Genomic DNA, 53,820 nt, shown 5'->3' with positions numbered 1-53,820 from the left:
GGTCTCCTTGAGCACCTTCGGGTAGCTGTGCAGCGCCAGTTCGCGCTGCGCCGGGGTCGCCCGGGCGTGTGCCTGCACGATGACGTCGGCCGCGATCTGGCCCGACTCCATGGCGTACGCGATGCCCTCGCCGTTGAACGGGTTGACGAGCCCGCCCGCGTCGCCCACCAGCAGCAGGCCCTTGGTGTAGTGCGGCTGGCGGTTGAAGGCCATCGGCAGGGCCGCGCCGCGGATCGGCTGCGTCATGTTCTCGGGGGTGTAGCCCCAGTCCTCGGGCATGGACGCGCACCAGGCCTTGAGGACCTCGCGCCAGTCCAGCTCCCGGAACGCGGAGGAGGAGTTGAGGATGCCCAGGCCCACGTTGGACGTGCCGTCGCCCATGCCGAAGATCCAGCCGTACCCGGGCAGCAGCCGGTCCTGCGGGCCGCGCCGGTCCCACAGCTCCAGCCAGGACTCCAGGTAGTCGTCGTCGTGCCGGGGCGAGGTGAAGTACGTCCGCACGGCCACGCCCATCGGGCGGTCCTCGCGCCGGTGCAGTCCCATCGCCAGCGACAGCCGGGAGGAGTTGCCGTCGGCGGCGACCACGAGCGGGGCGCTGAAGGTGACCGGGGTCTTCTCCTCCCCCAGCTTCGCGTGCACGCCGGTGATGTGGCCCGTACGCGGATCCCGGACCGGCTCGCCGACGGTGCACCGCTCGTACAGCCGCGCGCCGGCCTTCTGCGCCTGCCGGGCCAGGGTCTCGTCGAAATCGTCACGCTTACGGACGAGTCCGTAGTCCGGGTACGAGGCCAGCTCGGGCCAGTCCAGCTGGAGCCGCTGCCCGCCGCCGATGATCCGCAGGCCCTTGTTGCGCAGCCAGCCGGCCTCTTCGGAGATGTCGATGCCCATCGCCACGAGCTGCTTGGTGGCGCGCGGGGTGAGTCCGTCGCCGCAGACCTTCTCGCGCGGGAAGGCCGTCTTCTCCAGCAGCAGGACGTCCAGACCGGCCTTGGCCAGGTAGTACGCGGTCGTCGAACCGGCGGGCCCGGCCCCGACGACGATCACATCCGCGGTGTGTTCGGAGAGGGGCTCGGTCACTGCGGGGTCTCCCGAAGACTCAAAGGGGGTGCCGGCCGGCACAGGACATGTGCAGTCTATGCAGCGAGAGAGATCGCGAATCCGAAGGGCCGCCACGATGACCAACACGCCCGTCTCGCCGATCCGGCCGCTCCCCGCCGTATCGCTGCGCGTCCCCACCGACGAGGACGCCCACTCCTGGCACCGCGTCTTCGCCGACGGGGACGTCATGGAGTTCCTCGGCGGCCTCGCCGAGCTGTCGGTGTACGAGGAACTCACCGCGCGCCAGCGGCTGCACGACGCCCGGCACGGCTTCTGCCTGTGGACCCTGCTCGACGACGCGGGCCGGGTCATCGGCTTCACCGGCGCGCAGCCGTGGCCGGAGGAGAAGGAGTGGGGCCCGGTCGGCGAGATCGAGATCGGCTGGCGCCTGGGGCGGGAGTACTGGGGCCGCGGCTACGCGACCGCGGCCGCCGAGGCGACGGTCGCCCGCGTACGGGCGGCCGGACTCCAGCGGGTCTGCGCGATGGTCGACGCCCGCAACACCCGCTCGGTGTCGGTGGCGGAACGTCTCGGCATGCGCCTGGCCGCCGAGTTCACCACCCCGTCGGGCAACCCGGCCCGCCGCTACGAACTGGACCTCTAGTGCCGTGGACGGCTAGGGCCTGTCCTCGGTGACGGGGTACATGTGGGCGTAGGGATCCGGCTCGCCCGTCGAGGGATCCAGTCCGGCCCGCAGCCGTCGGTCCTGCTCGCGCCAGCTGACGAACGTGTCCGTCCGCTTCCAGAGCGACTCGTCGCCGAGGGGGCAGGCCTCGAACCGGCCCAGCATCATGCGGGTGATGAACTGGACCATGGTGCAGTCGAACAGGGCCCACGGCGACTCGCCCCACTCGTGGTGCCGGCGCCAGGCCACGACGGGCCACTTGTCCGGATCCGGGTCGTTCATGAGCCAGGCCATCTCGTTGGCGTTCATTCCGGAACCCCACGGCAGGACGGCGTCGGCGCCCAGCGCCACTCCCGGGACTCCTGCGTCCTCCTCCCAGAGCTGGCGCAGGCCTTCCGTCATGCTTCCGATGTGACACCCTCCCCACCCGCGCACGTCACTGGGGAGCGGGGGCAGGATGACGAGGTCGCCGATGTTGCCCACGCCGTACGTGTCCAGCAGCGCCTTGTAGTCACCCGGCAGCCCGGTGCCCAGCGCGGCCTCGGCCGCGGCCCAGTCGATCTGCTCGCCGCCCGCGAAGTCTGCCGGCACGAGGTCGAGCAGGACGGCGAGATCGGGATGAACGCCCATGGTGAAACCCCTTGAGGTCGGTGGTCGCGCGCCATGTGCCATGTGCTCGGCGTGCTGCCGCTCCAGCGGCATGATCGACCGGATGGATCTTAGAAGACGGACAGTCCGGTCAGGGTGGTGAACCGGTCCAGGGCCGCCACGCCCGCCACGGAGTTGCCGCGCGCGTCCAGTCCGGGGCTCCACACGGCGAGCGTGCACGTGCCCGGCACGACGGCGACGATCCCGCCGCCGACCCCGCTCTTGCCGGGCAGCCCGACGCGGTAGGCGAACTCGCCCGCCGCGTCGTACGTGCCGCAGGTCAGCATGACCGCGTTGATCTGCTTGGCCTCACTGCGCGTCAGCAGCCGCGAGCCGTCCGCCCGCAGCCCGTGGCGGGCCAGGAAGCGGGCGGCGAGGGCGAGGTCGGCACAGCTCATCTCGATGGAGCACTGCCAGAAGTAGTGCTCCAGCAGGGCCGGGACCGGATTGTCGATGTTGCCGTACGCGGCCATGAAGTGGGCGACGGCGGCGTTGCGGTCGCCGTGCGCCTGCTCGGAGGCGGCGACGTCGGCGTCGAAGCCGAGGCCGGGGTTGCCGCTCTCCTGGCGCAGGAACTCCAGCAGTTCGCTGCTGGCGTCGCCGGTGAGCGTCTGCAGCCGGTCGGTGACGACGAGCGCGCCCGCGTTGATGAACGGGTTGCGCGGAATGCCGTTCTCGTACTCCAGCTGCACCAGCGAGTTGAAGGGGTTGCCCGACGGCTCCCGCCCGACCCGCTCCCACAGGCTGTCGCCGCCCTCGGCGAGGGCGAGCGCGAGCGCGAACACCTTGGTGACCGACTGGGCGGAGAACGGCGTGCGCCAGTCGCCCACGCCGTACAGGTTGCCGTCGAGATCGGCGAGCGCCATCCCGAACTGGCGGGGGTCGACGCCGGCGAGCGCCGGGATGTACTCGGCCGGCGTACCGCTGCCGATGAGCGGGGCGACGTCGCCCGCGATCCGCTCCAGCACCGCCTGGTAGTCCACTACGCGTCCTTGAAGCCTCGGTGCAGCGCGACGATGCCGCCGCTCAGGTCGCGCCAGGCCACCCGGCCCCAGCCGGCCTTCCGCAGCAGCGCGGCGAGCGCGGGCTGGTCGGGCCAGGCGCGGATGGACTCGGCGAGGTAGACGTACGCGTCGGGGTTGGAGGACACGGCGCGGGCGACCGGGGGCAGGGCGCGCATCAGGTACTCGGTGTAGACGGTACGGAAGGGCCCCCAGACGGGCTGCGAGAACTCGCAGATGACCACCTTGCCGCCGGGCTTGGTGACCCGGTACAGCTCGCGCAGCGCGGTGTCGGTGTCCTGGACGTTGCGCAGGCCGAAGGAGATGGTGACGCTGTCGAAGGTGTCGTCCTTGAACGGGAGCCGGGTGGCGTCGCCGGCGGTGAGCGGCAGCCAGGGATGCCGCTTCTTGCCTTCGCGGAGCATCCCGAGGGAGAAGTCGCAGGGGACGACGTACGCGCCGGTGGCGGCGAACGGCATCGAGGAGGTGGCCGTGCCGGCGGCGAGGTCCAGCACCTTCTGGCCGGGGCGGGCGTCGACGGCCCGGGCGACGGCCCTGCGCCAGAGGCGGGCCTGGCCGAGGGACAGCACGTCGTTGGTGAGGTCGTAGTTCGCGGCGACTCCGTCGAACATGGAGGCGACTTCGTGCGGCTGCTTGTCCAGGGATGCGCGGGTCACTGGCGTTGGCCCCTCGGTGCTCGGTCGGGCGGGCGGGTCGATACCGGCCCATTCTGGCAGGCGCCCCAGCCCCCACCACCGGGGGCCGCCCCCACCCCCCGCGCCTCAAACGCCGGCGGGGCTGGATTGGGTGCCCGGCGGCCAGGTTTCGGGGCTCCGCCCCGGACCCCGCGCCTCAAACGCCGGCGAGGCTGGGATGGTGCCCGGCGGCGGCAAATCCAGCCCGCGCGGCGTTTGAGCGCACGGGCGCGGAGCGCACGTACGGGGGTCAGCGGCGGCGGTGGAGGAGGCGGCCGGCGACCACCGTCGCCACGCACGCCACCCCGTCGGCCCCCGCCAGGACCGCGTCGGCGTCCGTCGTCGCGAAGACCGCGAAGTCGGCCGGCCCGCCGGCCACCAGCTCGCGGTGGAAGCCGCCGGCGGACAGTGGGCCGACGATCGTCAGGCCCGAGCGGACCACCGCCGTCCGGACCGCCGGCACGGTGAAGCGCCCGGCCACCGCCACCACGCCGCGCGCCAGCAACCGCTGCGTACCGCGCCGCGCGCTCTGACCCCACTGGACCTCCGTCAGCGGCGGGGGAGGCGGCGCCTCCTCCCGGGCGTCCAGGAAGTACGTGCCCTCCAGCAGCACGTCGGCGCCCGGCATGACCAGGCCCGGCGTCAGCAGTCCGGGCCACCGCCGCACCCGCGCCCGTGGATCGGCGGCCGCCAGGTCCGCGTACGGGCCGACGGCCACCACCCGGCTGTCAGCCGTCAGGACCGCGCCGTTGGGGAGGACGCCCGACGACGGGCCCGTCAGCAGCGCGTCCGCCGCGTGCAGCGTGACGGTCACGTCGTCCTCACGTCGTCTGGATCAGCTTCAGCTCGGGGTGCGCCGTCCCGCCCTCGATCGCCGTCGACGAGATGTGCGACACCACGCGGTCGTCGACCGGGTCGTTCGCCGGGTCGTCGTGCACGAGCAGGTGCTCGTACGTCGTCGCCCGCTGCGCCGGCGTCCGCCCCGCCTTGCGGATCAGGTCGATCAGTTCCAGCCGGTTCGAGCGGTGCTTCGCGCCCGCCGAGGAGACCACGTTCTCCTCCAGCATCACCGAGCCGAGGTCGTCCGCGCCGTAGTGCAGCGACAGCTGCCCGGCCTCCTTGCCGACGGTCAGCCACGAACCCTGGATGTGCGCGACGTTGTCGAGGAACAGCCGCGCGATCGCGATCATCCGCAGGTACTCGAAGATCGTGGCCTGCGTCCGGCCCTTGAGGTGGTTGTTCTCGGGCTGGTACGTGTACGGGATGAACGCCCGGAAGCCGCCCGTCCGGTCCTGCACGTCCCGGATCATCCGCATGTGCTCGATGCGCTCGGCGTTCGTCTCGCCGGTGCCCATCAGCATCGTGGAGGTGGATTCCACGCCCAGGTTGTGGGCGATCTCCATGATCTCCAGCCACCGCTCGCCGGACTCCTTCAGCGGCGCGATCGCCTTGCGCGGCCGCGCCGGCAGCAGTTCGGCGCCCGCGCCCGCGAACGAGTCCAGGCCCGCCGCGTGGATCCGGCGGATCGCCTCCTCCGCCGAGACCCCGGAGATCCGGGCCATGTGCTCGACCTCGGACGCGCCCAGCGAGTGGATCACCAGCTGCGGGTAGGCCTTCTTGATCGCGGAGAAGTGCTCCTCGTAGTACTCCACGCCGTACTCCGGGTGGTGCCCGCCCTGGAACATCACCTGGGTGCCGCCCAGCTCGACCGTCTCCGCGCAGCGGCGCAGGATGTCGTCGAGATCGCGCGACCAGCCCTTCTTCTTGTCCTTCGGGGCCGCGTAGAAGGCACAGAACTTGCAGGCGGTCACACACACGTTGGTGTAGTTGATGTTGCGCTCGATGATGTACGTCGCGATGTGCTCGGTACCCGCGTAGCGGCGGCGGCGCACGGTGTCGGCCGCGGAGCCGAGGGCGTGCAGCGGCGCGTACCGGTAGAGGTCGAGCGCCTCCTCCGGGGTGATCCGGCCCCCTGCGGCGGCACGGTCGAGGACAGACTGGAGAGCGGCCTGGTCGGTCACCGGTGCGTCACCTTTCGGCGGGGTCGACGAATGTCAAGAGATCCGGACCGATCCAGCCTACGCCAGGGGCCCGCCGCCGATTTCAGGGGCTTCGGGTGAGGTCGCCCTCCGGGTTCCCGGCCGCACGGTCGCCCGAACGGTAGTGGAGCGTGCCGCCGTCGTTGAGGGTGAACCGCTCGTCGGCGGAGCCGCCCGCGCAGATCCCGGGGTGCGGATTGGTGTTTCCGGCGCTGTCCAGGACCAGCGAGCGGTCGGTGGCGGAGGTGAGCTTCCAGTTCCCGCTGCAGTCGTACTTCGTACCCAGGAGGTCGAGCACCGACTTGTCGCGGCCGACCACCTCGCCCTTCTTCCCGGCCTTGATGGTGATCTCGAACTGGACCGGCGCCCCGAGGTTGGTGGTGACCGTCCCCTTCCAGGTGCCGGTCAGCTCCTTGGGCACGTCCTCGCGCGGGGCGGCGCCCGTCGGCCGCGGGCTGGGAACCGCCGAACCGGGCGAGGAGGCCGCCGGCTGCGGGGTCCTGCCCTCGCTCGCCATGTCCCGCTCCTTGTTCCCGGACGGGCTCCCGGGCAGCAGGCCCATGCTGTACAGCCCGCCCGCCGTCAATGCCAGTACGGCGGCCGCGGCCAGCACCACGGTGCAGCTGTAGCGCCGCCCGGCCGCGGTCATCCGGACCTCGCGCCCCTCGCTCCCGCCGGGGGCCGTGCGCGGGCCGGGCACCGAGCCCACGGGGCCGCGCGGGCCGGTCTCGGTCGGGATGCTGTACGGGCCCGCCGCGTGACCTGCCGAAGCACCCGTCGGAGCGCCTGTCGGAGCGCTCGCCGGAGCACCCGCCGGAGCGCCCAGCGGCGCGCCGTACGAAGGGTCCGCCGGCCCGAAGCCACCCGTGCCCGTGCCTGCTCCCGTGTCCGCCTGGCCGCCGTACGAGGGGCTGGTGAACGGCACCGGACCGGACACCGGGCCCGACACCGCCTCCGCGCCCGCGGCCGCGCCCGGCACACCGGGCCCCGGCTCCGCGTTCGCGTCCAGGTCCAGCAGCCGTACCGCCGCCCGCGAGGCCTCCTCGACCAGCGGCGCCGGCAGCCAGCCCGGTACGCCCAGCGCGTCGCCGAGCGCCTGCGCGAGGGCCTGTGGCGCCGGCCGTGCGGCCGGCTCCTTGGCCAGGCAGGCCGTCACCAGCGGCACCAGCGCGGCCGGCACCCCGGTGAGGTCGGGCTCCTCGTGGACGACCTTGTACAGCAGCGTCGCCGAGTTGTCCCCGCTGAACGGGGCCCGGCCCGTCGCCGCGAACGCCAGCACCGCGCCCAGCGAGAAGACGTCCGCCGCCGCCGTGACCCCCTTGCCGAGGATCTGCTCGGGGGACATGTAGCCGGGCGAGCCGATCGAGACCCCGGTCGAGGTCAGCGACGCCGTGCCGTCCGTGGCCCGGGCGATCCCGAAGTCGATCAGCCGCGGCCCGTCCAGGGTCAGCAGCACGTTCGAGGGCTTGACGTCGCGGTGGACCAGGCCGAGCGCGTGCACGGCCACCAGGGCCCGCGCGAGCCCCGCGCCGATGGCCCGTACGGCGGGCTCCGGCAGCGGCCCGAACGAGGCCAGCGCCTGGCCCAGGGCGGGCCCGGCGACGTACCCGGTGGCGACCCACGGCACCGCCGCGTCCGGATCCGCGTCGAGCACCGGCGCGGTCCACTCGCCGCCGACCCGCCGGGCCGCCTCGACCTCGCGCCGGAACCGGGCCCGGAACTCCTCGTCGGAGGCGAAGTGCGGGTGCACGATCTTGACGGCGACGGTCCGGCCGCCCTCGCTGCGCCCGAGGTAGACCCGGCCCATGCCGCCGGCGCCCAGGCGTCCCAGCAGCCGGTACGGGCCGATGGTCCGCGGCTCCCCGGTCTCCAACGGCTGCATGGCTCCCCCTCCACACGGCGACCGGCCCGTGACCGGCTTCGAACGGCGGGATGAACGGTCATGTCCACCCGCGACCCGGCCGGAAACTCACCCGGTCGGCCCGGATGCACCCTAGTGCCACCCCGCTGCGCGGGCCGGAAAGATGCATGACACGGTGATGCCCATGAGACCCCAGACCGCCCCGGCGGCCATGGCGGCCGTCCTGCTCACGGCCCTGATATCCGCCCTCCTCACCGGCTGCTCCTCCCAGGGCGACCGGATGAGTTTCGACGCCCCCGCGAAGTCGGCCAAGTCGGCCAAGGACGCCTCGCCCCGCGCCCTGACGGAGGCCGAGCGCCGCGCCCAGGACCTGACCCAGCTGCCGACCGGACCGCCCGCGGAGTTCGCCAAGGAGAGCGACGTCGAGGGCGGCACGACCATCAGCGTGACGACGCTGGCGGGCAAGAAGTCGGGATTCACCGGACAGGTGTGGGTCTGGGTGCCCAAGCAGTACTTCGAACCGCGGTACGCGCAGACCGGCTTCCCGGTGATGATCACCCTCCCGGGCGGCAAGGGCTTCCCCAAGAACTACTGGGCCGGTACCAACCTGGGGCTGCACAGCGGCATCACGAAGTGGTCGCAGGAGGGCAAGAGCCTGCCGTTCATCGTGGTCATGCCGGTCCTCAACCCCGACAAGGAGTACTACCAGGACGGCAGCGACATACCCGGCCGGCCCCGGATCGGAACCTGGCTGTCGGAGGACGTCCCCGATCTGGTGAAGGCGAATTTCCGCACCTTCAAGTCCCGTGACGGATGGGGCCTGATGGGCTCCTCGTCGGGTGGTTTCGTCGCTCTGAAGTTCGCCCTGCAGAAGCCCGACCAATTCAAGGCCGTGATCTCCTCGGGCCCCGACACCCGCCCCGACTCCCCGCTGTGGAAGGGGTACGCCGCGGAGATGCAGGCGAACAATCCCGAGAAGCTCGCGCAGGAACTGATCGCCAAGGGCGGACCGGACGTCTACGTCGCCTTCCAGATCGGCACCGCGGAAAGCGGAATGACCAATCTCCAGAATTTCATCAAGAATTACGGCAAGGGTCCGGTGAAGACCCACCTCCAGGTGATCCAGGACGGCGGGCACGACGCCAAGAGCTACATGCGCGGCATGGACGAGGGCGCCATGAAGTGGTTCAGCGACCAGCTCCAGGCCCCCATCGCGACCCCGTAGGCAGCCGCCGGGCGGGCCCCGGACGGCCCCCGGACGGGCGTCAGCGGGTGGGCGCGGCGGCCAGCAGCTCCACGTCCACGTCCGCCGGGAACCCGGTCGACGGGCCCGTCCGGCGCGCGAACTCCCGTACGCCGGCCAGCTGGTCGGGACCGAAGCGGAAGTCGAGCGTGGTGAAGTAGCGCTCCAGCAGGTCGGCGTCGAAGACCTCCCAGCGGGCCGCCTGCTCGGCGACCTTGGCGACCTCCTCCAGGGACAGGTCGCGGGAGGCGAGGAAGGCCTCGTGGACCTGCCGGACCACGACCGGCTCGCGGGCGAGGTAGTCCTTGCGGGCCGCCCAGACGGCGAAGACGAACGGCAGTCCGGTCCACTCCTTCCACATGAGCCCCAGGTCATGGACGGTGAGCCCGAGCCGCGGGGCGTCGTGGAGGGAGGCCCGCAGCGCCGCGTCGCCGATCAGGACGGCCGCGTCGGCCTCCTGCATCATCACGCCGAGGTCGGGCGGGCAGGAGTAGTAGTCGGGCCGTACGCCGTACTGCTCAGCGAGCAGCAGCTGCGCCAGTCGAACAGACGTACGAGAGGTGGAGCCGAGCGCGACCCGGGCGCCGTCGAGCCGCTCCAGGGGCACCTGGGAAACGATCACGCAGGACATGACGGGCCCGTCGCAGCCCACCGCCAGATCGGGGAACGCCACCAGCTCGTCCGCGTTGCGCAGGAACTCCACGAGGGTGATCGGGGCGATGTCGAGCTCTCCGGCCACCAGGCGCTCGCTGAGCTTCTCGGGGGTGTCCTTGGTCAGCTCAAGATCCAGCAGCGTGCCCGTCCGGGCCAGGCCCCAGTAGAGCGGGAGGCAGTTCAGGAACTGAATGTGGCCGACGCGCGGCCGGCTGCGATTGGCGTCCACATCGCGAGACTAGCCCTCCGCCGCTCGTCAGCCTCGCAGCGGGGTCTCAAACGTCCGGGTGACGTGATCTTTCCCTCTGGTCTGCCGGGGACTGTGCGTGCTACTCTCGACGCAAGTTGCAGTTTGGTTTCCCTTGCAGTACGAAGCCTGCGGAGCATGTAACCGCGGGCTTTTGTAGTTTTCAGACTTCTTAGCAGGTTCTGGAGCAGGGCGACCCTTTGGCCCATAGGAGGGCTCATGGCTACCGGAACCGTGAAGTGGTTCAACGCTGAAAAGGGCTTCGGCTTCATCGCCCAGGACGGCGGCGGCCCGGATGTCTTCGTCCACTACTCCGCGATCAACGCGTCTGGCTTCCGCTCCCTCGAGGAGAACCAGACCGTGAACTTCGACGTCACCCAGGGCCCGAAGGGCCCGCAGGCGGAGAACGTCACCCCGGCCTAATCGCCCGGGCCAACCGGATCGCGGTTGGATAGCAGTACCCAAGGAGCCCTGTCTCCCCCGCTCAGGCGGAGGAGACGGGGCTCCTGCCTTTTGTGTGCCCCGAAGGGCCACGACAGCGCACGGCAGCGGGCCGCCGCCCTGCCGGAACGGCAGGGCGGCGGCCCGCTGTGCTGTGCGCTACCGGACGGTCAGGGCTTGACCGAGGCCGAGGCGGCCGGGGCGGTCGGGGTGACCGGGACCGGCGGGGTGACCGGGACCGGCGGGGTCGTCGGGGCCGGGGTCTCGGCCTTGGTGACGTTGAGCACCAGGACCAGCTCGGCGCCGTCCTTGGTCCACACCCGCAGGTGGTACGGCCCCGGGGCGGCCGTCTCCGGGACGAACAGCTCGGGCAGGGCGATCTTGCCGTCCGCACCCGTCGGGGCCAGCGTCAGGCTGCGCTGCTCCTTGCCGTCCTTGTCCTTGAAGAACGGGCCCGTCCCGTCGGCGACCCACTTGCCCTCGGCGTTCTTCACCACGCTCTCGGCGGTCACGATCGTGCCCGCGGCCGGCTTGCCCTGGGCCGTGGCCAGCAGCTCGATGCCCTTGAAGCTGGCGCCCGCGGCCGCCTCCAGCGCCTTGTCGCCCTGGCGGGTGATCGTGTCGGCGCGCGGTACCGGCTTGGGGGTGACCGTTCCCGTGAACTTCACGGAGAACTCGCGGGTGCCGTAGAGCGTGGCCCGCAGGGTGAAGGTGCCGCCCTTCTCGCCCGCGCCCGCCTTCAGCTGCGGCGCGGCCGCGATGCCCTGGGCGTCGGTGCGCGCGACGAAGTGGTCCTTGCCGTCCCCGGCGAAGGCCGTGCCGCCGGTCGTGTCGTCCTCGATCGCGAAGATGATGTTCTGGTTCGCGGCCGGCTTGCCGTCGCTCAGGAGCGCCTTGACCGTCGCGTTCCCCGGGATCACCGCACCGGCCTCGGCCCGCAGCGCGGTCTCGCCGACGATCTGGAGCCCGTTCACGGTCGCGGGCGGCGGCGTCGGCTTCGACGGCTCGACGGGCGGCGTGGTCGGGTTCGTCGGCTGGGTCGGGTTGGTCGGGTTCGTCGGCTGGGTCACCGGCGGCGTGTACGGCGGCGTCTTGGCCGGCGGGGTGGGGGTCGTGGCCGGCGGCTGGGTCGGGTAGTTCCCGGCGGGCGGGTTCGGGACCCCGGAGACGCCCTCCTGGTACTTCCGCATGAAGCCCACGACGCTGTTCACGTACTCGCGCGAGTTGTTGTAGCTGAGGATCGCCCGGTCGAGCTGGGCGGGGTCCGAGAGGTTCCGGTCCCCGGCGCACAGGTACAGGCCGGCGCCCAGCGCCGCGTCGTAGATGTTGTTCGGGTCGCGCTTGCCGTCGCCGTTGCCGTCGGCACCCCAGGTCGCCCAGGTCGAGGGGATGAACTGCATCGGGCCCACGGCCCGGTCGTACTCGGCGTCCGCGTCGAACTCGCCCTTGTCCGTGTCCAGGATCTTGGCGAAGCCGTTGCCGTCCAGGCGGGGGCCCCGGATCGGCTTCTCGGTGTAGCCGTCCTCCTTGAGCCCGTAACCGGAGGCGTGCACGGACTCGATCCGGCCGATGCCGGCGAGCAGCTCCCAGGGCAGCTTGCACGTGGGCAGCGCCGCCTCCACGGACACCGCGGCGCGCTTGTACGCGTCCAGGGCGGTCCCGGGTATGCCACTGGCCGAGTCGGCGGCACCGCCCGCGGCCGCACCGGCACCGGTGGCCGGCGGCGGGTCGGAGACCAGGTCGGGCAGGTCCAGCCGCGCGTTGCCTCGGTCATTGGCCTGCGGGCTGTCGGGGGTCGGCTCGGCCTCCCCCGCGTCGGCGGTCGGGGTGTTGGTGACGACGGCGGCCGTGGTCAGACTGGCCGCGAGCGCGGCGGTGCAGAGCACCTTGCGCGACGTGTTGACGAGGTGGCGGTGAAGAGGCTTCACAGTGCGGCGATCCCCCCAAGGCGAGCCGTGAATATTCACTGTCTATCAGGTATTCGGCGACGACTCGCCGTCCCCCCTCTGATATGTGACGCACCATTCGTCTAGCCTTCACCGGTCCTTCCCCACTGCTGAACAAACGCCACAAATCCCCGCCCGATACGCGGAGAAGACCCCGGAGAGCCCCACACCCTCCCGATATGACACACTCCCGTGGTCAACCAACCGTCCAGGAAAGAGCGTGGAACCCGCAGTGACCGTACGCAAGGGCGCCGCACGCCTGACGCCCCTCCTGCTGACCGCCGCACTGACGGCCTGCGGTACGGACTCCCCGCCCCCGCAGGACCCAACGCCCACGGCCTCTCCGCGAGTCCAGGCCCCCGCCGCGCCGTCGGACCGCCCGGGCACCCCCTCCCAGGCGGACGTCTCCGCCCAGGTGGTCGAGGTCATGCGCGCGCACGGGGCGGAGCTGACCGACGCCCCCCACCCCCGCCCGGGCCTGATCGCCCTGCGCTCGCCGCAGGGCATGACCCCGCAGGCGGCCGAGGCCGCCATCACGGCCGGCCTCGCGGACCTCACCGCCCGCCAGTGGCAGCAGGACGAGCCGAACGGCTCGATCCGCAAGCTCAAGAAGCCCGGCTGGAGCCTGTGGGCCACCACCCTCCCGGCCGCCCAGATCCTCAAGGACGCCTCCGCCGCCCCCTCGGACGTGGTCATCACCGTCACGGTCACCGAGATCTCCGGCTAGGCCGCCCCAGCTCCGCCCACACGGCCTTCCCCGGCCCGCCGCCGGACCGCGGCCCCACCCCCCAGGCCACGGCCAGGGCCGCCACGATCAGCAGCCCGCGCCCGCTCTCCGCTGACCAGGGGTCGACGGCCCGCCGTACCGGCCCGCTCTCGCCGCGCGAATCGGCCACTTCCACACGCACGTCCTGCCCGTCGTAGCGCACCAGCACCTCGAAGTCCCGCCCCGGCACCCGGCCGTGCCGCACGGCGTTGGCGGCCAGCTCCCCGACGACGAGCTCCACGTCATCGGCGTACGGCACGCCCCAGCCGATCAGCTCGACGGCCACCAGATGCCGGGCGAGCCGGGCCCCGCGCGGGGTCGCGCTGAGGCGCTGCTTGAACTCGTATGCAATGTCACTGATTTCGGTCGTCACCTCACCGAGCGTGTCCGCAGCGCCGTACCCTTTCCAGAGGCGGCGCCGCTACGCGGAGCACCTGTACGGCTGCCCGCCGCCGCGTGTACGCACGGTACGTACGAGGACGGTTCAGCCGATGAGCGACCTGTCAGACCGCGAAGAACAGCCGGAGCGCCCCGTGGAGGTCGACGGCACCGCCTACCTCTTCCGGGCCCTGGGCAAGATGATCAAAGTCCTGCGCGAACGCGCGGGCCTCCAGCAGAAGGAACTGGCCGCCCTCACCCACGTCGGCCAGGACCTGATCAGCGCGATGGAACGCGGCGTCCGCATCCCGCAGCCGGACTTCCTGGAACGCGCGGACGTCGTCCTGCGCGCGGACGGGGTGCTGCTGGCGGCGATCACGGACGTGAAGGAGGCGCTGCGGAGGGCACGGACGCGGCATCCGGACTGGTTCCGCCGGTTCGCCACCGCCGAGGCCGAGTCGGTGGCACTGCACTACTACGAGGTCCAGGCCATCCCGGGCCTGCTCCAGACCGAGGCCTACGCGCGGGCCCTCTTCCGCCACCGTCGGCCGATGCTGGACGAGCAGACCGTCGAGAAGCGGGTGGCGGACCGCCTGGCCCGCCAAGTGATCCTGGACCGCTGGCCGGCTCCGACCTTCAGCTTCGTCCTGGAGGAGGCGATGCTGCACCGCCCTCTCGGCGGCGGCGAGGTCCACCGCGAACAGCTCCGCCGCCTCGTCGAGGTCGGCTCGCGCCGGACGGTGCACCTCCAGATCATGCCGCTGAACGCAGAGGAACACCCCAGCCTCGACGCCCCGTTCACCCTGCTGCGCCCCAAGGGGCGCCAGGAGGTGGCCTACACAGAGATCTACGGGCAAGCCAACTTGATCACCGACCCCGAACAGGTGCGTGTCTACAGCGAGCGCTATGGGATCATCCGGGCACAGGCACTCACGCCCCACGAGTCCATTGCTCTGATCGAGAAGATGCTGGGAGAGAGATGAACACGACAGAACTGTCCTGGTACAAGAGCAGCTACAGCAGCGGTGAGGGCGGCAACTGCGTAGAGGTGGCCGCGTGCCCCTCGACCATCCATGTCCGTGACTCCAAGAACCCGACCGGACCCCAGCTGGCCCTCACCCCAGCCGCTTGGTCCGCCTTCCTCGGCCTTGCCGGGTGATCGTCCCTTCCTTACCGTGACGGCTATGGGACACGGCACTGCCCGCATCCACCACGTGGGCCACATCGTCGAGAACATGGCTCAGGCGATCAGCCTGTACGAGCGGCTCGGGTTCGTCGTGCCACCGCCCAGCTGTCCGGCGATGTCCCGACGGGAGGGCGCGGCGCCCGAACCGTTCGGCGCCGCCAACACCCATGCGGATTTCCCGAGTTCCTTCCTCGAACTCGCGACATGGGTGAAGGAAGGCGACACCGGAAGCCTGCCCGCCGACACGCACCTCGTTTCCCTGGAGGCGCCGGCTGAGGTGTTGCCCCTGCTCGTGGAACGGATCGGCGAGACCAGCGCCAACCTGGCCGCGTGCCTGGACCGCTTCCAGGGGGTGCACATCCTCATGTTCTCGTCGCCCGCCATCGACGAGGCAGCCGAGCGACTGACGGCCGTCGGCGTACGGCACGGCGGGGTCAACACAGTGCGGCGAGCCGCACCCGAGGGCGCGAAAGTCCCGGTGGAGACGGTCCGTTACCTGGAGATCGACGGCGAGGGACCCGATGCCAGGCCGGGCACGGTCGCAGAGGGGCGGGTGGGCTTCGTCGCCGACCTGGACCCGGACGTCCAAGGCGCCCGCCGCCTCGACCACCCCAACGGCGCCGTCGACCTCGTCGAGGCGATGCTCTGCGTCGCCGACCCGGAACTGGCCGCGGTTCGTCGGCGGTACGAGGCGTACCTCGGCCAGCCGGCACGGCAGGAAGGGCCCGCTCACATCTTCGACCTCGATGGTGCCGCCCTGAAGCTCGTGCCCAGCTCGGGTCTGGCGACCGCCCTGCCGGGCGAGCGGCCCCCCGCGCTCCCGGCATTCGTCGGCTACACCGTCGTCGTACGTGACCTCGCCCTCACCCGCGACCTGCTGCGCCGCAACGGGATCCCCGTCCGTGAGACGCCATCGGGCGACATGTTCGTACCGGCCGACACCGCTCTGGGCACCGCTGTCGTCTTCCGAGCGGCTCCGGCGGGTGTTGGGCCCTGACCTCAGCCGCCTGGTCCGCTTTCCTCGGCCTTGCCGGACCAGTGGAGCAGACGGGTACGGGGGCTACCCGTCAGTCCTCACGGTCCTTCCGGGGCGGCCTGACCTGTCAAGAGCGCTCCTTCGTCGCGTCGCTGCGCGATTCCGCTTCGCTCCACTCCTGACAGGCCAGGCCGCCCCGGAATGACAAGGACTGTCGGGAAGCCCCCGAAGGAACGGGAGGTCTCAGCTTTCCCATGCCCGGGGGTTCCAAGGGCCGACCCAGGGCCGGGCAGGCAGGTCCCCCTCCCCCCAGGCTGCGGAAGCCGACCCTGGCGAGGGGGCGCGCCCGATCGCTACGCGCTCCTGCCGGTATAGCGGGTGCGGCCCGCCGGCGGCCGGACATAAGCCGCCTCAGCCGGCCGCTCGCTGCGCATTGGGGCCTGACGCCATCACCCTGATTTGCACCTAAATGGTGGATTAAGGCCGCATGATGCGCTTGGGTGCCGTTCGTTCCGCCTAGGCTCGCGCAAGGCAGTGGTGGTGCACGGAGGTCGAGGTGGCATGGAGGCAGGCGCCGTGGAGCTGCCCTCCGAGGTAGCAACTGTTGAGGCTGCCGCGGTGTGGGCTGAGAAGGTGTGCGTGGCCTGTGGGCTGGGTGACGACGGGCAGTACCGCCTTGGGCTGGCGGTCAGGGAAGCCGTCGCCAACGCCGTACTCCACGGCAACCGCCGTGACCCGGCCAAACATGTCCGGCTCAGCTGGGAGCTGCGTGGGAGCCGGCTGCAGGTGACCGTCGGAGACGAAGGGGAAGGTTTCGACCGGCCCGCTGCGACCGGCGAGATCAATCTGACGCCTTCTGGCCGTGGGCTCGTCCTGATCGGCCATGTCACCGACGACTACGACATCGTGCACCGAGACGACCCGCCAGGGACCGACGTGGTCCTGGCGCTCGACATGACCAAGTAAGGATGCGGATATGCAGAGCACCTCCCGCCAGGTCAGCGGCGTGACCGTACTCGACCTGAAGGGCAAGATCACCATCGGTGTCGGGGACGTCCAGCTCCGCGAGGCCGTTCAAGAGGCCCTTGAGAGCGGCGCGAAGAACATCCTGATGAATGTGGCGGGCGTCACCGTGATCGACAGCGCCGGGATCGGCGAGCTCATGTCCACCTATACGACCATCACCAACCGAGGCGGGAAGGTCAAGCTGGTCAACCTGCCCCCGAAGGTCTTCGACCTTATGCAGCTGACCCAGCAGCTCACGATCTTCGACGTCTACGAAGACGAGAAGGAGGCTGTGGCCAGCTTCTGATCCGAGTCCGCTGCGACGGGGACGGCCCTGCCTCGCCGGTCTGCCGGGGTGCTCACACCGGCCATAGGGCCAGTCTGCGGAGTAGATCATCTGGCCGAGGTGCGGGCTGAGCGCGACGAACTCGCCGTCGCCTAGCGGGCCCTCGAACGGATGCGTGAGCAGAGACCCCGTCTACTTCAGCAGGCGGCCCAGGCCAGAGGCATTGGCCGGAGCTGCCGACAGCCCGGAAACGAGACCGCCGACTTGGCGCTTCGCATCCCGGACCGTCGGGGCGAGGAAGTTGAGCGACAGCAGGTTCTCGAGGGCCAGGGCGTCGGTGCCCTGGCGTGCGGTGGCAGGAGCGGCCTGAGCAGCAGGAACAGAGACGGAGGCGAGGACGACGGCCAGGGCCATACCGGCCCCGGCGCGGGCGAAGGTGTTGTGAGCCACGCCGACCCCAACGCCGCCGCCGTCGACCGGCAATGGGTTGTGGGCCGCTTTTCGCCCGAGTGGCCCCTTCGTAGCGGGTTGGCTGTCCGACCGGGTCCCCATCAGGGGCGTGCGGCCGGACAGTCGGGCGTAGTCGTGCCGTTGAGCGGAGTGCCGCACTCCCTGTGCCGTCAGTGCTGCCGGCCAGTGGCGGTACTGACGGCGTCGATGGGACCTGGTGCGGTCGCCGGGGGAAGGGGCGTGTGTTGCAGGCGGCGGCTGGCTCGTCGCTATGTGGCCGTTGCTGGGACAGGGGCTCTCTGCGGTGCGTTCTGTCAGGGCGCGGTGGCCCCGAAGGTCTGGGTGTTGGTGTTGCTGGCGCCAGGGCTGTTGAGGTTGGTGTTCGTGTTGATGTTGTTGTAGATCGGGACCAGGCCGCTGAGGTCGACGGGGAGAATCGACGTGTCACCGCCGTCCCCGTCGGCGGTGGGGCAGTCGGGGCCGGGAATGTTGGTCCGGTCGTTGACGAAGTCGCCACCGGGAGCACCGCGGTCCAGCACACTGGCGGTGTTGGTGACCGTGCAGGGCGCGTCGGCCGCCACGTCGACGGTGACTTCGATCGTGTAGCTCGAACCCGGCTGCAACGGGCCTGCGGTGGTGCAGAAGGTCGTGTTGCTGTCAGAGGACGAGAAGCAGCTGGCGTCGGCGGGGCGGTTGATGAAGCGGATGTTCGCGAAGGTGAGCCCTTCCGGATAGTTGTCCGTCATCTGCGTCCCCTGGGCGGAGGTGGGTTGATCGCCGGTGTTGGCGACCGTGATGCGGTAGACCCCCTGTCCGCCGCGGGGGAAGTCCCCCTCGTGGGTCTTCGTGATGGTCAACTGCGGCTGCGCGTAAGCGGGGGTTACCCCTACGGCGAACGGCAGCGCGATGCCCAGCCCCAGGACGGTGCCGAGGGAAGCGAAGCGCCGCCCCGATGGGTGGATGGCCATGACGGGTGTCCTCCTGTGGTGCTCGTAGGTCGCTGGGAGGCACAGTCCGGCCCGCGAAGGGCGGGTGGCCTGCGCGTGCGGGACGTGTGCACATTCGGGAACGCGCCGGGTCCGGGTTGATCACGGCCGTGGGACCCGTAATCACCCGATCGCCACGGGGCCCAGGTCTCCCCCACCACGTTCATCACCCAGCTGGTACGAGAACAGGGCCAAGTCCGACGGGCCGACGCGCGGCTCCGGCGGGTGTCTGGCCCTGACCCCAGCCGCCTGGTCCCCCTCCCCCCAGGCTGCGGAAGCCGACCCTGGCGAGGGGGGCGCGCCCGATCGCTACGCGCTCCTGTCGGCATAGCGGTTGCGGCCCGCCTGTGGCCGGACATACGCCGCCTCAGCTGGCCGCTCGCTGCCCTCTCAGGCGTCTGATCCCCGTCTGGTGATACCCAGCGGGCAGTCAGTGGGAGTGCGAGCCAGGGAGCGGTCTCCATAGTGGGGCAATCCAGGCATTCCGCGGGCTCTGGAGAGACTCTCGCACGGAGTGGATCAGATGACCTCCCGCCAGTGCCCATCTCTCGCAACTTCCGGCCCCGGCAGGCTCCCTGTGGCCCCTGAAGAGGCTTCCGACCCCAAACCGGGCCGCAGCCGCCCATCCGCAGGAGCGCGTAGCGATCGCGATGGCGGCCTATGCCCAGCCGCGGCCGGCTCGGGGCCGCTGAGACCGAAGGAGCGCGTAGCGATCGGGCGCGCCTGCTCGCCAGGGGCCGGCTTCCGCACCTGGCGTGCGGGGAACGGACTGGCCGGGCCGCTGGGCGGGCCTTGGAACCCCTCGTCTTGGTGGAGTGCCGACCTCCCGTTCTTTCGGGGGTGTCCCGACAGTCCTTGTCTTTCCGGGACGGGACGGCCTGTCAGGAGTGGAGCGAAGCGGAATCGCGCAGCGACGCGACGAAGGAGCGCTCTTGACAGGCCGGCACGGCACGGAAGGACAGTTAAGGACTGACGGGATGACCCCGGAACCCCCACAACGCCCAACGGGCAGCAGACAAGGTCACCCCGCCCAACGCCCCGCCCCGCCGGAGCCACCGTGCAGTGGCCCGTCACCGGCGACGGCGGGATGATGAAGACGCACCGCCATCCGCTCGGGGTCTCCTCAACCAGGCGATTGCGAGGTGGGGCGATGAGGCTGCGACGCGTCGCCGCCGCGGCAGTCATGCCGATTCCGCTGCTGTGCGTGTGGATGTCTCCGCCCGCCGCCGCGGTCAGCACGCACACCATCAAGATGACGGGAAGTCTGAGGGTCTCGGACGGGCCCAGCCTCGGCTCGGGCCGGGTCACCAGGGACTTCCCGATCGACAGGACAGCCCAGCTCAGCCACGCCAGGACGCAGACGACGCTGAACATAACGGCGTGCGTGGGCGGCGAGACGCGTGGCGTGTTGACCGTCCACCTCCGGCTCAAGACGAACGAGCAGGTCACGGTCTCCCCCACGCTCCGGCTCTTCGAGGGATCGAGCTGCTCCTCCAACGACCTCGACGGAAAAGACGACCCCTTCCCGCGGGGCTTCGTGTCCGGACAGACCCAGAACTGGACGATGTTCGCTGCCAATGACGAGGCCCTGTCCGGTGATCTCACGTCGACGAGGTTCACGTTGACGCATACCGGCGGCTCCGGAATCGGGATCGGCCGCCCGGCCGAGCCGTCGAGCCTGGTACCGACGAGAGACCCCAACAACCCCACGACCGTGCGCCTGGAGTGGGAGGACAACGCGACCGACGAGACCCGGATCGAGCTCCGCAACAGCACCCTCAACCAGACCAGGGTCCTGGCCGCGAACACCAGGACGTTCACCTGGACCGGCCTGCCGACGGGCAAGCAGTGCTTCCAGGTACGGGCGGTCAACAGCGTCGGCCCGTCGGACTTCACCCCGGTGAACCCGATGAGCGAGTGCGCCTGACGGTGTCAGGCGGCCACCTGCACGCCCTGGTCAGGGGCTGAGGTCCAGGACCCGGACCGGTTCGCCCGCCCAGCGGTGGGGCGTGGTCGTCGCGATGACCGCGCCGTCCGGGCGGTCGGGGGTGGGCTGGGCCGCGTGACGGCTGTGCGCGGGGCCCCACGTGTCCTGCCCGGCCACCGCGAGCACGGCGGGCAGGTCCAGGTCGAGCACCGTGATGCCCGGCAGCGCGGCCAGGTGCTCGGCGGTTCCCGGCCGGGCGCGGTCCGCCTCGACCAGCGCGCACGCCGGTGCGTACAGGAACCAGCCCGCCTCGGCATGCGCGCGATGGACGAGCCGGGAGGCGAGGACGTTCCCCTGGCCGAGCGCGGCCATGGCCGTCTCGTCCAGGACGATGTGCACGGCATCGCTCACGGCCGCTGCACCTGCCCCAGCCTCCGGTCCAGCTCGCTGTCGAGGTCGTCCTGCTCGGCCTTCGTGGGCGCGTACCCGTTCCACGCCCTCAGCTCGGCCTTCGCCTTCTCGGCGCGCTCGGCGCGCTCACCGGGCGTCAGCAGGGTGTCCGCCAGCCGGGCCAGGTAGGCGCGCAGCGACAGACCCTCGGCGGCCGCGATGGCGGCGAGCCGGTCGCGGGCTTCCTCGGGGATCCGGACATTGGCATCGGGCATCGTCGGGCTCCTTCCCACCCGGCTCAGGATAGACAGGTATGGGTACGGGTACGTACCCATACCCGGTCCCTATCGCCTGCGCAGGATGTGCAGGTCGCCGGTGTCCGGGTCGCCCAGCAGGGCGAAGAGTTCCGGGGCCTCGCGGGTTCCCGCGATCTCCCAGGTCATCGGGTGGGCGCAGCCCGCGATCCGGACCTCGGCCGCGTCGCGGCCGGAGACCGAGTGGTCGCTGTTCGGCGTGAACTCCCACGTGCCCGCGCCGGAGGAGCAGCCCTCCGTGGCGCCCGGGCCCCACTGCTCCACCGGGAGGTGCTCCGCCACCGCCTCGCCGTTGTCGCGCAGCACCAGGCGGGCGCCCGCGTCGCCCGTCCACTGGCCGGCGTACTCCGCGCGCGGCAGCCGCGGCGGGTGGTAGTTCCACGCGTCGGCGCCGAGGAGGGCCGCCAGCAGTGTCGCCAGCAGGACCGCGCCCGTCGCCAGGGCCGTGCGCCGCAGCATGAACCGCGGGGAGCGGCCGCGGCGGCGTGCGTACTCGGCGGCCACGAGCGGGAGCAGCCCGCTGGCCGTGAGACAGGCCCAGGCCGCGACGTACGTCGCTCCCACGGCGGTGGGCAGCAGCGCGACCACCGCCGCGCTGGCCGCCAGCAGCACGGGCGGCCAGAGCCAGGAGACGCGCACGCCGGGGAAGCGGCGGGACAGCCTCCGCGACAGGGTGACGGCCGGGACGGTGAGGGTGAGGGCGTGCAGGTAGCCGAGCCCGACGAGGAGGGGCGGGAAGCAGAAGAGCAGCGGGAAGGAGAACAGGTACGTTCCGCCGTGGCCCACGCCGTAGTCGTCGCGCATGCCAGTCGTGATGACGTCGAAGACCAGCAGGAGGACGATCTGCGCCATCGCCACGAACTCGGCCCCCGGCGCCGGCCACCGTGAGGGCCCGTGCCCGGCCGGCCGGGAGCGCCGGGCCGGCCGCACCGACTCGTTCCGCTGCTGCATGGCCGCCCCCGAGGATCTTGAACGCGTTCAAGCCGCGTCAGGGGGACCCTACACCGTCACCGGTCGGGGGTCGTCAGCGCTCTTCGTAGCGCGCCGCCACCTGGTCCGCGTACCGGATCGCGTCCGGCGGGTGACCCGCCACTCGCCGGCTCAGATGTCGGTGAACCGCCAGCCGCTCCAGTTGCCGTTGTGGTCGCGGCCGTTCTCCCGGGGCATGCCGTCGGTGCCGTGGTAGAGCACCCAGAACGTCCACGGGTCGCCGTCCGGGCGGACGCCGTCGTGGATGTAGACCCTGCTGCCGGCGGGGCCGTTGCCGCCCATGGACTGCCAGCCGCCCCAGTCGCCGTCGCGGTCGGTCCAGCGCGTCCACACGCGGGAGTCGGTGCCGATGACGAACTGCTGCTTGCGGCCGTCGGGGAGGGTGTGGTGCGTGACGCCGTACTCGCAGATGTACTGGCCGCCGCCCAGCTTGCAGGTGGCGGCCTGGGCCGGGGTGGCGGTCGCGGCGAGGCCGGCGACGGCGGCGGCCGCGAGCAGCGTCGCCTTGATCTTGTTGGTCATCGTGGTTCGAAGCATGCCGTCAGCCTGCGCGAGGGCGCCAACGTGCCACCAATGCTCCGCCAACGGCCGAGGAGGGGGACGGGTTCAGCGGGCCAGCCACGCCCACACCGCGCCGCCGAAGAAGATCACGCTTCCGGCGAAGTAGCTGACGTAGGCCCGGCGGTGCTTCCTGGTGGACACCTGTGCGTTCTCGGGCTGGTCGGGCAGATAGGCGACCGGCACGCGGGTTCCGAGATCCATCCCCATCCCCGTCCCCCTCGACACGGGCGTGAACCTGACGGCCCGTCCCTGCCGGTCGGCGAACTCGATGACGGGCGTCAGGAACTCGTCCCCCGTGAGCGTCACCTGGTCCACCACCACCCCCTCGGTGTGCACGCCGGACCGACGCAGCCGCACCTGCAGCCGCGCCTCCCGCACACCGCCCCACAGGCACAGCAGACTCGCCGACACGGCCAGCACGAAACCGATCACTTCGCTTGTCGTCATCCGTCCCCTGCCCTCCCTCGCCGAGCCCCGCCCGGCACGAGCCGCACCCTGCACGAGCCGCACACCAGGATGACGCGGCACCCGGCCCGATGGTTCAAGGGAAAGGGTTCACCGTGGCACGGCGCTAGCCGGTCCCGGGAGGTTCGGCGGGGCAGGACAGCGTCCCGCCGGGCAGCCGGCCGCCGGTCAGGAAGGCGTCGACCCGCTCCCGTACGCACCGCGCGTGGTAGTACGCGCCGTGCCCGTCGCCCTTGTAGTCCAGCACCACCGCGGCCGGCCCGAGCCGGCGGGCCGTCTCCTCCGTCCAGCGGTAGGGGGTGGCCGGGTCGCCGCGGGTACCGACCAGCAGCAGCCGCGGGAAGCCCGCGGGGCGGTCGATACGGCGGATGTAGTCGGTCCCGGCGGGCCAGCCGTAGCAGGACAGCACCGTCCGCAGCTGGTACGGCCCGAAGATCTCCGACGCCTTCTCGAACTCCGGCCGCAGTGCCTCGACCTCCCGGGCCACCACCTCCGGACGCGCCCTCTCCTCCCCCCGGTCGGGATCGTCGGCGCAGTTCACGGCCGCCAGCGCCGCCTCGGCGTTGTCCGGGGGCACGTCGTGCGGACCGTCGGTCCCGTCGTCCCGCTCGGGCTCGGCCAGCTCCATCAGGGCGGTCGGGTCGTCGTCCCGTTCCGCGCGCGCCAGGCCCTCGGCGAGGGCGGGCCACACCTCGGGCGAGTAGAGCGCGTCCGCGATGACGCCGACGAGGTCCATGCCCGTCAGGTACGTCCCGTTGCCGACCAGCGGCTTCCGGTTCAGCCGCGCCACCAGGTCGGCCACCTTCTCCTTCGCGGTGCGGGTGTTGGTGCCGTAGACGCACGCCGGCCGGTGGGCGCACCAGGTCAGGAAGTGGTCGAGGGCCCGCTGCTGGCTCTGTGCGGTGGTGAGGGCCTGCTCGCTGAGCGGTGCGGTGAGGGTGTCGACGCCGTCGAGGACCATCCGGCCGACGCGGCGCGGGTACTGGGCGGCGTAGACGGCGCCGAGCCGGGTGCCGTACGAGAACCCGAGGTAGTCGAGCTTGTCCTCGCCCAGGGCGCGGCGCAGCAGGTCCAGGTCACGGGCGACGTGGACGGTACCGATGTACGGCAGGACGGGGCCCGAGTGCCGCGCGCACCGCTGGGCCTGCGCGCGCAGGGCGGCGAGCTGGGACGCGGCGTCGCCCTCGCCCCCCTCGTCCCCGCCGTCCCCGTCGTCGGGGCGCGGGCCGCAGCTGACGGGGCGGCTGTGGCCGACGCCGCGCGGGTCGAAGGCGACCAGGTCGTACGCCTCACCGAGGTCGGCGAACAGCGGGTGGTCGGTGGTGAGGCTCTCGATGCCGGAGGCGCCGGGCCCGCCGAAGTTCATGACGAGCGAACCGAGGCGCTTGCCGCCGGTGGCCGGGAGCCGGGCGACGGCGATGTCGAGGGTGCCCCGGGCGGGGTCGGCGTGGTCGAGGGGGACCGTGAGGGTGCCGCAGCGCAGGGCGGCCGGGGCGTCGGGCCGTACACGCTCGCAGCTGCCCCAGCGGATCCCGGCGGGGGTGGGAGTGGGGGCGGGGGTGGGGGTGTCCGCAGGGGCGGAAGTGGCCGCAGGGTCCGTCCCCGTCCCCCGGGTCGGCGCGGCGGACGCCGTGCCCCCGGCGGCGACGACCAGGACGAGGCATCCGGCAGCGGCAGCGGCGGCGACACGGGAACGGTGCACGGCACCCTCCTCGGCGGCCCCCGCACGACGGCCCGACCCTGACCCGTCCCACCCTAGGCGGCAGGCCCCACCCCCGCCCGTTACCGCCGGTAGAGGCCTTCGATCTCCCGCTCGTAGTCCCGTGCGACCGCCCCCCGCCTGAGCTTCATCGACGGGGTGAGGTGGCCGCGCGCCTCGCTGAACTCGCCGGGCAGGACCGCGAACCGCCGGATCGACTCGGCCCGCGAGACCAGCTTGTTCGCCTCGTCCACGGCCTTCTGGAGGTCGGCGAGCAGGTCCTCGTCCCGCACCAGCTCGGGCAGCGGGACCCGCTGCTTCTTGTGCATCTGGCGCCAGTGCGCGAGCCCGTCCGGCTCCAGGGTGATCAGGGCGGTGATGTACGGGCGGTTGTCGCCGACGACCATGCACTGACCGACGAGCGGGTGGGCCCGCAGCCAGTCCTCCAGGGGCGCGGGGGCGACGTTCTTGCCGCCGGAGGTGATGATCAGGTCCTTCTTGCGGCCGGTGATGGTGAGGTAGCCGTCGGCGTCGAGTTCCCCGATGTCGCCGGTGGAGAACCAGGCGCCGGGCTGGATGCCGTAGCCGGTGTTCCAGTACCCGCCGAAGACGTGCCGGCCGCGCAGCAGCACCTCGCCGTCGTCGGCTATGCGGACGGCCGTGCCGGGCATGGGCAGGCCGACGGTGCCCAGGCGCGGCGCCTGGGGCGGGGTGACGGTGCTGGCGCCGGTGGTCTCGGTGAGGCCGTAGCCCTCGTAGACCTCGATGCCGGCGCCGCCGTAGAAGGCGGCGAGGCGGCGGCCGAGGGGGGAGCCGCCGCTGATGACGTAGCGGACGCGGCCGCCGAGGGCCTCGCGGATCCGGCGGTAGACCAGCGGGTCGTACAGGGCGCGGGCGGCGCGCAGGCCCAGGCCCGGCCGGCGGCCCTCGACCGCCTCGCCCAGGCTCCGGGCGACCTTGGCGGCCCGGTCGAAGGAGGCGGCGCGGCCCATCTTCTCGGCGGTGGCACGGGCGGTGTTGTAGACCTTCTCCAGGACGTACGGGATGGCCAGCAGGAACGTGGGCCGGAAACCGGCGAGGTCGGCGAGCAGGTCCTCGGTCTGGATGCTGGGCGCGTGCCCGAGGCGGACGCGGGCGCGCAGGCAGCCGACGGCGACCATCCGGCCGAAGACATGGGCGAGCGGCAGGAAGAGCAGGGTGGAGGCGGGGTCGGTGCTGACGGCCTTGAAGACGGGGTGGAGCAGTTCGACGGCGTTGTCGACCTCGGCGAAGAAGTTGCCGTGGGTCAGGACGCAGCCCTTGGGCCGGCCGGTGGTGCCGGAGGTGTAGATGACGGTGGCGACGGTGTCGGGCGAGCAGAGCGCGCGGCGCTCGTGGACGAGGGCGTCGGGGATGTGCTCACCGGAACGGATCAGGCGGGCGATGGCGCCGGTGTCGAACTCCCACAGGTGCGCGAGGCCGGGCAGGTGGGCCCGTTCGCCGCTGATCAGGCGGGCCTGGACGGTGTCCTCGACGGCGCAGGCGACGGCCCCGGAGTCGTGGATGATCCAGCGGGCCTGGAGGGCCGAGGAGGTCGGGTAGATGGGGACGGTGACCAGGCCCGCGGCCCATCCGGCGAAGTCGAGGAGGGTCCATTCGTACGTCGTGCGCGCCATGATGGCGAGCCGGTCGCCGGGCCGGAGCCCCTCGGCGATGAGGCCCTTGGCGACGGCGAGCACCTCGGCGCGGAACTCTGCGGCCGATACGTCCTGCCAGGCGCCGTCGCGGTCCTTGCGGGCGAGGACCGGGTCGGCCGGCGCCTGGGCGGCGTTGTCGAAGGGGATGTCCCCGAGCGACCCGGTCGCGGGCGGCACGGCGAGCGCGGGGACGGACACTTCGCGCACCACCCCGTCGACCACGGTTCTGACGGGCTCCACCAGCTGCGGCTGGACCTCCACGGCGACCTCCTCGTCACGAACGAGTTACCGCCGGTAATTTACGCACTGGTAAGGAACGCTGAACAGACCCGCGCACGCCACCTCCCCACCACCTCCACGCGGGTCCCCCGCCCCGACACACGTCCCGACCAGGGCGGAAGGCCCCACCCCCGGTCGGCCGTCCACCGGCCGAGCGATCATGTGCGGCACCCCGCATGTCACACTTCGCCCGGAAACTGACATCTCATATTTTGTGCATCATGACGGAGGCCGATGGTGACGCGGCGCGGGTGATCGCAGGGCGCTACGAACTGCTGCACAAGCTCGGAACGGGCGGAATGGGCCGGGTCTGGCTGGCCCACGACCCCGTCCTGGACTGCGACGTCGCCATCAAGGAGCTCGACGTACCGCCGGACCTGCCCGCGCACGAGGCGAGCGCCCGCGTGGCGCGGGCCCGCGGCGAGGCCAGGCACGCCGCCAAACTCCGCAACCAGCCGAACGTGGTGACGGTCCATGACGTCGTCGAGCACGACGGTCTGCCGTGGATCGTCATGGAGTACGTGCCGGGCGCCATGGACCTGGAGGCCTTCGTCCAGGAACACGGGGCGCTGGCGCCCGCCGAGGTCGCGGGCGTGGGGCTGGGTGTACTGGAGGCGCTGGAGGAGGGTCACCGGCAGGGGATCCTGCACCGGGACGTCAAGCCGGCCAACATTCTGCTCGCGCCCGGCGGCCACACGTCCCGGACCCCTCTTCCCAGCGACTACACCCGGGTGTCGCTCGCCGACTACGGGATCTCCCTCGAGTCGGGGTCCCAGGAGCCGCGGCTCACCAGCATCTCGGGCATCGCCGGAACCCCGGGCTATCTGGCGCCGGAACGGGTGCGCGGCGGGCAGCCGACCCCGGAGTCCGACCTCTTCTCCCTCGGCGCCACGCTGTACTTCGCGGCGGTCGGCGAAGGCCCCTTCGACACGGACACCCCGGCCGCCGCGCTGACGGCTCCGCTGATCGAGGAAGCGAAGCTGCCCGCCGACCTCTCCAGGGAACTGGCGCAGGTCGTCGACGGACTGCTGGCCAAGGACCCGGCCGAGCGGATCACCGCCGAGGAGGCGGCGCGGATCCTCGGCCAGGTGGCCGCCACCGACAGCCGCCCCCGGGCGCACGAGACGTCCGACAACGGCGGCGGCCAGCCGGTCACCGTCGCGGACGTGCGGCATCCGCAGACGACGGCGGTCCCGCCGGGCGATCCGGGCGCCGGTGCCGGTACGGATACGGGTGCGGGTGCGGGTGCGGGTATGGGCGAGCCACCGCGCCAGAAGCGGCGGGGCCCCCTGCTCGTCGCCCTCGCCGCGTCCGCCGTGGTGCTCCTGGGCGTGGGCCTGTGGGCGGGATCGGCCCTGCTGGACAGTGGCGGCGACGCGCCCCCGCCGCCTCCCTCCCCGACCGGGCCGCTCATGCCCTACGGCGCCGCCGTGAACCTGACGAAGGAACTCAAGCCGGGCGACTGCGTCGCGGCCACGTGGCCGGCCGCGAAGTTCGCGGGCGAGCCCCGGCTCAAGATCGTGCACTGCACCAAGGGAGCGCCGGCCGGTCAGGTGATCGACACGCACCTGCCCGCCTCCGTCGAGGAAGCCCGGCGCAGCGGCGGCACCGTCTGCGATGCCCTGGTCAAGAACACGGCCGGCAAGATGGCGGAGGCCAGGGCGTACGCCGTCGCGCCGAGCGAGGAGGGCTGGAGCCGCGGCGTACGGGCCATGCCCTGCCTGCTCTTCAACACCAGCGCACCGACAGAGGGGCCGGTCGGCCGCTTCCGTGCGTTCGGGCAGGAGATCACCCCGCGCACCGCCTCGGTCGGCGACTGCTTCGACACGAAAGACGTAGGGGGCGGCAGCTTCGAGCTCTACCTCGTCACCTGCAGCACACCGCACACGGAGCAGGTCGTGGGCTTCGCCCACGCGCAGGCGACCGTCAAGTACAAGGACCTCAAGCCCGGGTCCGAGGCCTACACCATGTGCGAGAACGACTTCGGAGCCGCCTACGCGAACGACCGGCACTCGGTCAGTACGTGGTGGGACGAGGCGTACTGGGACGCCGGATTCCGGCACCCGATGTGCACCGTCATCATGGCGGACGGAACGAAGCTCCCCGGCGGCACCGTCCAGCCCGCCTCGCAGGCCCGGGCGCGGCCGGCTCCGGCGGCGCGCCCGTGACCCGGCGGACGGAGCTCAGATGCTGCCGACGACCTTGCGGGGAGTGATACGGACGACCACCCGCGGCGCGTCGTCCTTCGACGCCGGGTTGAAGTCTGCGTACTCCTTGCCGGTGTACTTGAGCGACAGCTTGTTGATCAGGTCTTGGCCGCCCTCTTCCGTCATCCGGGCCGTGCCGCGGATCTCGGCGTAGGTGTAGGGCGCGTCGGCCGGGTTGATCATGACGTTGACGCGCGGGTCGCGCCGGAGGTTCTTCTCCTTGCGGCGGCCGAGGGTCGTGGAGAACAGCAGGTCTTCCCCGTCGCGCGTCACCCACACGACGGACTGCTGCACACTGCCGTCGGGCTGGAGCGTGGCTACGGTCGCGAAGACGGGGGTGTCGATGAGGCTCTTCAGGTCGTCCGAAAGCATGCCGGCCTTCCTTAACGTGACGTGATGGCGTGACTTCGCAGAGTGACCATTCCACAGTACGCGATCAGCCGTCGCCCGGCCGGTCCGCCGGGCTCCGGCCGTTCCGGCGGCAGTCCCCGCATTGGCCACCTGGTACGGGAGCGCGGTAGGCCCGTTCGCAGCCGTCGCAGGTCTGGAGCGGGTCCGGGGGCCTGAAGGCCGGGCGGGGCGGGGCGAGCGGGATCCGGGGTGGCAGCAGCGCGGTGAGGCGGTGGGCGAGGAACGCGGCCGGACTGCGCAGGTACGGCGGCAGGTCCGCGGTCAGGCTGCGGCGTACGGCGTCGGCATCGACGCCGCGTTCCAGCCAGGCCGCGAGCCCTGGCGTCAGGCGTTCCACGTCCCGTGCGGACAGCAGCAAGCGCGCATCGAGGCCGCGCAGGCCTGCGAGCAGGTCGGCAGCGGCCCGCCGCAGCGCCGAGTCACGCCCCGCGGTTCCTTCCCCGGGCACCGCTCCGGCGGTCGGATCCCCCTCGGGCACCGCGCCGGGCGCCGGGTCCGCTTCCGGCGCCGGGTCCTGCTCCGGTACGGACTTCTCCTCGGGTGACGGGGGCGGTACGACCGGCTCGACAGCGGCGGGCGGTTCGACCGGCTCCGGAACCGGCTCCTCCCGCGCGGCCCGAGGGCTGTTGTACGAGACGGTGCGAGTGACCAGGCGGCCCGTGGGCAGCTTCTCGCGGATGCGCTCCAGGTAGCCGTACGCCTCCAGCTCGCGCAGGGCGCCCGCCAGCCGCTGCTCGCTCTCCGGGAAGACCTCGGCCAGGTCCTTGATGCCGACGCCGGTGCCGTCCGGCACCGACTGGATGTAGACCGCCAGCCCGATCGCCGTCGCCGAGAGGTCGCCGTGCTGGGCGAGGTGATTGCCGATCACCACGAAGTTGCCAGTGTGCCGGACGTTGACGTGGCGGACACCAAATCGGGGGGACCTGCGGGGAACACGCGGGCGCGGCGTCGCGGGGCGCGCTAGGGTGCTGGAAACCATGTGGAAGCTGCTACTTCCTCTTGGATCAGGCCCTCGTCCGGGATTGCCGTCCCGGCGGGGGCCGTCTCATGCCTGTGGCTGTCGACGTGAGCATATGCCCGGCAACCTGCCAGAAATCCAGTCCGGTTGGGACGATTCACCCGTGTGAGCGACGCGGCGCCACGGGGAGGCAGGGAGGGGTTTGGTTTGGTCGGGTTCTTTCCCCTGGTTCTTCAAAAGCAGTTGATGTCGGTGGCCGCCGCGTTGCCCAGCACCGGATCGCACGTTCCCGCGATCCGGTCTCCCCGGCTAGCGTGGGGCCATGATCTTTCGGCGCGAGGACATCGATCTGCCCGAGGACCGCGGGTGCCTGCAGTGGGTGCTGGGCGTGCCGTTGGCGCTCGTCCACGCCCTGGCGGCGCTCTTCTGCTACGCCACCCTCGTCATGCAGCCCGACGGGCCGGACGACCACCGCACCCGCCTCGACATCGAGGCGAGTGCCACCGCCGTGCTGCTCGTGAGCCTGACCGCGCTGCTGATCACGGTCCTGCCGCCGTTCCGCCGGACCCTGGGCCGCTGGTGGTACGCCGTACCGCTGCTGCTGTCGCTGGTCGCGGTGGTCCGCGCGAAGACCGCCTGACGGGCGGACGGGCGGCGGGCGGACAGCACCGCGCCCCGCCGGGCGGGGCCCGGCGGGGCGCGGTGGCTGTGCTGTGGCTGTGCTGGCGACCTTCGGGCGTCAGGCGGTCGCGGGGACCGCGGCCTTGGGCTCCGCCACGGGGGCGTCCTCGTCCAGCGGGGAGGCGGACGCGGTGGCGTAGGCCTCCTTGTCCAGGATGTTCTCGCGGGCCGCGACCACGACCGGGACCAGCGCCTGGCCCGCCACGTTGGTGGCGGTACGCATCATGTCGAGGATCGGGTCGATGGCCAGCAGCAGGCCGACGCCCTCCAGCGGCAGGCCCAGGGTGGAGAGGGTCAGCGTCAGCATGACCGTGGCGCCCGTCAGGCCGGCGGTGGCGGCGGAGCCGACGACCGACACGAACGCGATGAGCAGGTACTCGCGGATGCCCAGCTGGACGTCGAAGATCTGGGCGATGAAGATCGCGGCGAGCGCCGGGTAGATCGCGGCGCAGCCGTCCATCTTGGTGGTCGCGCCGAACGGTACGGCGAAGGAGGCGTACTCCTTCGGGACGCCGAGGCGCTCGGTGACCTTCTGGGTGACCGGCATGGTGCCGACGGAGGAGCGGGAGACGAAGGCCAGCTGGATGGCGGGCCAGGCGCCCTTGAAGAACTGCAGCGGGCTGACCTTGGCGACGGTGGCGAGCAGCAGCGGGTAGACGCCGAACAGCACGATCGCGCAGCCGATGTAGACGTCGGCGGTGAAGGTGGCGTACTTGCCGATCAGGTCCCAGCCGTAGGTGCCGATGGCGGTGCCGATGAGGCCGACGGTGCCGAGCGGGGCGAGCCGGATGACCCACCACAGGGCCTTCTGGAGCAGGGCGAGGACGGACTCGGAGAAGGTGAGGATCGGCTGGGCCTTCTCGCCGAGCTGGAGGGCGGCGATACCGGCGACGGCGGCCATGAAGACGATCTGCAGGACGTTCAGCTCGGTGAACGGCGTGATGACGTCGGTGGGCACGATGCCGGTCAGGAAGTCGATCCAGGAGCCCTGGCGCTTGGGCAGCTTGCCGTCGGCCGGGGTGAGGCCGGTGCCCGCGCCCGGGTCGGTCAGCAGGCCGATCGTGATGCCGATGGCGACCGCGATCAGCGAGGTGATCATGAACCAGAGCAGGGTGCGGGAGGCGAGCCGTGCGGCGTTGTTCACCTTCCGCAGGTTGGTGATGGACACCAGGATCGCGAAGAAGACGAGCGGGGCGACGGCCAGCTTCAGCAGCTGGACGAAGATGTCGCCGACGCGCTCGAGGGTCTCCTTCAGCCAGCTGATGTCCTGGCCGCGGGCGAGCCAGCCCAGCAGGACACCGAGCACGAGGCCGGCGACGATCTGGGCCCAGAAGGGGAATTTGAACGAGGACTTGGGAGCCTCGGCGGTTGCGGACACGGGCACACTCCGGTGGCGACGCACAAAAAAGCGGGGGGACGTTTCTGCGAGGTGTTGCGGTGCGGCAGCCAGGAGGAGCCCGGCCGGGACCGCTGCTGAGCACTTACGAACAGCAACAGGCCGCGGACACGCGGCGGCAGAGATCGACGTGCAGGCGCGCCACGAGCGGAACGCTCATGGCAGTCGGAGGCGCGGCAGCAGTCAACATGCTGAGGACGCTAACACTTATCCTTTGAGAATCTCAAAGGGACCCTTTGAGCCAGGCCGCCGCAAAAACGCCGCCGCCCCGGTACAGGACGGCAGTTCCTGTACCGGGGCGGCGTGCGGGTGTGAGGAAGGTTACGGCCGCGCGGGAGTGCGGGCGCTACGACTGCGCGGCGCGGGCGGCGTCGTCGGCCGCGTCCTCCTGACTGCGGTTGTCGGCCAGGCGCGCCTTGGCGCCGGCGACCCGGTCCACGATCTGCTCGGACATCTGGTCGCGCTGCTTGCGCAGCAGGACGAAGGAGAGCGGCGCGGACAGCACCAGCGCGAGCAGCGCGACCCAGGCGAGGTTGGCGTCGCCGATGCTGGAGGGCACGAGCCCGACGCGGGCCAGCCCCCAGACGGCGAAGAAGCACCCGACGAAGATGCCCAGCCGCATCGCGGTGTAGCGGATCGTTGCGCTCGGCCTCTGGGACACGGTGACCCCTTGTCTGTCGGTACGTCCGGTGATGCCCGTCCAGTGAAGCACGCCGGGCCGGCCGTCAGTACAGCGGGAGCAGCATCGTGATGTCGTCGCGGTCGTCGCCCGGGGCGACGCGGATGGCGCCGGGGACCCGCCCGACCTCCTTGTAGCCGCAGGAGCCGTAGAAGTGCTCCAGGCCCGTGCCGCCGCGGCAGCCCAGGCGTACGGCCTCGATGCCCTCGATGGAGCGGGCCGCGTCGGCGACGGCCTCCATCAGCGCCCGGCCGGCGCCCCGGCCCTGGTGGCGCGGGTGGACCATGACCGTGTAGGCCCAGACCCAGTGCGTCATCAGCCGGTGGCTGTTGAGGCTGAGGAAGGCGGTGGCGGCGAGCCGGCCGTCCTCGTCGCGGCCGACGAGCAGGCGGGTACGGCCCTCGGCCAGGGCGGGCAGGTACTTGTCCATCTCGGGGCGGATCGTCGCGGTGGAGACGGGCGGTACGAAGCCGACGGAACCGCCGGCGTTGGTGACCTCGGCCCAGAGCTCGACCACGGCGTCGGTCAGGGCGGCGTCGACGACGGGGTCGAGCGTGAACGTAAGGGGCATAGAAGCAGATTATCTATTACCCGGGTAAACGGGACAAGGCATTGAGGGCGACGCCAGGGCAACAGAAACGGATACGGGTGAGGCCCCGCCCCCTCCCGGGGCAGGGCCTCACCCTCGACGCTCGTCGCGTCAGAGGCGCATCGGCTGCGGCGACTCGCGCAGCGAGGCGTCCGGGCCCGGGTACTCGCGGATCACCTCGTAGCGCGTGTTGCGCTCCACGGGCCGGAACCCGGCCTCGCGGATCAGCTCCAGGAGATCGTCCCGGGTGAGCTTGTTGGGGGTGCCGTAGTTGTCGGCGTCGTGCGTGATCTTGTACTCGACGACCGAGCCGTCCATGTCGTCCGCGCCGTGCTGGAGGGCGAGCTGGGCGGTCTGCACGCCGTGCATCACCCAGAAGACCTTGACGTGCGGGACGTTGTCGAAGAGGAGCCGCGAGACCGCGAAGGTCTTCAGCGCCTCCGCGCCCGTCGCCATCGTCGTCCGCGCCTGGAGCCGGTTGCGGATCTTGCCGTCCTTCATGTCCACGAAGTCGTGCTGGTAGCGCAGCGGGATGAAGACCTGGAAGCCGCCGGTCTCGTCCTGGAGCTCGCGCAGCCGCAGCACGTGGTCCACCCGGTGGCGCGGCTCCTCGATGTGCCCGTAGAGCATCGTGGAGGGGGTCTTGAGACCCTTCTCGTGCGCCAGGCGGTGGATGCGCGACCAGTCCTCCCAGTGGGTCCGGTGGTCGACGATGTGCTGGCGGACCTCCCAGTCGAAGATCTCCGCGCCGCCGCCGGTCAGCGACTCCAGGCCGGCGTCGATCAGCTCGTCCAGGATCTCCGAGGCGGACAGCCCCGAGATGGTCTCGAAGTGGTGGATCTCGGTCGCCGTGAACGCCTTCAGCGAGACGTCCGGCAGCGCCTTCTTCAGCTCCGAGAGCGAGCGCGGGTAGTAGCGCCACGGCAGGTTGGGGTGCAGGCCGTTGACGATGTGCAGCTCGGTGAGGTTCTCGTTCTCCATGGCCTTGGCCAGGCGGACGGCCTCCTCGATGCGCATCGTGTACGCGTCCTTCTCCCCCGGCTTGCGCTGGAAGGAGCAGTACGCGCACGACGCGGTGCACACGTTCGTCATGTTGAGGTGGCGGTTGACGTTGAAGTGCACGACGTCACCGTTCTTGCGCGTGCGCACCTCGTGGGCGAGACCTCCCAGCCAGGCCAGGTCGTCCGACGCGTAGAGGGCGATGCCGTCCTCACGCGTCAGCCGCTCGCCGGAGCGGACCTTCTCCTCCAGCTCGCGCTTGAGCCCAGCGTCCATGCGCGGGTCGCCTCCTGTCGTACGTACTGCCCTGTCGTGCAACGCTCCCCCGGGCTCCGCCCGGGGGCCACCCCACCGTACTCTCAGCGCTCTTCCGGCAGATCCCCGACCCGGTTCTCCCACTTCGTCGACAGCACGATGGTGGTACGGGTGCGCGAGACGCCCTTGGTGCCCGACAGCTTGCGGATGATCTTCTCCAGGCCGTCGACGTCGCTGGCGCGGACCTTGAGCATGAAGGAGTCGTCGCCGGCGATGAACCAGCAGTCCTCGATCTCGGCGAGGTCGCGCAGCCGGCGGGCCACGTCCTCGTGGTCGGCCGCGTCGGAGAGCGAGATACCGATCAGCGCGGTGACGCCGAGGCCGAGCGAGGCCGCGTCGACCGTCGCGCGGTAGCCGGTGATCACACCGGCGGTCTCCAGCCGGTTGATCCGGTCGGTGACGCTGGGGCCGGAGAGGCCGACGAGGCGGCCCAGCTCCGCGTAGGAGGCACGTCCGTTCTCCCGCAGTGCCTGAATGAGCTGCCTGTCCACCGCATCCATGTGCCTGAAGCCTTCCATTATTCGGCGATCCCGCAAGTTTACGTATAGAATCGAAGGTGCACAGGGTCGACACCCTGTGAATCTTTCAACAGATCAATGACGATCTTCAGGAGTGGTTCACCGTGTACACGATCGAGATGGCCTACGCGCATATGCGACAGCTCCAGGAGCTGGCCAACCGATCCCGTGCCCACCAGCCCGCCGCCGCCCACCGCGTCGACAAGGCGCGCAAGCCGCTGAGCAGCAAGAAGCGCTAGCTCTCCCGAGGGCGTGAGCTGCCAAGCTCACCCTCCCAACGGCGGTACAGCCGGTGCGGCACCCCTGCCGCGTCGAGCACCCGCCCCGCGACGAAGTCCACGAGATCCTGGATGTGCGTCGCACCCGCGTAGAACGCCGGTGAGGCGGGCAGCACGACCGCGCCCGCCTCGTCGAGCGCCACCAGATGCTTCAGGGTCTGACCGTTGAGCGGGGTCTCCCGCACCGCGACCACCAGCCGGCGCCGCTCCTTGAGCGTCACGCTCGCCACCCGCTGGAGCAGGTCCTTCGACAGCCCGAGCGCGACCCCGGCCACGCAGGCCGTCGACGCCGGGACGATCAGCATCCCCTTGACGGGGTACGAACCCGACGACGGCCCGGCGGCCAGGTCCCCCGCCGCCCAGTACCGCACGCCGTCCAGGTCCAGCCCGGTGAACGTCCCCGGTTTGCCGTCGGCCCCGCGGCCCAGCCACTGCTCCAGGTCCTCCCGCCAGTGCGCGTCACGGAAGGCGATGCCGGTCTCGTCGAGCAGGGTCAGCCGTGAGGCCCGGCTGACCACGAGGTCCACGCTCTCACCGGCCGCCAGCAGTCCGCGCAGCACGGACGCCGCGTACGGCGTCCCGGACGCCCCGGACACCCCGACCACCCACGGGGTGCGCTTGCCGTCAGTCATGGCTCCGAGGGTATCCGGCCACCCGGGACCGACGACGGGTCAGGTGCCCGTGCCGGGATCCACGGGCAGCACCGAGGTGTCGATCTCCAGCTCGCCGATGCCCGTCCTGACGGTCACCGTCTTGCCGTAGGGGATGATGTCCCGGCCCTGGTAGCCGTCTGGGCCCGGGTTCCACAGGGTCACGCAGTGCGCCTTGTACGGGTCGAGGATCAGGTAGTGCGGGATGCCGCGGCGGGCGTAGGCGCCGTCCTTGATCTGGTAGTCGGCCCGCTCGCTGCCGGGGTCGATCACCTCCACGACCAGCTCGATCAGGGCGGCTGGGTAGGCGCTGAGGCTCTTGTCCGCCTCCGCGGCAGGAATCACGGCCAGATCGGGGCAGCACTCGAAGTCGCCGTCGACGGAGAATCCGACCCCGCTGACGGTGTCCCACTCCGGCTGTAGTTGCACCTCGATGGCGTTCCACACCGGCATGATGGTGCCGGCGTGGAACGGCCTGTGGGCGGATCCCCGCGTCGGCGGGGAGCAGTTGACGGTGAACGGATTCATCGGCATCGCCCTCGGGTCACCCCCGCGGATGTGGGGAGCATGTGCCCCATCGAATCCGCGTCGGGCGTGGGGCGGGGCCGGTTCGGGGGCCGGTCACACGATCGGGCTAGAGCGTCAGCCCGCGGGCGAAGAGGTCGACCAGCGTGGCGAGGAACAAGCAGATGCCGATGATGCCGTTGACCGTGAAGAACGCCCGGTTCAGGCGGGAGAGGTCGTGGGGGCGAACGATCGTGTGTTCGTAGAGGAAGGCCGCCGCGACGAGTCCCAGGCCCGCCCAGAAGAACGCGCCCGCGTCCGTGGCCACGGCGAACCAGACCAGCAGGCCCATCGTCACCGCGTGGCAGCCGCGGGCGCCCCACAGGGCGGCCGGGACGCCGAAGCGGGCCGGGACGGACTTCACGCCCTCCGCGCGGTCCGCCGCCACGTCCTGGCAGGCGAAGATCAGGTCGAAGCCGCCGATCCAGATGCCCACGGCCAGGCCCAGGATCACCGCGTCCCAGGACCAGGCGCCGGTCACCGCGAGCCAGGCGCCGACCGGGCCGATGGCCTGGGCGAGGCCGAGGATCGCGTGCGGGTAGTTCGTGAAGCGCTTGCCGTACGGGTAGACCACCATCGGGACGACCGCGAGCGGCGCGAGCGCCAGGCACAGCGGGTTCAGCAGGGCCGCGGAGCCGAGGAAGACCGCCACCGCGATGCCCGCCCCGGTCCACGCCGACCGCACCGAGACCGCGCCCGTGACCAGCTCGCGCCCCGCGGTGCGCGGGTTGCGGGCGTCGATCTCCCGGTCGATGATCCGGTTCGCGGCCATGGCGAAGGTCCGCAGGCCCACCATGCACACGGTGACCAGCAGCAGCTCCCGCCAGTGGACCGTGCGGTCCGCCTGGAACATGGCCGTCAGCGCCGCGATGTAGGCGAAAGGCAGCGCGAAGACCGAGTGCTCGATCATCACGAGCCGCAGGAACGCCTTCACCTTGCCGGTCGGCTGCGGTGCCGGCCCGGGCCCGATCACCCCGTCGGCGGTCGTCGTCATGCGAGTGCGCTCCGGAAGTCTTCGAGGCCGGCGAGCAGTTCCGCCGCCGGGAGCGCGCCGAGCTCCAGGGTCCGGGGGCCGGCGGCGCCGTCCTCGTCGTCCTCGGGGTCCTCGGGCGGGGTGACCCGGGCGGTGACCACCCAGTCGGCGCCGGAGGGGCGTGCGTCGAGGCGCAGGAAGTTCCCGGCCTCCAGGGTGAACGGCTCGGCCGCGGCCAGGGCCTGCTGGAACTGCTCGGCGAAGGCGTCCGCCTCCGCGTCCCGCGCGCCGGGCAGTTCGAAGCCGTCGCCCTCCCCGTCCACGTCGTACATCAGGGCCCAGACGTCGCCGGGCCCGGCGAACTCCTCCGGGCTCACGCCCGCGTCCGCCGCGGCGGCGATCACGCCGGGCTGGGTGGGGTCGATCTCCGGGCGCGCCAGGGCCACGTAGGCCCCGGCCGTGCCGATGCTGAGTTCCGGGCCGCCGACGGCGATGGGGCTCACAGGCCGTACTCCTTCCAGCGGCGGTCCACCAGGGCCGCCGTCGCGGGGTCGGACTCCACCATGTCGGGCCAGCCGCCGTCGCGCGTGTAACCCTCCTCCGGGAGTTTCCGCGTGGCGTCGATGCCCGCCTTGCCGCCCCAGAACTGCTGGTACGAGGCGTGGTCGAGGTGGTCCACCGGACCCTCGACGACCGTGAGGTCGCGGGAGTAGTCGGTGTTGCCCAGCGCCCGCCAGGAGACCTCGTGCAGGTCGTGCACGTCGCAGTCCTTGTCGACCACGATGATCAGCTTGGTCAGCGACATCATGTGCGCGCCCCAGATGGCGTGCATCACCTTCTGGGCGTGCTTGGGGTACTTCTTGTCGATCGAGACGATCGCGCAGTTGTGGAAGCCGCCCGACTCGGGCAGGTGGTAGTCCACGATGTCCGGCACGATGATCTTGAGCAGCGGCAGGAAGAAGCGTTCCGTCGCGCGGCCCAGCGGGCCGTCCTCCGTCGGCGGCCGGCCGACCACGATCGACTGGAGCAGCGGCCGCTTCCGCATCGTCACGCAGTCGATCTTCAGCGCGGGGAACGGCTCCTGCGGCGTGTAGAAGCCGGTGTGGTCGCCGAACGGGCCCTCGGGCAGCATCTCCCCCGGCTCCAGCCAGCCCTCGATGACGACCTCGGCGTTGGCGGGGACCTGGAGCGGGACGGTCTTGCAGTCGACCATCTCGATCCGCTTGCCCGCGACGAACCCGGCGAAGAGGTACTCGTCGATGTCGCCGGGCAGCGGCGCGGTCGAGGCGTACGTGACGGCCGGCGGGCAGCCGAAGGCGATGGCGACGGGCAGCCGCTCGCCGCGTGCGGCGGCCACCGCGTAGTGGTTGCGGCTGTCCTTGTGGATCTGCCAGTGCATGCCGATGGTGCGCTTGTCGTGGCGCTGGAGGCGGTAGAGGCCGAGGTTGCGCACCCCCGTCTCCGGGTGCTTGGTGTGGGTCAGGCCCAGGTTGAAGAAGGAGCCGCCGTCCTTGGGCCAGGTGAAGAGGGCCGGCAGGCGGTCGAGGTCCACGTCGTCGCCGGTGAGGACGACCTCCTGGACGGGCGCGTCCTTGATCTTCTTCGGCGGCACGTGGACCATCGAGCCCAGCTTGCCGAAGGCCTCGCGGACCCCGATGAAGCCCTGCGGCAGCTCCGGCTTGAGCAGGCCGCCGATCTTGTCGCTGATCTCGCCGTACGACTTCAGGCCGAGGGCCTTGAGCAGCCGGCGGTCGGTGCCGAAGACGTTCATCGCCAGGGGCATGTCGGAGCCCTTGACGTTCTCGAACAGCAGGGCCGGTCCGCCCGCCTTGTTCACTCTGTCGACGATCTCCCCGATCTCCAGGTACGGGTCGACTTCGGCCTTGATGCGCTTGAGGTCGCCCTCCCGCTCCAGAGCCCGGAGCAGCGAGCGGAGATCGTCGTAAGCCATGCGGTCAAGTATCCGCCACCAACTACTCTGGGGATGTCACCGGGGCCCGTGACGGGCCCGCCACCGCCGAGGGGGTACGACCCACACCGTGCTGCGCTATCTGCCGTTCCTGCTGATCATCGCGCTGACCATCTACGCCTTCATCGACTGCCTGAACACGCCGGAGGAGGAGGTCAAGCACCTCCCCAAGGTGATCTGGGTGATCATCATCCTGCTCTTCTCGATCGTCGGTCCGGTGGTGTGGCTGTTCGCGGGCAAGCAGCGCGTGCCGGGCGGCGGGGGCTACGGAACCGGCGGCGGCCGGGCGCGTCGTACGCAGTGGGTGGCGCCCGACGACAACCCGGAGTTCCTGCGGTCCCTGCGTGACGAGAAGCCGTCCGCCCCGAAGGACGACAAGGGCGCGCCGGAGGGTCCGGCGAAGGACCCGGCCGCCGACGACGAGGGCGAGTCCGGGGACAAGGGCGACAAGGGCGACAGAGGTCCGCGCGCGTAACTCCCGCCCCTGATCCATATCCCGCGCACGCCAACGGAGTTGGCTGATTCCACCCCCGTCCGGACGGGGAAGCCTATGCTGCGGAGGGGGCATACGGAGCTGCTGCGGGCACCGCGCGAGGGGGTCGCGATGAGCGAGGGCAAGGGCCTGGTGATCGCGGCTGTGATCACCACGGTGGGCGCGATCCTGGCCGCGGTCGTCACGGCGTCCTGTTCCAGCTCGAAGGGGGAGCCCTCGATCGATCAGCGGGGAGGGACCAATGTTGTCTGCGGGGACAATTCCCACTGCGCGAACCGGTAGGCGCCGGCGGCTGCCGCCCGTCGCCACCGCCGTGGCCACGGCCGCGGTCCTGTTCACGGCCGGGTGCTCGACCCAGATCAACCAGAACGGGGGACCCAACAGCATCTGCGGCGACATGTCGACCTGCGCCAACGACAACGGGGGCGGCAACCGGAGCGCCGCCCCGGACGGCGGGTCGCCGTCCCCGATCTCCTCCGGCTCGTCCAGCGCAACCCCGTCAGCGTCGGCGTCGCGGTCGCCGTCGCCCTTCGGCACGGCCGACGACGAGCCCCTCCCCGGGCCCGCCAGCACGCGCCCGACGACCGTGAAGAGCGCCTCGGCGACCACGGGGAAGCGGGACACCGACCTCTCCGCCTACCCGACGGCCACGATCTACGCCAACAACGTGCCGCTGTTCCGCGTCGTCTGGGTGGAGACCCCGAAGAACGAGGTCCAGTTCAGCGGAGTGGGGCGGACCCAGATCCGGGCCCGCGGCGCCGAGGGGGTCGGCTACCACATGCGCGTGCCGTCCACCTCGTCCTTCCGGGTCAACGGCAGTTCGGGCAGCCTGGACTACGCCTTCGTCGGGCCCGACAGCCGCCTGCTGCTCGTCCGCAATCCCGGCTCCTGCTCATCGGGCTGCTCCGCCCTGAACCCCACCCGCAACGGCAGCGCGGTGCCGTACACGACGATCCTCCAGGTCACGGCGGGCAGTCTGGCGCGGGTCCCGGTGGGGTCCGTCATGACCTACCGCCTCGACTGACGACGCGGTGCGGGCCGCCCGTCAGCAGCCGCCCGTCACCGGCCGCCGGTCACTGCGCCCAGGGCAGGACGCGGGTGCCCTCGGTCCCGGGGACCGAGGCCACCCCGTCGGCGCGCATGGCGACGTACGCCTCGGCGGCCTCGGGGGCGTGCACCCGGCGCGGTACGCCGGGCGGCAGGACCAGGGTCCGGCCGGCGCCGATCCGTTCGGTGCGGCCGTCGCAGGTGACCTCCAGGCTGCCGGCGGTGACCGTCCAGACCTGCTCGCGGCTGACGGCGTGCTCGGGGCCGGTGGCCCCGGCGGTCATGGCGACCAGCCAGGTGGAGAGCTCGGCGCTGCCGCGGCTGGGGGCGGCCAGCCCGGTCATGGCGGCGTTGGGGGTGACGGTGATGTTCTCGGAGGTGGGGCTGATCACGTGCACGGCGGCCTCCCGGCGGGACAGGTGAGTCAAGCTGCTTTACTCGACGAGCCGAGTAAAGCAGCTTGACCCGCCTGTGTCACCCTGTTTCCGTGGCACACGACGACGATCCCGAACTCACCTTCCTGCTCGGCATGGGCTTCCAGCTCCTGATCGCCGAGTTCACCCGGCGCGTCGCCGCCGCCGGGTACGCCGACCTGCGCCCCCAGCACGGGATGGCCTTCCAGGTCCTCAAGGGGCCCGGCGCCACGAGCAGCGAGCTCGCCGAGCGCCTGGGCGTGACCAAACAGGCCGCCGGACAGCTCGTCGACGACCTGGAGGCCCGCGGCTACGTACGGCGCGAGCCGCATCCGGAGGGCGGCCGCCGCAAGCTCGTCGTCCTGACCGCGGCGGCCACCGCCCACCTGGAGACCGCCGGGCGGATCCTGCACGAGCTGGAGGCCGAGATCGGCGCCGGCACCGATCTGGCGGCCCTGCGCGCCGGGCTCGCCCGCCTCGTACGGACCCTCAACGGCCCCGGGGATCTGCCGGCCCTGCGCCCGGTGTGGTGAGCGCCAGCGCCGACTCCAGCCGCTCGAAGCGGGCCTGCCACAGCTCCATGCAGTGCGCGCACTCGCGCTCCGAGCCGTGCCGGTCGTCGGTGAAGCGGACCAGCGTGGAGTCCGTGCCCAGCGGCTCCAGGTGGAAGCGGATCCGGTCGTGGTCGTCGACGGTGTACTCCGCGACGCGCTCGACGTCCCACGCCGTGACCTCACCGGTCGCGGGCGCGTCCTCGTCGATCCAGCGCAGCGTCACCGCCCCGCCCAGGTGCCGCTCCAGTACGTCGGCCTCCGCGAGCCAGCCGCGCAGGCCCTCCGGCGTGGTCAGGGCCGGCCAGACCGTCTCGTAGGCGAACGGCAGGTGCGGCTCGAAGTGCAGCAGGAAGCGGTCGCCGCCCCGGCGCTCGCTGGTGCCTTGCGGTGTCGGCATGGCACCAGCGTCCCGCGCCGCGGGCGGCCCCGCACGTCGGGGGCGTGTGGTTACACGCCGCCGTAGGAGTGCTTGCCGTTGAGCAGGATGTTCACGCCGTAGTAGTTCCAGATCCAGCAGGCGAAGGCGAACAGCGCCAGGTAGGCGGCCTTGCGGCCCTTCCAGCCCGCAGTGGCCCGCGCATGCAGGTAGCAGGCGTACGCCACCCACGTCACGAAGGACCAGACCTCCTTGGGGTCCCAGTCCCAGTACCGGCCCCAGGCGTCGCCCGCCCAGATCGCGCCCGCGATGATCGTGAAGGTCCACAGCGGGAAGACGGCCGCGTTGATCCGGTACGCGAACTTGTCGAGCGAGCCCGCCGAGGGCAGCCGCTCCATCACCGAGGTGGCGAAGGCGCCCGGCTTACCGCCGCCGGCGAGCTTGGCCTCGTAGGAGTCGCGGAAGAGGTACAGGACCGTGCCGGCCGCGCCGATGTAGAACACCGCGCCGCAGAAGATCGCGGTCGAGACGTGGATCCACAGCCAGTACGAGTCCAGCGCCGGAACCAGCTGGTCGCTCTCGGTGTACAGCCACTTGGTGGCGATGCCCAGGTCCAGCAGGACGGTGGTGACCAGGACCAGGCCGAGCCAGCGGACGTTCTTCTTCAGCGCCAGCAGCACCAGGTACGCGCCGACGGCCACCGTGGAGAAGGTGATCGAGAACTCGTACATGTTGCCCCAGGGGGCCCGCTCGACCGACAGCGCGCGGGCGACCACGCCGCCCGCCTCGATCAGGAAGCCGAGCGCGGTCAGCGAGACCGCGATCCGCCCGTACAGGTCTCCCTGCGCGCTGGTGCCGGCCGCACCCGGGCCGTCGGGGACGTCGCGGGTGCCGGCGCCGGAGCGGGTGACGACCTTCGGCTTGTCCAGGACGGCCGTCCCGCCGCCCTTGGTGCGCACCTGCACGGCGGGCCCGGCCGCCGCCTCGGCGCCGGTCAGCGCGGCGGCGGTGCGGCCGACCTTGCTGCGGCTGCCGAAGACCCACTCGGCGATGTGCGCGAGGAAGGCCAGCGTGTAGACCGCCATGGACGAATAGATCAGGTAGTTGCTGATCTCAGCCAGGTTCTCGTGGGCTGCGGCAGCGAGCGGCGTCATCCGCGCTCTCCTTCTTCGGACGCTTCGGGCTCTTCGAGGTCTTCGGTCCCGGGCTCGGGGTCGGGGTCGGGCGCGGTCGGCGCCTGCTGGTTCACGGTGGCGGCCAGGTCCGCCAGCTCCTCCGGGAGCCTGGCGGACTCACTGCGGCCCAGGCCCGCCATCTCGACGACGGTCACACCGTCCGGGCCGGTCACCGCGCGGACCCAGACCCGGCGGCGCTGGATGAACAGCGAGGCGGCCAGGCCCGCGATGGCGGCGATCGCGCCGCCGAGCGCGAGCCCGTTGCCCGGCGCCTGGGAGATCTGGAAGGTGGCCCACCGCTCCAGGCCCACGAACTTCACGGTGCCCGCGCCGCCGGGCAGGGTCATCGTCTCGCCCGGCAGCAGCATCTGCGCGAACGGGTCGCCGTTCTCCTTCTTGAACTGCTGCATCTTGCGCGTGTCCAGCTGGTACACGTTCTGCGGCAGGCCCGAGTCCACTCCCAGGCTGCCGTGGAAGGCGTTGAGCGCGAGGACCGGGAACTTGGCGTCGGGGAACTGCGAGGCCATCGTGCCGTGCCCCTTGCCCGCGAAGGTCGGCACGAAGCGGGCGCTGAAGCCCAGCTGTTCCGTGACGCCGTCCTTGTTGCGGTAGCCGTCGGTGACCTTGATGGCGCCGGCGGAGGTCAGGTTCGCGTCCTGCGGCAGCATCGGCACCGCGTCGCGGTAGATCTCCTTGCCCGACGGGTCGGTCACCGAGATGATCGGCGCGTAGCCGTGGCCGAGCAGGAAGACCTTGGAGCCGTCGACCTCCAGCGGCTCGTTGACCTCGATCTCGGCGGGGGTCGGCGTACCGTGCGCGCCCTTGGTGAGGGTGACGTACGCCTTGAAGTCGCGCGGGGTGCCCTTCTGCGGGCCGTCCTCCTCGAACGTCGCGTCGAAGCGGTCGAGGGTGAAGCTGAACGGCGGCAGGTCGGCGGTGTCGAAGAGCGCGCCGGAGCGGAAGTCGTCGTACTGCGTGAGCGTGTTCGCGAAGCCGCCGCCGCGCAGGACGAGCTTGCCGCCCTCGGACTTGTAGAGCTTGCCGGCGGCGAAGGCGACGAGGATCGCGATCAGCGCGATGTGGAAGACCAGGTTGCCGGCCTCGCGCAGATAGCCCTTCTCGGCGGCGACGGAGTTCCCGGAGGCGGGTGCGCCCGTGTGCGTCTCCGTACGGAAGCGGCGCCCGGCGAGCACGGTCCGGGCGTGGCCGAGGACCTCCTCGGGGGCGGTCCGCGTACGCCAGGTCGTGTACGCGGGCATCCGGTCGAGCCGCCTGGGCGCGGCCGGCGGGCGGCCGCGCAGCTGGCCGACGAACTGCCAGGTGCGGGGCACGATGCAGCCGATGAGCGAGACGAACAGCAGGATGTAGATCGCGGAGAACCACACCGAGCTGTAGACGTCGAACAGCTGGAGCTTCTCGGCGAGCGGCACCCAGAAGGCGTGCTTGTCCTTCCACGCCGCGACCTTCATCGGGTCGATGTGGGTCTGCGGCACCAGCGAGCCGGGGATGGAGCCCAGCGACAGCAAGAAGAGCAGGATCAGCGCGACCCGCATGGAGGTCAGCTGCCGCCAGAACCAGCGGGCCCAGCCGAGGACGCCGATCCCGACGGGGGCGGCGTCCTCGGCGGGGGCCGTGGACAGCTGGGCCCCGGCGGCGCCGGCGGCCGGCTCGTTGGCGTCCGGCTCGTTGGCGTCCGCGTCCGGCGCGGTGCCGGCGTCCGGCGCGGTGGCGGCGTCCGGCGCGGTGCCGGCGTCCGGCGCGGTGCCGGCGGTCTTGTCCGTCGTACTCATGTCCTCAGATTCCCACCGTGAAGCCCTGGGTCCAGCCGCGCATGTCCTCGACGATGCTGTCCCACGTTCCTGTGACGAGCAGCAGACCGGTGACGATCAGCATGCCGCCGCCGATCCGCATCACCCACGCGTAGTGCTTCTTCACCCAGCCGAACGCGCCCAGCGCCTTGCGGAAGGCGAGCGCGGCCACGATGAACGGCAGCCCCAGCCCCAGGCAGTACGCGGTGGTCAGCAGGGCGCCGCGGCCGGCGCTGGCCTCGTTGAGGGAGAGCGTGGAGACGGCGGCGAGGGTCGGCCCCATGCAGGGGGTCCAGCCGACGCCGAAGAGGACCCCGAGCACCGGCGCGCCCACCAGCCCGGCCGTGGGCTTCTTGTGGAAGCGGAACTCCCGCATCGTCAGCCCCGGGATCAGCCCCATGAAGAACAGCCCGAGCAGGATCACCAGGCCGCCCAGGACCTGCGAGATGATCCGCCGGTTCTCCTGGAGGGTGTCCCCGAAGTAGCCGAAGAGCGCCCCGCCGGAGACGAACACGGCGGTGAAGCCGAGGACGAACAGGCCCGCGCCCGCCAGCATCCGGCCGCGCCGGGCCTCGGCGAGATCGGCGCCGCTGACCCCGGTGACGTAGGAGAGGTAGCCGGGGACGAGCGGCAGGACGCACGGCGAGAAGAACGAGACCAGTCCGGCGAGGACCGCGATGGGCAGCGCCAGCAGCAGCGCCCCGCCGAGGACGGTCTGGTTCACGCCGGTGGTGCCGGCGGCGAGGAGGAGCTCGGGGGTCACCTGGTCACTGCTCCGCGAGGACCGGGTCGATCATCGAGCGCAGCTGTTCCTCGTTGATCGCGACCAGGGTGCGGGCGGCGATCCTGCCCTCCTTGTCGAGGACGATCGTGGAGGGGATGGCCTGCGGGTTGAGGGTGCCCTTGGGGAAGCGGAGCATCAGCTTGCCGTCCGGGTCGAACAGGCTCGGGTAGGTGATCCCGTAGGTCTCCTCGAACGCGGTCGCGTTCTGCTTGCTGTTGTCGCGGGTGTTGATCCCGACGAACGCCACGTCCTTGCCGGCGTCGGCCATCTCCTTGGAGACCTTCGCGAAGTACGGGGCCTCGGAGCGGCACGGCGGGCACCAGGAGCCCCAGACGTTGAGGACGACGACCTTGCCCTTGAGGGCGGTGGTGTCGAGCGTCTTGCCGTCGACGGTCTCACCGTCGAGCTTGGGGGCCTCGGCCCGGTCGGCGACGGCGACGGTGGAGATGCCGGTGGCTCCGGTGACGTAGCCGCCGCCGGAGCTCTTCGCGGACTTGCTCCCGCCGCTCCCGTCGGTGCAGGCGGTCAGGGTCAGGGCAGCGGAGACGGCCACCGCGGTCAGCAGGACCGCGCGGTGGCTGGTCGAGCGGCGGCGACTTCCACGGACAAGCACGCGGCTAAGGCTCATGTGAAAAGTTTCGCATGGGCGTTTTGTGGATCTTCCGCGCCCCCCGGCGCCCGGCGGGAACGGGGGCCGCGGCCCGCAGGAGCGGTGGCCGCGGCCCCGGACGTACCGCGTATCAGGCGCCGAACGCCTTCGACTTGCCCTTGACCGGCTTGGCCCCGGCCAGCAGGTGCGCCGGCACCAGGTCGCGGGCCGGCTCGCTGTAGCCCACCGACATCAGCTTGTCGCCCTGGTACGTGAACGACGTCAGCGAGGCCAGCGTGCACTGCCGGCGCCGCGGGTCGTGCCACAGCCGGCGCTTCTCCGCGAAGCTGCGCACGATCCAGATCGGCAGCTGGTGGCTCACGGCCACCGCCTCGTGGCCGCGGGCGGCGTCCTTGGCCGCGTCCAGCGCGCTCATCATGCGGACGACCTGCTCGACGTACGGCTCGCCCCAGGACGGCCTGAACGGGTTCGTCAGGTGCTTCCAGTTCGCGGGCTTGCGCAGCGCGCCGTCGCCGACGCCGAAGGTCTTGCCCTCGAAGACGTTCTCCGCCTCCAGCAGCCGCGGGTCCGTGGCCAGGTCCAGGCCGTGGCTCTTGGCGATCGGGGCGGCCGTCTCCTGGGCGCGCTCCAGCGGGGAGGACACGACGTACGTGATGTCGCGGCCCTCCAGGTGCTCGGCGACCCGGTCGGCCATCTGCCGGCCCAGCTCGGAGAGGTGGTAGCCGGGGCGGCGGCCGTAGAGCACGCCGTCGGGGTTCTCCACCTCGCCGTGCCGCATCAGGTGGACGACGGTGATCTCGCCGGCGGCGGTCGGGGTGTCGCTGCTCATGCGGTGGCCTCCGCGGCGGCGCGGGCGGCGGCGGGCAGGGCGTCGGCGATGCGCTCGACGGCCCGCTCGTCGTGGGCGGTGGAGACGAACCAGGACTCGAAGGCCGACGGCGGCAGGTAGACGCCGCGCTCCAGCATCGCGTGGAAGAACGCGGTGAAGCGGAAGCCCTCCTGGGTCTTGGCGTCCTCGTAGTCACGGACCTCGTCGGGCGTGAAGAAGACGGAGAACATGTTGGAGGCGGTCTGCAGCCGGTGCGCGACCCCCTCCTTGGTGAGCGCGGCCGTCACCAGCTCCTGGATCTGCGCCGAGACGGCGTCGACCTTCTCGTACGCCGCGTCGTCCAGCAGCCGCAGCTGCGCGAGCCCGGCGGCCGTGGCGATCGGGTTCCCCGACAGGGTGCCCGCCTGGTAGACCGGGCCGGCCGGGGCCAGGTAGGCCATCACGTCGGCGCGGCCGCCGAAGGCCGCCGCCGGGAAGCCGCCGCCCATGACCTTGCCGAAGGTCATCAGGTCGGGCTTGACGCCGTCGACGCCGTACCAGCCCGCGCGGGAGGTGCGGAAGCCCGTCATGACCTCGTCGGAGATGTACAGCGCGCCGTCCGCCCGGCAGATGTCGGCCAGACCCTGGTTGAAGCCGGGGGCCGGGGTCACCACGCCCATGTTGCCGGGCGCGGCCTCGGTGATCACGCACGCGATCTGGCCGGGGTGGGCGGCGAAGGCCGCGCGCACCGCGTCCAGGTCGTTGTACGGCAGCACGATCGTGTCGCCGGCCTGGGCGCCGGTGACGCCCGGGGTGTCGGGCAGGGCGAAGGTCGCGAGCCCGGAACCGGCCGCCGCGAGCAGCGCGTCCACATGACCGTGGTAGCAGCCGGCGAACTTCACGACCTTGGCGCGGCCGGTGAAGCCCCTGGCCAGCCGGATCGCGGACATGGTCGCCTCGGTACCCGACGAGACCAGGCGGACCTGCTCGACGGGCTCGATACGGGCGACGATCTCCTCGGCGAGGGCGACCTCGCCCTCGCCGGGCGTGCCGAAGGAGGTGCCGCGGGCGACGGCCTCCTGGACGGCGGCGATCACCTCGGGGTGGGAGTGGCCGAGGATCATCGGCCCCCACGAGCAGACGAGGTCGACGTACTCGCGGCCGTCGGCATCCGTGAGGTAGGGACCGGTACCGGACACCATGAACCGGGGCGTACCGCCCACGGCACGGAAGGCGCGTACCGGAGAGTTCACGCCGCCGGGGGTCACGAGGGACGCACGCTCGAAGAGCGTCTGCGAAACTGGGGCTTCATACGGGTACGGGTAGCTCACACCAGCCATGGTCTCAGAGGCCGCGACTTCACTTGCGGACGGGCGTTTCACCGCTGCGGCGCGGGGGAGGTCACTGCCATGATGATCAGGCTGCGTGGCGGGGGCCGCGGGGCCGGTACGGGCAATACCAGTCGGGTGGAGATATGCAACGCGGTGGTGGACCGGGCGAGGGCACGGACGGGCTGGACCCGCAGCGCGCCCGCGAGTCCCGTCGCCTGGGCAAGCACCGGCGACGCGCGGCCGCCGAGCGGACCGAGGGACCCGAGACGACGGCGGCCGGCGGGCCCGGTGCCGAGGAGGACGCCGGGACCGCGATCGGGGGCCGCGGCATGGGCGTGACGTACAAGTACTTCGGCGCCCCGGACGGCGCGACGGCCGCCCGGGTGCCGGTCACCATGCGCCCGGAGGAGCTCGGCGGCGACGAGCTCGGCATGGGCGGCATGTTCACCAAGATCAAGCCGGAGACGGTGGCCGCGATGGTCCTGACCGGCATCGAGGGCATACCCCTGCACAAGGTCCCGCCGCTGGAGCTGGTGGTCCTCCACCCCGACTACGCGGTGGTCAAGCTCCCCATGACGGTGGTCGACCCGCTGCGCGACATCGGTGAGGAATCGGTCGGCGCGGCGGCCTTCATCTGGTCGACGGTCCCCGACCGCGGCGGCCCGCGCGACGCGTTCAACGTGTACCAGCTCCTGCACGAGTGGCAGGACTTCTCCCACCGCCTCCACGAGGCCGGCCACCAGCCGTACTGCCTGGTCTGGCCCTGACCCCTGCCCCGGCGCTGCCCTGGTCCTGCCCGGACCCTGGCCCGCTGCTGCCCTGATCCTGTCCGGCGTCCGGCGTCCGGCGTCCGGCGTGATGCTGTAGGCGCGATCCGGACACCGGGCGGCCGCGTGCGCGGCGCCGGCGGCAGCGGCCGGCGGGGGCTCCCGCGCCGGTCGGACGGGGCCGGGGTGCCCGGGCCCCGTGGGGGTTGGTGGCGCCAACCGTGATTTACGGCCATCCCGGGGCCTGACGCATTCCGCCGGGGGCACCTGCTAACCGAGAATCTGTTTTGTTTTCGGGCCCCCTACGGAATCCCCCTGGAGCAGGTGTCATGCCGACCACCCAGAAGGTCCACCAGTTGCCGCAGAGCAACCAGCTGCGCGCCCTGCACACCGTGATCCGGGACCGCGACGCCTCCCGGGCCGACTTCGTCCTCTACTCGCGCCGCGTGATCCGCCTGCTCCTCGAATCCGCCCTCGACCTGCTGCCCTTCGACAAGCAGGAGGTCACCACCCCCGTCGGCGAGACCTACCCGGGCCTGAAGTTCACCGGCAAGCTGTGCGCCGTCCCCGTGATCCGGGCCGGGGACTCCATGGCGGACGAGCTGCGCCAGCTCATCCCCGGCATCCGCGTCGGCAAGATCCTCATCCAGCGGGACAGGACCACCAAGCTGCCGCGCCTGCACTACTGGAACCTGCCCGACGACATCGCCGACCGGCACGTCCTGGTGCTGGAGCCGATGCTCGCCACCGGCGGCAGCGCCAACGCCGCCCTCGACGTCCTCCTCGGCGCCGGCGTGCGCGAGGAGAACATCGTCCTCGTGAACTTCCTCGCCGCACCCGAGGGCATCGACGCCGTACGCCGCGCCCACCCCGGGGTCACGATGATCACCTCGTCGACCGAGGAGTGCCTGAACCCCGACGCCTTCATGATCCCGGGCATCGGCGACTTCGGGGACCGCTTCTTCGGCACCGCCGACGCGGCCCTGGTCCGGCGGTGAGCGGACACCGGCTCGCGACGGACTCCGCCGTCACCGCGCTGGCACCCGCCGTCTGGGGCTCGACGTACCTGGTCACCACCGAGCTCCTGCCGCCGGACCGGCCGCTGCTGGCGGCCACCGCACGGGCCCTGCCGGCCGGGCTGGTCCTCGTCGCGGCCGGCCGGGCCCTGCCCCGCGGCATCTGGTGGGGGCGGGCCCTGGTCCTCGGCGTACTGAACATCGGCGCCTTCTTCACCTTCCTGTTCATCGCCGCCTACCACCTGCCCGGCGGGGTCGCGGCCCTGGTCGGCTCCGTCCAGCCGATGTTCGTGCTGCTGCTGTCGGCGCTGCTGCTGAAGGACCGGATCCGGCCCGTCCACGTCGTGGCCTGCGCCCTCGGCGCGACCGGGGTCGGCCTGCTGGTCCTGCGGCCCGAGGCCGCGCTCGACACGGCCGGCGTCGCCGGCGGCCTGCTGGCCGCCGCGAGCATGGCCTCCGGGATCGTGCTCACCAAGCGGTGGGGCCGGCCCGCGGGCATCGGACTGCTGACCTTCACCGGCTGGCAGCTGGCCGTCGGCGGGCTGGTCCTGCTCCCGGTCATGCTGCTCGGCGAGGGCCTGCCGGACTCCGTCACCGGGGAGAACCTGGCCGGCTTCGCGTACCTGGGCGGCATCGGCGCGCTGCTCGCGTACGCCGTGTGGTTCCGCGGGGTGGAACGGCTGCCCGCGCTCGCCGTGTCCTTCCTCGGCTTCGTCTCGCCCCTGGCCGCCACCGCGCTGGGCTACCTCGTCCTCGGGCAGCGCCTCTCGCCGCTCCAGCTCGTCGGCGCGGCCGCGGTGCTGGCGGCGGTCTTCGTGGCCCAGCCCCGGCAGGCCCGCCCGGAACCGACGCCCCACCGGCCGCACCCGTCCCCGCCGCCCCGCCCGGCCGCCCCCGACTTCATGAAGTCCGGAGAGACCCTCGACAGGCAATCGAGCCCCCTCAGCCATGGTCGGCAGCATGAAGACGGATGAGATCCCCACGAGCATGCCCGCCACCGCCTCCGCCACCCGGCTGCCGGACCTGCTGCGCCGGCAGGTCGCGGCCCGCCCCGACGCGGTCGCCGTCCGGTGCGCGGACCGGCAGCTGACGTACCGCGGCCTCGACGCCGCGGCGGGCCGCCTCGCGGAGCGCCTGACCCGGCTCGGCGCCGGCCCCGGCACCCCCGTGGGCCTGTACGCCGAGCCCTCCCTCGACCTGATGACCGGGGTGTGGGGCATCCTCGCCGCGGGCGGCGCCTACCTGCCGCTGTCGCCGGACTACCCGCAGGACCGGCTGCGCTACATGGTCGAGCACGCCGCGCTGGGGTACGTGGTGACGCAGGGACATCTGGTGTTGCGGTTACGCGAGTTGGTCCCCGACGGCACACGGATCGTGGTGGTGGACGAGCCCGACACGCACGACGCCGACCGCACCGGCACGAGCTGCGAGGGTTCCGCAGGCCCCGAGAGCTACGACGGTTCCGCGAGCCACGGCCGCCCGGAGGCCCCCGGCGGCGGCACGGCCGCCGCCCGTCCCGACGACCTCGCCTACGTCATCTACACCTCCGGCTCCACCGGCCGCCCCAAGGGCGTGATGATCGAGCACCGCAGCATCGTCTCCCAGCTGCGCTGGCTGACCGACTGCGGCCACCTCGGCCCCGGCACCACCGTGCTCCAGAAGACCCCGATGAGCTTCGACGCCGCCCAGTGGGAGCTCCTCGCCCCCGCCGCCGGCGGCCAGGTGGTCATGGCGGCGCCCGGCAGCTACCGGGACCCCGAGGCCCTGGTCGACACGATCACCGCGTACGACGTCACCACCCTGCAGTGCGTCCCGACCCTCCTCCAGGCCCTCCTCGACACCGAGCGCCTGCCCTCCTGCGCCTCCCTGCGCCGGGTGTTCTCCGGCGGCGAGGCCCTCACCGTCAAGCTGGCCCGCGCCTTCGCCACCCAGCTGCCGCACGCCTCGCTGGTCAACCTGTACGGGCCCACCGAGTGCACGATCAACGCGACCGCCCACCAGGTCGACCTCGGCGCCCTCGCCGACGAGGACCCTGCCGCGATCGTCTCGATCGGCGTCCCCGTCGACAACACCCGCTGCTTCATCCTCGACGAGAACCTGCACCCGGTGAACATCGGCGAGAAGGGCGAGCTGTACATCGGCGGCGTCCAGCTGGCCCGTGGTTACCTCAACCTCCCCGAGCAGACGAAGGAACGGTTCCTCACCGTCCCCTTCCTCCCCTCCGAGCGCCTCTACCGCACCGGCGACCTCGCCGCGTGGAACACCGACGGCACCATCCGCTTCTGCGGCCGCGCCGACACCCAGGTCAAACTGCGCGGCTACCGCGTCGAACTGGAGGAGATCACCTCCGCCATCGAGGAGCACACCTGGGTCCGGCGCGCGGCCGCCGTCGTCGCCGACGACCCCCGCACCGGCTTCCAGCAGCTGTGCGCCCTCGTCGAACTCAACCCCAAGGAAGCCGCCCTGATGGACCAGGGCAACCACGGCTCCCACCACCAGTCCAAATCCAGCAAGCTCCAGGTCAAAGCCCAGCTGTCCAACCCGGGCCTGCGCGAGCCCGCCGAACTGGCCGGCCGCCCCGCCCTCGCCCTGCCCGGCTTCGCCGAGACCCCGCGCCAG

The 53,820-nt window shown here is 71.7% G+C and carries 60 protein-coding genes (2 of these 60 running past the window's edge); 21 read left to right on the top strand and 39 right to left on the bottom strand.

The window, feature by feature from the left end:
* Positions 1-1,077, bottom strand: the 5' portion of a protein-coding gene (locus ACZ6KO_RS13770) for a geranylgeranyl reductase family protein (protein WP_401452197.1). It extends 207 nt beyond the left edge of the window; 1,077 of the gene's 1,284 nt are visible here — the first part of the coding sequence; the start codon lies at positions 1,075-1,077; its stop codon lies beyond the left edge, outside the window.
* A gap of 97 nt (positions 1,078-1,174) precedes the next feature.
* Here ACZ6KO_RS13770 and ACZ6KO_RS13765 point away from each other — a divergent pair, with 97 nt between their 5' ends.
* Positions 1,175-1,702, top strand: a complete 528-nt coding sequence (locus ACZ6KO_RS13765; protein ID WP_469304198.1) for a GNAT family N-acetyltransferase — start codon at positions 1,175-1,177, stop codon at positions 1,700-1,702.
* Between the two features lie 12 nt (positions 1,703-1,714).
* On the opposite strand, the gene ACZ6KO_RS13760 is transcribed toward ACZ6KO_RS13765, so the two are convergent.
* From ACZ6KO_RS13760 to ACZ6KO_RS13735, 6 genes are all read right to left on the bottom strand, one after another.
* Positions 1,715-2,353 (bottom strand): SMI1/KNR4 family protein, encoded by a 639-nt coding sequence (locus ACZ6KO_RS13760; RefSeq protein ID WP_469304195.1) that lies wholly within the window; start codon positions 2,351-2,353, stop codon positions 1,715-1,717.
* Between the two features lie 89 nt (positions 2,354-2,442).
* The gene (locus tag ACZ6KO_RS13755) at positions 2,443-3,354 is read right to left on the bottom strand and encodes a glutaminase (RefSeq protein WP_469304193.1); all 912 of its coding nucleotides are present in this window, start codon (positions 3,352-3,354) and stop codon (positions 2,443-2,445) included.
* The gene (locus ACZ6KO_RS13750) at positions 3,354-4,049 is read right to left on the bottom strand and encodes a demethylmenaquinone methyltransferase (protein WP_469304191.1); all 696 of its coding nucleotides are present in this window, start codon (positions 4,047-4,049) and stop codon (positions 3,354-3,356) included. The genes ACZ6KO_RS13755 and ACZ6KO_RS13750 overlap by 1 nt, the downstream gene beginning before the upstream one ends.
* Before the next feature lie 268 nt (positions 4,050-4,317).
* Positions 4,318-4,881 carry an imidazolonepropionase-like domain-containing protein gene (locus ACZ6KO_RS13745; RefSeq protein ID WP_469304189.1) on the bottom strand — a complete coding sequence of 188 codons (564 nt, stop codon included), beginning with the start codon at positions 4,879-4,881 and terminating at the stop codon, positions 4,318-4,320.
* Positions 4,882-4,888: 7 nt separating this feature from the next.
* Positions 4,889-6,088: a cyclic dehypoxanthinyl futalosine synthase gene (gene mqnC / locus ACZ6KO_RS13740; protein ID WP_469304187.1), complete on the bottom strand. Its 1,200-nt coding sequence runs from the start codon at positions 6,086-6,088 to the stop codon at positions 4,889-4,891.
* Between the two features lie 82 nt (positions 6,089-6,170).
* Positions 6,171-7,988: a serine/threonine-protein kinase gene (locus ACZ6KO_RS13735; RefSeq protein WP_469304185.1), complete on the bottom strand. Its 1,818-nt coding sequence runs from the start codon at positions 7,986-7,988 to the stop codon at positions 6,171-6,173.
* Positions 7,989-8,151: 163 nt separating this feature from the next.
* On the opposite strand from ACZ6KO_RS13735, the gene ACZ6KO_RS13730 reads away from it, so the two are divergent.
* The gene (locus ACZ6KO_RS13730) at positions 8,152-9,192 is read left to right on the top strand and encodes an alpha/beta hydrolase (protein WP_469304183.1); all 1,041 of its coding nucleotides are present in this window, start codon (positions 8,152-8,154) and stop codon (positions 9,190-9,192) included.
* Between the two features lie 40 nt (positions 9,193-9,232).
* On the opposite strand, the gene ACZ6KO_RS13725 is transcribed toward ACZ6KO_RS13730, so the two are convergent.
* The gene (locus tag ACZ6KO_RS13725) at positions 9,233-10,093 is read right to left on the bottom strand and encodes a menaquinone biosynthetic enzyme MqnA/MqnD family protein (protein ID WP_469304179.1); all 861 of its coding nucleotides are present in this window, start codon (positions 10,091-10,093) and stop codon (positions 9,233-9,235) included.
* A gap of 237 nt (positions 10,094-10,330) precedes the next feature.
* Between ACZ6KO_RS13725 and ACZ6KO_RS13720 the strand changes: the two genes are divergently transcribed.
* Positions 10,331-10,534 (top strand): cold-shock protein, encoded by a 204-nt coding sequence (locus ACZ6KO_RS13720; protein ID WP_030012116.1) that lies wholly within the window; start codon positions 10,331-10,333, stop codon positions 10,532-10,534.
* Positions 10,535-10,722: 188 nt separating this feature from the next.
* Here the strand turns inward: ACZ6KO_RS13720 and ACZ6KO_RS13715 are convergent, their stop codons facing one another.
* A complete protein-coding gene (locus ACZ6KO_RS13715) occupies positions 10,723-12,480 on the bottom strand; it encodes a lytic transglycosylase domain-containing protein (protein ID WP_469304177.1) in 1,758 nt (585 codons plus the stop codon).
* Between the two features lie 238 nt (positions 12,481-12,718).
* Between ACZ6KO_RS13715 and ACZ6KO_RS13710 the strand changes: the two genes are divergently transcribed.
* Complete coding sequence (locus ACZ6KO_RS13710; protein ID WP_469304173.1) at positions 12,719-13,225, top strand: hypothetical protein; 507 nt, start codon at positions 12,719-12,721, stop codon at positions 13,223-13,225.
* Here ACZ6KO_RS13710 and ACZ6KO_RS13705 read toward each other — a convergent pair.
* Positions 13,206-13,637 carry an ATP-binding protein gene (locus ACZ6KO_RS13705; protein ID WP_469304169.1) on the bottom strand — a complete coding sequence of 144 codons (432 nt, stop codon included), beginning with the start codon at positions 13,635-13,637 and terminating at the stop codon, positions 13,206-13,208. The two genes, ACZ6KO_RS13710 and ACZ6KO_RS13705, sit on opposite strands and share 20 nt — an antisense overlap.
* Positions 13,638-13,755: 118 nt before the next feature.
* Here ACZ6KO_RS13705 and ACZ6KO_RS13700 point away from each other — a divergent pair, with 118 nt between their 5' ends.
* From ACZ6KO_RS13700 to ACZ6KO_RS13680, 5 genes are all read left to right on the top strand, one after another.
* Positions 13,756-14,625 carry a helix-turn-helix domain-containing protein gene (locus ACZ6KO_RS13700; protein ID WP_469304167.1) on the top strand — a complete coding sequence of 290 codons (870 nt, stop codon included), beginning with the start codon at positions 13,756-13,758 and terminating at the stop codon, positions 14,623-14,625.
* Positions 14,622-14,801, top strand: a complete 180-nt coding sequence (locus tag ACZ6KO_RS13695) for a DUF397 domain-containing protein (protein ID WP_469304164.1) — start codon at positions 14,622-14,624, stop codon at positions 14,799-14,801. The genes ACZ6KO_RS13700 and ACZ6KO_RS13695 overlap by 4 nt, the downstream gene beginning before the upstream one ends.
* A gap of 25 nt (positions 14,802-14,826) precedes the next feature.
* Positions 14,827-15,825 (top strand): VOC family protein, encoded by a 999-nt coding sequence (locus ACZ6KO_RS13690; protein WP_469304162.1) that lies wholly within the window; start codon positions 14,827-14,829, stop codon positions 15,823-15,825.
* 555 nt (positions 15,826-16,380) lie between these two features.
* Positions 16,381-16,770: an ATP-binding protein gene (locus ACZ6KO_RS13685; RefSeq protein ID WP_469304160.1), complete on the top strand. Its 390-nt coding sequence runs from the start codon at positions 16,381-16,383 to the stop codon at positions 16,768-16,770.
* A gap of 10 nt (positions 16,771-16,780) precedes the next feature.
* Positions 16,781-17,116: an STAS domain-containing protein gene (locus ACZ6KO_RS13680; RefSeq protein WP_469304158.1), complete on the top strand. Its 336-nt coding sequence runs from the start codon at positions 16,781-16,783 to the stop codon at positions 17,114-17,116.
* Positions 17,117-17,287: 171 nt separating this feature from the next.
* Here ACZ6KO_RS13680 and ACZ6KO_RS13675 read toward each other — a convergent pair whose 3' ends face one another.
* Positions 17,288-17,545 (bottom strand): hypothetical protein, encoded by a 258-nt coding sequence (locus ACZ6KO_RS13675; RefSeq protein ID WP_469304156.1) that lies wholly within the window; start codon positions 17,543-17,545, stop codon positions 17,288-17,290.
* 314 nt (positions 17,546-17,859) lie between these two features.
* The gene (locus ACZ6KO_RS13670; RefSeq protein WP_469304153.1) at positions 17,860-18,513 is read right to left on the bottom strand and encodes a DUF7933 domain-containing protein; all 654 of its coding nucleotides are present in this window, start codon (positions 18,511-18,513) and stop codon (positions 17,860-17,862) included.
* A 1,168-nt stretch (positions 18,514-19,681) separates the two neighbouring features.
* Between ACZ6KO_RS13670 and ACZ6KO_RS13665 the strand changes: the two genes are divergently transcribed.
* A complete protein-coding gene (locus tag ACZ6KO_RS13665) occupies positions 19,682-20,458 on the top strand; it encodes a fibronectin type III domain-containing protein (RefSeq protein ID WP_469304151.1) in 777 nt (258 codons plus the stop codon).
* 30 nt (positions 20,459-20,488) lie between these two features.
* Here ACZ6KO_RS13665 and ACZ6KO_RS13660 read toward each other — a convergent pair whose 3' ends face one another.
* The 7 genes from ACZ6KO_RS13660 to ACZ6KO_RS13630 all read right to left on the bottom strand — a co-directional run bounded on the left by ACZ6KO_RS13660 (position 20,489) and on the right by ACZ6KO_RS13630 (position 26,814).
* On the bottom strand, positions 20,489-20,869 hold the full coding sequence (locus ACZ6KO_RS13660) for a PIN domain-containing protein (protein WP_469304149.1): 381 nt from the start codon (positions 20,867-20,869) through the stop codon (positions 20,489-20,491).
* Positions 20,866-21,123 carry an Arc family DNA-binding protein gene (locus ACZ6KO_RS13655; RefSeq protein WP_469304146.1) on the bottom strand — a complete coding sequence of 86 codons (258 nt, stop codon included), beginning with the start codon at positions 21,121-21,123 and terminating at the stop codon, positions 20,866-20,868. The genes ACZ6KO_RS13660 and ACZ6KO_RS13655 overlap by 4 nt, the downstream gene beginning before the upstream one ends.
* Before the next feature lie 69 nt (positions 21,124-21,192).
* Positions 21,193-22,113 (bottom strand): hypothetical protein, encoded by a 921-nt coding sequence (locus tag ACZ6KO_RS13650; protein ID WP_469304142.1) that lies wholly within the window; start codon positions 22,111-22,113, stop codon positions 21,193-21,195.
* 150 nt (positions 22,114-22,263) lie between these two features.
* Positions 22,264-22,689 (bottom strand): hypothetical protein, encoded by a 426-nt coding sequence (locus ACZ6KO_RS13645; RefSeq protein WP_469304140.1) that lies wholly within the window; start codon positions 22,687-22,689, stop codon positions 22,264-22,266.
* A gap of 69 nt (positions 22,690-22,758) precedes the next feature.
* A complete protein-coding gene (locus ACZ6KO_RS13640; protein WP_469304138.1) occupies positions 22,759-23,160 on the bottom strand; it encodes a DUF3592 domain-containing protein in 402 nt (133 codons plus the stop codon).
* Between the two features lie 124 nt (positions 23,161-23,284).
* The gene (locus tag ACZ6KO_RS13635) at positions 23,285-24,880 is read right to left on the bottom strand and encodes an alpha/beta hydrolase (RefSeq protein WP_469304135.1); all 1,596 of its coding nucleotides are present in this window, start codon (positions 24,878-24,880) and stop codon (positions 23,285-23,287) included.
* An 80-nt stretch (positions 24,881-24,960) separates the two neighbouring features.
* A complete protein-coding gene (locus ACZ6KO_RS13630; RefSeq protein WP_469304132.1) occupies positions 24,961-26,814 on the bottom strand; it encodes an AMP-dependent synthetase/ligase in 1,854 nt (617 codons plus the stop codon).
* A 239-nt stretch (positions 26,815-27,053) separates the two neighbouring features.
* Between ACZ6KO_RS13630 and ACZ6KO_RS13625 the strand changes: the two genes are divergently transcribed.
* Positions 27,054-29,000 (top strand): serine/threonine-protein kinase, encoded by a 1,947-nt coding sequence (locus tag ACZ6KO_RS13625; RefSeq protein WP_469304130.1) that lies wholly within the window; start codon positions 27,054-27,056, stop codon positions 28,998-29,000.
* A gap of 15 nt (positions 29,001-29,015) precedes the next feature.
* Here ACZ6KO_RS13625 and ACZ6KO_RS13620 read toward each other — a convergent pair whose 3' ends face one another.
* Positions 29,016-29,411, bottom strand: a complete 396-nt coding sequence (locus ACZ6KO_RS13620) for a PPOX class F420-dependent oxidoreductase (RefSeq protein WP_469304128.1) — start codon at positions 29,409-29,411, stop codon at positions 29,016-29,018.
* A 64-nt stretch (positions 29,412-29,475) separates the two neighbouring features.
* Complete coding sequence (locus tag ACZ6KO_RS13615; RefSeq protein ID WP_469304127.1) at positions 29,476-30,321, bottom strand: helix-turn-helix domain-containing protein; 846 nt, start codon at positions 30,319-30,321, stop codon at positions 29,476-29,478.
* 409 nt (positions 30,322-30,730) lie between these two features.
* Here ACZ6KO_RS13615 and ACZ6KO_RS13610 point away from each other — a divergent pair, with 409 nt between their 5' ends.
* A complete protein-coding gene (locus tag ACZ6KO_RS13610; protein ID WP_469304124.1) occupies positions 30,731-31,048 on the top strand; it encodes a hypothetical protein in 318 nt (105 codons plus the stop codon).
* A 99-nt stretch (positions 31,049-31,147) separates the two neighbouring features.
* Here ACZ6KO_RS13610 and ACZ6KO_RS13605 read toward each other — a convergent pair whose 3' ends face one another.
* From ACZ6KO_RS13605 to ACZ6KO_RS13585, 5 genes are all read right to left on the bottom strand, one after another.
* The gene (locus tag ACZ6KO_RS13605) at positions 31,148-32,473 is read right to left on the bottom strand and encodes a dicarboxylate/amino acid:cation symporter (protein ID WP_469304122.1); all 1,326 of its coding nucleotides are present in this window, start codon (positions 32,471-32,473) and stop codon (positions 31,148-31,150) included.
* Positions 32,474-32,831: 358 nt separating this feature from the next.
* Positions 32,832-33,107, bottom strand: a complete 276-nt coding sequence (locus ACZ6KO_RS13600; protein WP_469304966.1) for a DUF4229 domain-containing protein — start codon at positions 33,105-33,107, stop codon at positions 32,832-32,834.
* 103 nt (positions 33,108-33,210) lie between these two features.
* Positions 33,211-33,735 (bottom strand): GNAT family N-acetyltransferase, encoded by a 525-nt coding sequence (locus ACZ6KO_RS13595; protein WP_469304119.1) that lies wholly within the window; start codon positions 33,733-33,735, stop codon positions 33,211-33,213.
* Between the two features lie 129 nt (positions 33,736-33,864).
* Positions 33,865-35,028 carry an aminofutalosine synthase MqnE gene (gene mqnE, locus ACZ6KO_RS13590; RefSeq protein ID WP_469304117.1) on the bottom strand — a complete coding sequence of 388 codons (1,164 nt, stop codon included), beginning with the start codon at positions 35,026-35,028 and terminating at the stop codon, positions 33,865-33,867.
* A gap of 83 nt (positions 35,029-35,111) precedes the next feature.
* Complete coding sequence (locus ACZ6KO_RS13585; RefSeq protein ID WP_361722164.1) at positions 35,112-35,567, bottom strand: Lrp/AsnC family transcriptional regulator; 456 nt, start codon at positions 35,565-35,567, stop codon at positions 35,112-35,114.
* A 122-nt stretch (positions 35,568-35,689) separates the two neighbouring features.
* On the opposite strand from ACZ6KO_RS13585, the gene ACZ6KO_RS13580 reads away from it, so the two are divergent.
* The gene (locus ACZ6KO_RS13580; protein WP_401455934.1) at positions 35,690-35,824 is read left to right on the top strand and encodes a hypothetical protein; all 135 of its coding nucleotides are present in this window, start codon (positions 35,690-35,692) and stop codon (positions 35,822-35,824) included.
* On the opposite strand, the gene ACZ6KO_RS13575 is transcribed toward ACZ6KO_RS13580, so the two are convergent.
* From ACZ6KO_RS13575 to ACZ6KO_RS13555, 5 genes are all read right to left on the bottom strand, one after another.
* Positions 35,821-36,495 carry a UbiX family flavin prenyltransferase gene (locus ACZ6KO_RS13575; protein WP_401455886.1) on the bottom strand — a complete coding sequence of 225 codons (675 nt, stop codon included), beginning with the start codon at positions 36,493-36,495 and terminating at the stop codon, positions 35,821-35,823. The two genes, ACZ6KO_RS13580 and ACZ6KO_RS13575, sit on opposite strands and share 4 nt — an antisense overlap.
* A gap of 39 nt (positions 36,496-36,534) precedes the next feature.
* Positions 36,535-37,047, bottom strand: coding sequence for a Uma2 family endonuclease (locus tag ACZ6KO_RS13570; protein ID WP_469304110.1), 513 nt, complete (start codon positions 37,045-37,047; stop codon positions 36,535-36,537).
* Between the two features lie 100 nt (positions 37,048-37,147).
* Complete coding sequence (mqnP, locus tag ACZ6KO_RS13565; RefSeq protein ID WP_469304108.1) at positions 37,148-38,071, bottom strand: menaquinone biosynthesis prenyltransferase MqnP; 924 nt, start codon at positions 38,069-38,071, stop codon at positions 37,148-37,150.
* Entirely contained in the window at positions 38,068-38,553 is a 486-nt protein-coding gene (locus ACZ6KO_RS13560; protein WP_469304106.1) for a hypothetical protein, read from the bottom strand. The genes mqnP and ACZ6KO_RS13560 overlap by 4 nt, the downstream gene beginning before the upstream one ends.
* On the bottom strand, positions 38,550-40,001 hold the full coding sequence (locus tag ACZ6KO_RS13555) for a menaquinone biosynthesis decarboxylase (protein ID WP_469304103.1): 1,452 nt from the start codon (positions 39,999-40,001) through the stop codon (positions 38,550-38,552). Before ACZ6KO_RS13555 ends, ACZ6KO_RS13560 begins: the two co-directional genes overlap by 4 nt.
* 88 nt (positions 40,002-40,089) lie before the next feature.
* On the opposite strand from ACZ6KO_RS13555, the gene ACZ6KO_RS13550 reads away from it, so the two are divergent.
* From ACZ6KO_RS13550 to ACZ6KO_RS13540, 3 genes are all read left to right on the top strand, one after another.
* Entirely contained in the window at positions 40,090-40,494 is a 405-nt protein-coding gene (locus ACZ6KO_RS13550; protein WP_469304100.1) for a PLD nuclease N-terminal domain-containing protein, read from the top strand.
* Between the two features lie 129 nt (positions 40,495-40,623).
* Entirely contained in the window at positions 40,624-40,794 is a 171-nt protein-coding gene (locus ACZ6KO_RS13545) for a hypothetical protein (RefSeq protein ID WP_469304098.1), read from the top strand.
* Between the two features lie 31 nt (positions 40,795-40,825).
* Entirely contained in the window at positions 40,826-41,536 is a 711-nt protein-coding gene (locus ACZ6KO_RS13540; protein ID WP_469304094.1) for a hypothetical protein, read from the top strand.
* 49 nt (positions 41,537-41,585) lie between these two features.
* Here the strand turns inward: ACZ6KO_RS13540 and ACZ6KO_RS13535 are convergent, their stop codons facing one another.
* Positions 41,586-41,987, bottom strand: coding sequence for a cupin domain-containing protein (locus ACZ6KO_RS13535; protein ID WP_469304092.1), 402 nt, complete (start codon positions 41,985-41,987; stop codon positions 41,586-41,588).
* Positions 41,988-42,088: 101 nt separating this feature from the next.
* On the opposite strand from ACZ6KO_RS13535, the gene ACZ6KO_RS13530 reads away from it, so the two are divergent.
* The gene (locus ACZ6KO_RS13530) at positions 42,089-42,505 is read left to right on the top strand and encodes a MarR family winged helix-turn-helix transcriptional regulator (protein WP_469304965.1); all 417 of its coding nucleotides are present in this window, start codon (positions 42,089-42,091) and stop codon (positions 42,503-42,505) included.
* Here ACZ6KO_RS13530 and ACZ6KO_RS13525 read toward each other — a convergent pair.
* The 7 genes from ACZ6KO_RS13525 to hemL form a co-directional block, all read right to left on the bottom strand.
* Complete coding sequence (locus ACZ6KO_RS13525) at positions 42,462-42,923, bottom strand: SRPBCC domain-containing protein (protein WP_469304088.1); 462 nt, start codon at positions 42,921-42,923, stop codon at positions 42,462-42,464. The genes ACZ6KO_RS13530 and ACZ6KO_RS13525 overlap by 44 nt on opposite strands.
* 50 nt (positions 42,924-42,973) lie before the next feature.
* Positions 42,974-44,056 carry a c-type cytochrome biogenesis protein CcsB gene (gene ccsB / locus ACZ6KO_RS13520; RefSeq protein WP_469304086.1) on the bottom strand — a complete coding sequence of 361 codons (1,083 nt, stop codon included), beginning with the start codon at positions 44,054-44,056 and terminating at the stop codon, positions 42,974-42,976.
* Complete coding sequence (gene resB, locus ACZ6KO_RS13515) at positions 44,053-45,867, bottom strand: cytochrome c biogenesis protein ResB (RefSeq protein WP_469304084.1); 1,815 nt, start codon at positions 45,865-45,867, stop codon at positions 44,053-44,055. Before resB ends, ccsB begins: the two co-directional genes overlap by 4 nt.
* Positions 45,868-45,871: 4 nt before the next feature.
* Positions 45,872-46,648: a cytochrome c biogenesis CcdA family protein gene (locus tag ACZ6KO_RS13510; protein WP_401455861.1), complete on the bottom strand. Its 777-nt coding sequence runs from the start codon at positions 46,646-46,648 to the stop codon at positions 45,872-45,874.
* A 4-nt stretch (positions 46,649-46,652) separates the two neighbouring features.
* The gene (locus ACZ6KO_RS13505) at positions 46,653-47,297 is read right to left on the bottom strand and encodes a TlpA family protein disulfide reductase (RefSeq protein WP_469304079.1); all 645 of its coding nucleotides are present in this window, start codon (positions 47,295-47,297) and stop codon (positions 46,653-46,655) included.
* A 112-nt stretch (positions 47,298-47,409) separates the two neighbouring features.
* Positions 47,410-48,108, bottom strand: a complete 699-nt coding sequence (locus ACZ6KO_RS13500; protein WP_469304077.1) for a histidine phosphatase family protein — start codon at positions 48,106-48,108, stop codon at positions 47,410-47,412.
* Complete coding sequence (hemL, locus tag ACZ6KO_RS13495) at positions 48,105-49,427, bottom strand: glutamate-1-semialdehyde 2,1-aminomutase (protein ID WP_469304074.1); 1,323 nt, start codon at positions 49,425-49,427, stop codon at positions 48,105-48,107. Before hemL ends, ACZ6KO_RS13500 begins: the two co-directional genes overlap by 4 nt.
* Before the next feature lie 134 nt (positions 49,428-49,561).
* Between hemL and ACZ6KO_RS13490 the strand changes: the two genes are divergently transcribed.
* The 4 genes from ACZ6KO_RS13490 to ACZ6KO_RS13475 form a co-directional block, all read left to right on the top strand.
* Positions 49,562-50,185: a hypothetical protein gene (locus ACZ6KO_RS13490; RefSeq protein WP_469304072.1), complete on the top strand. Its 624-nt coding sequence runs from the start codon at positions 49,562-49,564 to the stop codon at positions 50,183-50,185.
* A gap of 329 nt (positions 50,186-50,514) precedes the next feature.
* Positions 50,515-51,183, top strand: a complete 669-nt coding sequence (gene upp / locus ACZ6KO_RS13485) for a uracil phosphoribosyltransferase (RefSeq protein ID WP_469304070.1) — start codon at positions 50,515-50,517, stop codon at positions 51,181-51,183.
* Positions 51,180-52,175: an EamA family transporter gene (locus tag ACZ6KO_RS13480; protein ID WP_469304068.1), complete on the top strand. Its 996-nt coding sequence runs from the start codon at positions 51,180-51,182 to the stop codon at positions 52,173-52,175. The genes upp and ACZ6KO_RS13480 overlap by 4 nt, the downstream gene beginning before the upstream one ends.
* A gap of 13 nt (positions 52,176-52,188) precedes the next feature.
* Positions 52,189-53,820, top strand: partial view of a non-ribosomal peptide synthetase family protein gene (locus ACZ6KO_RS13475; protein WP_469304964.1) — the start only. It continues 2,391 nt past the right edge of the window; only the first 1,632 of its 4,023 coding nucleotides appear in the window; its start codon is at positions 52,189-52,191; the stop codon falls past the right edge of the window.

Source organism: Streptomyces sp. NPDC042102 (genome assembly GCF_055582305.1).
This window is presented reverse-complemented; position numbering and strand designations above follow the sequence as displayed.

Excerpts from the sequence above, each read along its gene's own strand:
- ACZ6KO_RS13640 (WP_469304138.1), bottom strand. The coding sequence starts at position 23,160 with ATGACGACAAGCGAAGTGATCGGTTTCGTGCTGGCCGTGTCGGCGAGT.
- ACZ6KO_RS13530 (WP_469304965.1), top strand. The coding sequence starts at position 42,089 with ATGGGCTTCCAGCTCCTGATCGCCGAGTTCACCCGGCGCGTCGCCGCC.
- ACZ6KO_RS13625 (WP_469304130.1), top strand. The coding sequence starts at position 27,054 with ATGACGGAGGCCGATGGTGACGCGGCGCGGGTGATCGCAGGGCGCTAC.
- ACZ6KO_RS13600 (WP_469304966.1), bottom strand. The coding sequence starts at position 33,107 with ATGCGGCTGGGCATCTTCGTCGGGTGCTTCTTCGCCGTCTGGGGGCTG.
- ACZ6KO_RS13730 (WP_469304183.1), top strand. The coding sequence starts at position 8,152 with ATGAGACCCCAGACCGCCCCGGCGGCCATGGCGGCCGTCCTGCTCACG.
- ACZ6KO_RS13505 (WP_469304079.1), bottom strand. The coding sequence starts at position 47,297 with ATGAGCCTTAGCCGCGTGCTTGTCCGTGGAAGTCGCCGCCGCTCGACC.
- ACZ6KO_RS13490 (WP_469304072.1), top strand. The coding sequence starts at position 49,562 with ATGCAACGCGGTGGTGGACCGGGCGAGGGCACGGACGGGCTGGACCCG.
- ACZ6KO_RS13525 (WP_469304088.1), bottom strand. The coding sequence starts at position 42,923 with ATGCCGACACCGCAAGGCACCAGCGAGCGCCGGGGCGGCGACCGCTTC.
- hemL (WP_469304074.1), bottom strand. The coding sequence starts at position 49,427 with ATGGCTGGTGTGAGCTACCCGTACCCGTATGAAGCCCCAGTTTCGCAG.
- ACZ6KO_RS13575 (WP_401455886.1), bottom strand. The coding sequence starts at position 36,495 with ATGACTGACGGCAAGCGCACCCCGTGGGTGGTCGGGGTGTCCGGGGCG.
- ACZ6KO_RS13680 (WP_469304158.1), top strand. The coding sequence starts at position 16,781 with ATGCAGAGCACCTCCCGCCAGGTCAGCGGCGTGACCGTACTCGACCTG.
- ACZ6KO_RS13610 (WP_469304124.1), top strand. The coding sequence starts at position 30,731 with ATGATCTTTCGGCGCGAGGACATCGATCTGCCCGAGGACCGCGGGTGC.
- upp (WP_469304070.1), top strand. The coding sequence starts at position 50,515 with ATGCCGACCACCCAGAAGGTCCACCAGTTGCCGCAGAGCAACCAGCTG.
- ACZ6KO_RS13695 (WP_469304164.1), top strand. The coding sequence starts at position 14,622 with ATGAACACGACAGAACTGTCCTGGTACAAGAGCAGCTACAGCAGCGGT.
- ACZ6KO_RS13570 (WP_469304110.1), bottom strand. The coding sequence starts at position 37,047 with ATGCCGATGAATCCGTTCACCGTCAACTGCTCCCCGCCGACGCGGGGA.
- ACZ6KO_RS13665 (WP_469304151.1), top strand. The coding sequence starts at position 19,682 with ATGAGGCTGCGACGCGTCGCCGCCGCGGCAGTCATGCCGATTCCGCTG.
- ACZ6KO_RS13655 (WP_469304146.1), bottom strand. The coding sequence starts at position 21,123 with ATGCCCGATGCCAATGTCCGGATCCCCGAGGAAGCCCGCGACCGGCTC.
- ACZ6KO_RS13585 (WP_361722164.1), bottom strand. The coding sequence starts at position 35,567 with ATGGATGCGGTGGACAGGCAGCTCATTCAGGCACTGCGGGAGAACGGA.
- ACZ6KO_RS13545 (WP_469304098.1), top strand. The coding sequence starts at position 40,624 with ATGAGCGAGGGCAAGGGCCTGGTGATCGCGGCTGTGATCACCACGGTG.
- ACZ6KO_RS13690 (WP_469304162.1), top strand. The coding sequence starts at position 14,827 with ATGGGACACGGCACTGCCCGCATCCACCACGTGGGCCACATCGTCGAG.
- ACZ6KO_RS13650 (WP_469304142.1), bottom strand. The coding sequence starts at position 22,113 with ATGCAGCAGCGGAACGAGTCGGTGCGGCCGGCCCGGCGCTCCCGGCCG.
- ACZ6KO_RS13765 (WP_469304198.1), top strand. The coding sequence starts at position 1,175 with ATGACCAACACGCCCGTCTCGCCGATCCGGCCGCTCCCCGCCGTATCG.
- ACZ6KO_RS13700 (WP_469304167.1), top strand. The coding sequence starts at position 13,756 with ATGAGCGACCTGTCAGACCGCGAAGAACAGCCGGAGCGCCCCGTGGAG.
- ACZ6KO_RS13735 (WP_469304185.1), bottom strand. The coding sequence starts at position 7,988 with ATGCAGCCGTTGGAGACCGGGGAGCCGCGGACCATCGGCCCGTACCGG.
- ACZ6KO_RS13645 (WP_469304140.1), bottom strand. The coding sequence starts at position 22,689 with ATGCTTCGAACCACGATGACCAACAAGATCAAGGCGACGCTGCTCGCG.
- mqnE (WP_469304117.1), bottom strand. The coding sequence starts at position 35,028 with ATGGACGCTGGGCTCAAGCGCGAGCTGGAGGAGAAGGTCCGCTCCGGC.
- ACZ6KO_RS13670 (WP_469304153.1), bottom strand. The coding sequence starts at position 18,513 with ATGGCCATCCACCCATCGGGGCGGCGCTTCGCTTCCCTCGGCACCGTC.
- ACZ6KO_RS13500 (WP_469304077.1), bottom strand. The coding sequence starts at position 48,108 with ATGAGCAGCGACACCCCGACCGCCGCCGGCGAGATCACCGTCGTCCAC.
- ACZ6KO_RS13760 (WP_469304195.1), bottom strand. The coding sequence starts at position 2,353 with ATGGGCGTTCATCCCGATCTCGCCGTCCTGCTCGACCTCGTGCCGGCA.
- ACZ6KO_RS13720 (WP_030012116.1), top strand. The coding sequence starts at position 10,331 with ATGGCTACCGGAACCGTGAAGTGGTTCAACGCTGAAAAGGGCTTCGGC.
- mqnP (WP_469304108.1), bottom strand. The coding sequence starts at position 38,071 with ATGACGACGACCGCCGACGGGGTGATCGGGCCCGGGCCGGCACCGCAG.
- ccsB (WP_469304086.1), bottom strand. The coding sequence starts at position 44,056 with ATGACGCCGCTCGCTGCCGCAGCCCACGAGAACCTGGCTGAGATCAGC.
- ACZ6KO_RS13620 (WP_469304128.1), bottom strand. The coding sequence starts at position 29,411 with ATGCTTTCGGACGACCTGAAGAGCCTCATCGACACCCCCGTCTTCGCG.
- ACZ6KO_RS13555 (WP_469304103.1), bottom strand. The coding sequence starts at position 40,001 with ATGGCTTACGACGATCTCCGCTCGCTGCTCCGGGCTCTGGAGCGGGAG.
- ACZ6KO_RS13595 (WP_469304119.1), bottom strand. The coding sequence starts at position 33,735 with ATGCCCCTTACGTTCACGCTCGACCCCGTCGTCGACGCCGCCCTGACC.
- resB (WP_469304084.1), bottom strand. The coding sequence starts at position 45,867 with ATGAGTACGACGGACAAGACCGCCGGCACCGCGCCGGACGCCGGCACC.